We start from the raw sequence: 56,174 nt of genomic DNA, 5'->3' as shown, positions 1-56,174 counted from the left end.
GCGATTGTCCACTATGGACACGACTACTGGGTCAACGGCCGCTATCTCGAGACAACCGACGACGCCTATGTGAAGGCCGATTCCACGATCATCGCGCCAAAAGTCTCGGGCTACATCGCCAAGGTGCTGGTCAGCGACAACGAAAAGGTCAAAGCGGGCCAGGTGCTGGCGAAGATCGACGACCGCGACTTCAAGGCGGCGCTCGACCAGGCCCGCGCGGATGTCGCTGCGGCGGAAGCGTCGGTACGCAACCTCGGCGCCCAAGTCGAACTCCAGCAGCCGATCATCGAGCAGAGCACGGCCGACGTCGCTGCTGCCGACGCGAATCTGAAATTTGCGCAGGAGGAGCGCGCCCGCTACGACGACCTGATGAAGTCGGGCTCCGGCACGATTCAGCGCGCACAACAGACTGACGCTGCGTTGCGCGCCAGCAATGCACAGCTGCAACATGCCAGATCGGGCCTCGTGGCCGCGCAACGCAAGGTCGACGTGCTCACCACCCAGCGCGCGCAGGCTACGGCCCAACTCGAACACGCGCGCGCGGTCGCGGAGCAGGCGACGCTGAATCTCTCCTACACCGAGATTACCGCGCCGGTCGACGGCACGGTCGGCGCCCGCTCATTGCGCGTGGGACAGTTCGTGCAGGCCGGCACGCAATTGATGGCCGTGGTGCCGCTCGATGCGGTCTATGTCGTGGCAAATTTCAAGGAGACGCAACTCACCCATGTCCGCTCCGGCCAGCCGGTCGAGCTGCACGTCGACAGCTTCCGCAACCAGACCCTGCGCGGCCATGTCGACAGCCTTTCGCCGGCCAGCGGACTTGAGTTCGCGCTGCTGCCGCCCGACAACGCCACCGGCAATTTCACCAAGATCGTGCAACGGGTGCCGGTGAAGATCGTGCTCGACGACCACAGCTTGACCGGGCTGCTGCGCCCCGGCATGTCCGCGGAGCCGACTATCGACACCAAACAGGCCGTCATGGCCGAGCGCGAGACGGCGAAGCATCTCGCCGACAACGCGGCCCGTCCGAACGGCGGTTGAAGCCGGAAAGGTCCGGCAGGACTATCAAGCCCTGCCGGATGATCCTTCCCAAACTTCGTCGATTATCGAAACCAACTGCCTGATCCATGCTGTCTCCGTAACGAGACGAGGCTTCCATGAGCACGCTCCAAACGACCGTCAACGCCGCCTCCGCCGCCAATATCCCCGCTTCAGTCGCGGCCACCATAACGCCTGCCGTGTCGACCAAGACCTGGATTGCCGTGATCGGCGCGACGCTCGGCGCCTTCATGGCGGTGCTGAACATCCAGATCGTCAATGCGTCGCTCGCCGATATTCAGGGCGCGATCGGCGCTGGCATCGATGACGGCGGCTGGATCTCGACCTCCTATCTGATCGCGGAGATCGTGGTGATCCCGCTCTCGGGCTGGCTGGCGCAGGTGTTCTCGATCCGCATCTATCTCCTCACCAACGCGGTCCTGTTCCTGGTCCTGTCGGCCGCCTGTGCGCTGGCGCAGGACCTGCCGCAGATGATCGTGCTGCGGGCGGTGCAAGGCTTTAGCGGCGGCGTGCTGATTCCGATGGCGTTCACGCTCATCATCACATTGCTGCCGCGCGGAAAGCAGCCGGTCGGCCTTGCGCTGTTCGCGCTGTCGGCGACGTTCGCGCCCGCGATCGGCCCGACCATCGGCGGCTATCTCACCGAGAATTTTGGCTGGCAGTACATCTTCTACGTCAACGTCGTCCCCGGCACGATCATGGTCGGCATGCTCTGGTACGCGCTGGACGCAAAGCCCATGAAGCTGTCGTTGCTGCGCGACGGCGACTGGGCCGGCATCATCACCATGGCGATCGGACTGTCGGCGCTGCAGACCGTGCTCGAGGAAGGCAACAAGGACGACTGGTTCGGCTCGCCCTTCATCGTCAAGCTGTCCGTCATCGCGGCCGTGGCGCTGACCGCCTTCCTGATCATCGAGCTGACCGTCAAGAAGCCGCTCCTCAACCTGCGTCTGCTGGTCCGCCGCAATTTCGGCTTCGGCATGCTCGCGAATTTCCTGCTGGGAATAGCGCTCTACGGCTCGGTGTTCATCCTGCCGCAATACCTGGCCCGCATCCAGGGCTACAATGCCGAGCAGATCGGCATGGTGCTGGCATGGACCGGCCTGCCGCAGCTCCTGCTGATCCCGCTGGTGCCGCGGCTGATGCAGAAGCTCGATGCGCGGCTCATCATCGGCGTCGGCTTCGTCCTGTTCGCGGCCTCCAACTTCATGAACATCACCATGACCGGCAACTATGCCGCCGATCAATTGCTCTGGCCCAATGTGGTTCGTGCAATCGGCCAGGCGTTGGTGATGGCGCCGCTGTCTGCGGTGGCGACCTCGGGCATCGAACCGGAGAACGCCGGCTCGGCCTCCGGCCTGTTCAACATGATGCGCAATCTCGGCGGCGCCGTCGGCATCGCGCTGTTGCAGACCCTGTTGACCAAGCGCGAGCAGTATCATTCCAACGTGCTGATGCAGTCGGTCTCGCTGTTCGAGCAGGCGACGCGGACGCGGCTGGAACAGCTCACCCAATACTTCGTCAATCACGGCATTCTCGACCGTGCGGACGCATCGCATCGCGCCTATGTTGCGATCGGCCATATCGTGCAGAAGCAGGCCTATATCCTCGCCTTCAGCGACACCTTTTATCTGCTCGGCGTGGCACTGATCGTCGCGCTGATCGCCACCCTCTTCCTGAAGAAGGCCGGCCACGCCTCGGCCGGCGGCGCCCACTGACATCAACCCAGCAAGCAAGGAGAACGACCATGAAACCCCGCATGAATTTCTACCAGGCCGCACCCGATACGATGAAGGCACTGATGGCACTGGAAGAGCAGATCCAGTCGACCGGCCTGGAGAAATCGCTGATCGAGCTCGTCAAGATCCGCGCGTCGCAGATCAACGGCTGTGCCTTCTGCATCAACATGCACACCGAGGACGCCCGCAAGCGCGGCGAGACCGAGCAGCGCATCTATCTGCTCAATGCCTGGCGCGAATCGCCGCTCTACACGGACCGCGAGCGCGCCGCGCTGGCCTGGACGGAATCAGTGACGCTGATCTCCGAGACGCACGCGCCGGACGATGTCTACGAGCAGGTCCGCGCGCAATTCTCCGATGCGGAGACGGTGAACCTGACCATGCTGATCGGCGCCATCAATGCCTGGAACAGGATCGCGATCGCGTTCCGTGCGGTTCATCCGGTGAAGGTGAAGGCGTCGGTGGCGTGAGGTGCTGACGCATGAGGCCAAACCGCCTCAATACATTCGACTGTCATGCCCCGGCTTGACCGGGGCATCGAGTACGCCGCGGCCTGTCGAGTCCAGCACTTCCGTCACGGAGTACTGGATCGCCCGGTCAAGCCGGGCGATGACGGCGGTGGGTGGCTTAAACCGCCGTCGCCTTGGCGAACTCCACGTAGATCTCGCGCAGCCGCGCGGCAAGCGGGCCGGGCTTGCCGTCGCCGACCTTCTTGCCGTCGATCGCAACCACCGGCTGGACGAACAGCGACGCCGAGGTGGCAAAGGCTTCCTTGGCGGCGAGCGCCTCGGCGACCGTGAAGGAACGCTCCTCGATACGGAGCTGACGCTCTTCCCCCAGCGCCACCACCGCCTTGCGGGTGCAGCCCGGCAGGATCGCGTTGGAGTTCTTGCGGGTCACGATGACGTCGTCATGGGTCAGGATGAACGCCGAGGACGAACCGCCTTCGGTGACGTAGCCGTCTTCCAGCATCCAGGCCTCGCCCGCACCGGCTTCGGCCGCGGCCTGCTTTGCCAGCACTTGCGCGAGCAGTGCCACGCTCTTGATGTCACGCCGCTCCCAGCGGATGTCGGGCACCGTGATCACGTTGATGCCGGTCTTGGCTGAGGCGGCGTTGATGATGTCCTTCTCCGACGTGAACATTACCAGGCTCGACTTGACGTCGCCCTTGGGGAAGGCGAAGTCGCGGCCCTTGTCGGCACCACGCGTGACCTGGAGATAGACGAGGCCGTTCTCGACCTTGTTGCGCGCGATCAGCTCCTTCTGGAGCTCGGTGATGCGTTCGACCGTCTCGGGCAGCTTCAGCTGGATCTCGCCGACCGAGCGCTCCAGCCGGCTCAGATGCGAGGCATTGTCGATCAGCTTGCCGTCGAGCACGGCCGAGACCTCGTAGATGCCGTCGGCAAACAGGAAGCCGCGATCGAGCACCGAAATTTTGGCGTCCGAGAGCGGGACGAATGAGCCGTTGACATAGGCGATCGGATCCAAGGCAGGTCTCCTGGGGGCAAAGGGATTTGGCGCGCTTATATGCGAAATGGGGGCGGCGATCACCCCTCTATTCGTCATTCCGGGGCATTCGCGCAGCGAATGAGCCCGGAATCCATTTCCCCCCGTACAATGCCGCCCGATGGATTCCGGGCTCGCGACTACGTCGCGCCCCGGAATGACGGCAGAGCTAGTGGGAGAGGATCTTCGACAAGAATTTCTGCGCGCGGTCGCTGCGGGGCTTGCCGAAGAAATCGTCCTTCGGGGCGTCCTCGACGATCTCGCCGCGATCCATGAAGATCACGCGGTTGGCAACCTTGCGGGCAAAGCCCATCTCGTGGGTGACGACCATCATGGTCATGCCCTCATGGGCAAGGTCTACCATGACGTCGAGCACCTCGCTCACCATTTCGGGGTCGAGCGCCGAGGTCGGCTCGTCGAACAGCATGACAATGGGATCCATTGCGAGCGCGCGAGCGATCGCCACCCGCTGCTGCTGGCCACCGGACAGGTTCGCGGGATACTTTTGCGCCTGTTCCTTCAGGCCGACGCGCTCCAGCAGTTGCATGGCTTTCGCCACCGCCTTGTCGCGCGATCGGTCGAGCACCTTCTGCTGTGCGAGACAGAGATTATCGATGATCTTCAGATGCGGAAACAGCTCGAAATGCTGAAACACCATGCCGACACGCGAGCGCAGCTTGGGCAGATTGGTCCTGGGATCGTTGACCTTGGTGCCATCGACGCTGATGTCGCCTTTCTGGAACGGCTCCAGGGCGTTGACGCATTTGATCAGCGTCGACTTGCCCGATCCCGACGGGCCGCAGACCACGACCACCTCGCCCTTGGAGACGTTGGTGGTGCAGTCGGTCAGCACCTGGAAGCTCGGGCTGTACCATTTGTCGACGTGGCTGATCTCGATCATGACAGACTCTATCGAATGATGGCGATGCGCGCCTGCAGGCGGCGAACGCCGAAGGACGCGACACAGGAGATGGTGAAGTAGACGATCGCTGCGAACAGATACATTTCGACCAGACGGCCGTCGCGCTGCGCGACCTTGCTTGCCGCACCGAGGAAATCGGTGATCGACAGCACGTAGACCAGTGAGGTGTCCTGGAACAGCACGATGGTCTGCGTGATCAGCACCGGCAGCATGTTGCGGAAGGCCTGCGGCAGCACCACGTAGCGCATGGTCTGGGCGTAGGTCAGGCCGAGCGCGTTGGCTGCGGCCGGCTGGCCGCGCGAGATCGACTGGATGCCGGCACGCATGATCTCGGAGAAGTACGCGGCCTCGAACATGATGAAGGTGATGAGCGAGGATGCGAACGCGCCGACGCTGATCGGGCGCGACGCGCCGGTCACCCACTGCCCGATATAGGGCACCAGGAAGTAGAACCAGAAGATCACCAGCACCAGCGGCAGCGAGCGCATGAAGTCGACATAGACCCCGGCGATGCGGCCCAGGATCTTGAAGCCTGACAGCCGCATCAGCGCGATGGCCGTCCCGAAGATCAGGCCGCCGAGCGCCGCAAGCCCCGTGAGCATCAGCGTGAACGTCATGCCCTCGTAAAACAGATAGGGCAGTGCGCGACGGATGACCTCGAAATCGAAATTGCTGAACATGGTGCTATTTCCCCGTGATGTAGCCGGGGATCGCGACGTAGCGCTCGAGGAAGCGCATTGCGGTCACGACGACGGCGTTGACGAGGAGATAGAGCAGGGTCGCGGCGGTGAAGGCCTCGAACACCTGGAACGAGAATTCCTGCATCGAGCGCGCCTGTCCGGTCAGCTCGAGCAAACCGATGGTGATGGCCACAGCCGTGTTCTTGATGGTGTTGAGGAACTCGGACGTCAGCGGCGGCAGGATGATGCGGAACGCCATCGGCAGCAAGATGTAGCGATAAGCCTGCAAGGTCGTCAGGCCGAGCGCGGTCGCCGCCATCTTCTGCCCGCGCGGGAGCGATCCGATGCCGGCTTGCAATTGCACGGCGACGCGTGCCGACATGAAGAACCCGATGCCGATCGCCGCCGTCCAGAATGGCGCATTGGGCAGCTGCTTCAGCCAGAGGCCGGCAGATTTCGGCAGCAGTTCCGGCAGCACGAAGAACCACAGGAAGAGCTGCACCAGCAGCGGCATGTTGCGGAAGAATTCGACATAGGCAAAGCCGAACCAGTACGCACCCTTCGACGGCAGCGTGCGCATCACGCCCACGAACGATCCGGCGATCAGCGCGATGATCCAGGCGAGCGCACCCGTCTTGAGGGTCAGCACCAGCCCCGACAGCAGCATGTCGAGATAGGTGCCGGTCCCCATCGGGTTCGGCTCGAAGAAAATTCCCCAGTTCCAGTGGTAGTTCACGTGTCCCCCGCGCGAACGCGCCAGTCATGGATGTCCCGGCGCCTATGCAAATGTCCGGCCACTCTCCCTCCAGAATGGCCGGAATATGCTGCCTCTCCCCACGAGGGGGAGAGGCGAACAACTCAGCTTACTTATAGTCGTCCGGGTTTGGCGAGTCCGAGGGTTTCGCGAACTCGTTCTTCAGCTCGGGCGAGATCGGGGTGTTGAGGTTCAGACCCTTCGGCGGGATCTTCTGGGTGAACCACTTGTCGTAGATCTTCTGGCCTTCGCCGGACGTGTAGAGCGCGGCGGTCGCCGCATCGACCACCTTCTTGAACGGCGCGTCGTCCTTGCGCAGCATGATGCCGTAGGGCTCAGGCTTCGAGAACGCGTCCTTGGAAATGACGTAGTCGTCGGGCGACTTCGAGCCGGCCACGAGGCTGGCGAGCAGGATGTCGTCCATCACGAAGGCGACGGCGCGGTCGGTCTCCACCATCAAGAAGGATTCGGCGTGGTCCTTGGCCGGGATGATGTTGGCGCCGAGGCTTTTCGCAACATTGGCTTCGGTGAGCTGCTTGATGTTGGTGGTGCCGGCGGTCGAAACCACCGTCTTGCCCTTGAGGTCGTCGATCGACTTCAGGCCGCTCGACTTCTTGAAGACGTAGCGGCTGGCGGTCAGGTAATGGGTGTTGGTGAAGGCGACCTGCTTCTGGCGCTCGGCATTGTTGGTGGTCGAGCCGCATTCGAGGTCGATGGTGCCGTTCGCCATCAGCGGAATACGCGTCGCCGAGGTCACCGGGTTGAGCTTGACCTCGAGCTTGTCGAGCTTGAGCTCCTTCTTCACGGCGTCGACGATCTTGTAGCAGATGTCCATCGCGAACCCGACGGGCTTCTGGTTGTCGTCGAGATAGGAGAACGGGATCGAGGAGTCGCGGAAGCCGAGCGTAATGGCGCCGGTGTCCTTGATGTTCTTGAGCGTGCCGGTCAGCTCCTCGGCCCCCGCCTGGCTGACAGCGAAGGTCGCGGCGAGCGCGAGGCCGATGCTACGGAAATGTTTCACTTTTTGGTCCCCTTTCAGGATGATGCCGGCGGGATGCAAGCACAAATTGGGTTGGAATAGAATGTGACTTTTGGCTGGATCGCGGCTCCGGTTAACGGCTCAGGCCGGCGGACGTGTTAGCGGTCTTGTTAGCGCGCTTGGCAATTCCCCGAGATCCCAGAACAGCCCGGCCATCACCGTCAAGGCCTCTTCGGTCAATGGCAGCAGGATGTGCTCATTGGGCGCATGCTGGGAGCAGCCGGGATAGGAGTGCGGCACCCAGATCGTCGGCAGGCCCAATATCTCGGAGAACACGTCGTTCGGCAGCGAGCCGCCGAAATTGGGCAGCACCGCCGGGACCTTGCCGGTGGTCTGACGCACCGAATCCGCCGCCCATGCGATCCAGGGGCTGTCAAAATCCGTGCGCGAGGCGGCAAAGCTCTGCGCCGCCCGCACCTCGACCATCGGAAAGCCCTTCTGCGCCAGATGCGCGCGGATCGCCTCGATCAGCCCATCGATCCTGGTGCCGACCACGAAACGCAGTTGCAGCACGGCATTGGCGCGGCCGGGAATGGCGTTGGCCGGCTTCTCGATATTGCCCGACGACATCGCCAGCACTTCGAGCGTGTTCCAGGCATAGAGCCGCTCGGCCGCCGAAAGACCCTCCTCGCCCCAGTTCTCGGCCAACGCCGGCTCGTCCTCGGTGGGCACCACCTGCACGTCCGCAAGATAGCTGCGGATCTGGTTGGTGAGCCGGGGCGGCTTCAGCCCCTCCAGCTGAAGGCGGCCGCGGCCATCGACCAGCGTCGAGATCGCGTTGACCAGAATGGTCGCGGGGTTGGCGAGCACGCCGCCCCAATTGCCGGAGTGATGGCCGCCGTCGCGAAGGTTCACATCGAGATGAATGCGGATGCCGCCACGGCAGCCGAGGAACAGCGTCGGACGGTCGGCGGACAGGCGCGGCCCGTCGGAGGCCATGAACAGATCGGCCTTGAGCGCATCGCGATTGAGATCGCAGACCTTGCCAAGATCCGGCGAACCGATCTCCTCGCCCATCTCGATGATGAACTTGGCGTTGAAGCCGAGCATGCCGCCGCGGGCCTCGCGCACCGCACGGAGTGCGGCCATGTTGATGCTGTGCTGGCCCTTGTTGTCGGCGGTACCGCGACCGTAGAGACGCGTGCCCGAAACCGTGGTGCGCCAGGGATCGCGGCCGTCGCGCCACTCGCCTTCCATGCCGTCGACGACGTCGCCATGGCCGTAGATCAGAACAGTCGGCGCCGTCTCGCTCTCGCGGTGTTCGGCGAACAGGAACGGCGCCTTGCCGCTGGGAGATTCGATCATCCGGCTTTGGAAATCGAGCGCGGCGAAAGCGGGCACCATCTCCTGTTCCAGATAGGCGCGCAGCTCGACGCTCCGGTTCGGATTCTGGCTCTCGGTCCGGTAGGCGACGCGGCGGTCGAGTTCGGCGAGGAACGCGCCGGATTTGAAATCGTCACGGGCGCGGGCGATGGCATCGGCTCTGGTCATTATTTTCTTTTTTAGGTTGTGAGGCGAAGGAGCATACCTGATGCGGGCAGGCCTCCGAAAGTGGCGGGGACTTCGATAGTCTTGGGATTTCGTTCTTGCTCTCTTGAGATTGGCTTGCCAAGCGCGGCAGCGCCGCCGATTTTGGCCTTGCCAACGTCGCACTATATGCAAGAACTTCGCCAAGTTCGGGCGCAGCTCTATCATTCGAAGAGCGCCCGGTACAGGGCGCCGGGGGACCATCATGGCCAAGCAGATCAGGCTCAATGCATTTGCGATGAATTGCGTCGCGCACCAGTCACCGGGCTTGTGGACCCATCCGCGCGACCGCACTGCCGAATATAACCGCCTGCCCTACTGGATCGATCTTGCCAAAACGCTGGAGCGCGGCCGTTTCGACGGACTGTTCCTGGCCGACGTGCTCGGCGTCTATGACGTCTACGGCAACAGTCCTGACGCAGCCTTGCGCAATGCAGCCCAGTCGCCCTCTAACGATCCGCTGTTGCTGCTGTCGGCAATGGCGGCGGTGACGCAGAATCTCGGCTTCGGCGTCACCAGCAACCTCTCCTTCGAGCCGCCCTATCCGTTCGCGCGGCGGATGTCGACGCTCGATCATCTCACCGAGGGACGAATCGGCTGGAACGTCGTCACCGGCTATCTCGACAGCGCCGCGCGCGGCGCCGGCAAGGACAAGCAGATCGGGCACGACGACCGCTACGAGATCGCGGACGAATATATGGAGGTCGTCTACAAGCTCTGGGAAGGGAGTTGGGAGGACGACGCCGTGCTGCGCGACCGCACGCGCGGCATCTTCACCGATCCCTCAAAAGTTCATCGCGTCAACCATGAGGGCGCGAACTGGCGCATCAACAACACCATCCACCTGAGCGAGCCCTCGCCGCAGCGGACGCCCGTGCTGTACCAGGCCGGCACCTCGCCGCGCGGACGGAAGTTCGCGGCACAGCACGCCGAATGCGTGTTCATGTCGGGGCCGTCGGCCAGGGTGATCGCGCCGCGGGTGTCGGCGATCCGTCACGAGGCCGCCGCGTTCGGGCGCAATCCGGCGGAAATCCTGATGTTCTCGATGATGACGATCATCCTCGGGCGGACGGAGGCCGAGGCAAACGAAAAATACGCCGACTATCGCCGCCACATCAGCCCCGAGGGCGCGCTCGCGCTGATGTCGGGATGGACCGGAATCGACTTCTCCGGCTACGAGCTCGATCAGCAGGTGCGCCATGTCCAGAACGACGCCGGTCGCAGCGCACTCGACAACGTCACCCGCGCCGATCCCGATCGCGTCTGGACCGTGCGCGACGTCATCGAGCATGTTGGCGTCGGCGGCGCCGGTCCCGTCGTGGTCGGCACGCCGGAGATGGTCGCTGACAAGATCGAGGCGTGGTTCGAGGCGACCGATGTCGACGGCCTCAACGTCGCCTTCGCGATCTCACCCGGCGATTTCGAGGACATCGCCGATATGCTGGTCCCGGAGCTGACGCGCCGCGGGCGGTACAAGGCGGAGTACGCGCAGGGCACGCTGCGGGAGAAGCTGTTCGGTGACGGGCGTGCGCGACTAGGTGCGCCGCATCCGGCAGCGGGGTATCGGGTGGGGAGGAAGGGATAGCACCCCGAGGTACGCTGTCATGCCCCGGCTTGACCGGAGCATCCAGTACGCCGCGGCGTCTCGACTCAATCACCGCCGCCCTCTGGGATACTGGATCACCGCCTTCGCGGGTGATGACGACTGAAACGTGGCGGACACCAGCGGGGCGCAAGTGACGCTGCCCTACACCTTTCCGTCCACCATCACCTCGATTAGCTTGGTTCCGGGTCGGCCAAACGCCGACGCCAGCGTCGCCTTCAACTCGCGGGGGTCGCTCACCTTGATCGGCTCGCATCCCAACGCCTTCGCCACGCCCGCGAAATCCACCGGCGGATCGACAAAATCCATGCCGACGTAATTGTCGTCGCCATGGAAGGCGAGCAGACGCTGCTTGATGATGCGGTAGCCGCCATTGTTGGCAATGACCACATTGAGCGGCAGCTTGTGATGCGCCGCCGTCCACAGCGACTGGATCGAATACATCGCGCTGCCGTCGCCGGAGAAGCAGACGACGGGGCGATCGGGATTGGCGATGCTGGCGCCGACGGAAGCCGGCAGGCCCCAGCCGATGCCGCCGGAGGCAAGGCCGTGATAGCCGAAGCGGTCGCGGTGTGCACGCAGCGCCGTGATCTGGCGGCTCGAGGTGAGGCCTTCGTCGACCAGGATGGCGTTGGCGGGCATGGACTCGACCATTTGCAGCACCAGCCAGTCCGGATCGATGGGGCTGCGGTCCGCGGCCTTGCCGATCTGCTCGACCAGCGCGGTGCGCCGCGCGGTCCAGTTCTTCGGCGCAAGCTCGGCGAGACGTTGCTTCGCACGTTGCGCCAGGGCAGCGCCGCCCATCTCCTTCAGCACCGGGATCAGCGCACGCAGCGTTTCCTTCAAATCCGCCTTCAGCGCGATCTCGGCACCGTAGTTCTTGGCGATCTCCCAATCGCCGAGACCGATCTGCACGATGCCAAGCCCTTCCGGCAGCGCGTCGACCTCGCTGTAGACCGACATCCGCAGAGGATCGCCGCCAAGCGCGATCAAGAGGTCGTACGGCGCAAGCGTGTCGCGCGCGACTTTCTGGACACGTGCCAGCGTGCCGACGAAGCTCGGGCTCTCCGAAAGGAAGTGCGAGCCGTAGGGTGTCGACGATTGGTACGCGGCCGCACCGAGTAGTTCTGCGAGTTCGGCGGCCTCCATCAGCGCATCGCTCTTGACCACCTCGTCCATGGTGACGATCACGGGACGCTCGGCCCTCAGCAGCCGCGCGGCGAACGCCTTGAGTGTCTCATCCGACGGCCTTGTGCGGGCGTCGATGCGGGTGGAGCGGCCGAGATCGATCCCGGCCTCGCTGTTAAGGATGTCGCCGGGCAACGAAATGAACACGGGCCCGGTCGGCGGCGTGGTCGCGACTTTGGCGGCGCGGCGCACGATGCGCGGCAGATCCTCGAGGCGCGTCACCTCGACCGCCCATTTCACCAGCGGCTCCGCCATGCGCACCAGCGGGCCGTAGAGCACCGGCTCCATCAGGCCGTGGCCTTGCTCCTGCTGGCCCGCGGTCAGAATCATCGGTGTGCCCGTGAACTGGGCGTTGTAGAGCGAGCCCATCGCGTTGCCGAGGCCGGGCGCGACATGGACGTTGCAGGCCACGAGCTTTCCGGAGGCGCGGCTGTAGCCATCGGCAATTGCCACCACCAGGCTCTCCTGCATCGCCATCACATAGGTGAGATCAGGATGGTCCTTCAGCGCATGCATGATCGGTAGTTCGGTGGTGCCGGGATTGCCGAACAGATGCGTGATGCCCTCGTCCTTGAGCAGCGCGAGAAAGGCGGAACGGCCGGTGATCTTGTTCTTCATGTTTCCTCCAGGAGCGGACGTTGCCGCAAGGACGAAGGCATGATGGCCGAAGTTGCTGGACGCGCGCAAGGAAGTCCGCTCATGGCTGCGTTGCGTGGGCGCGCGCCGCTACATCTCTTCGCGGTCGAGCTCGAACGGATCCTCGCCGCCGACGCGCTTTTTCTTTTTCGAGCGCTGCCACACCACACCCGGAAAACCTTTCAGCGGCACCAGCGGCTCGCCGGTATAGGCCCATTCCTGCAGCTCCTCGATCGCGATGTGATAGAGCGGCTGACGGCCGGTGCGCTCGTTGAAGAGCGCGCGGGGGATGTTGACCATATGCGGCCCGCGCGGGCGCTCGTACGTAATCGGCGTGCCGCAATGCGCGCAGAAGCTGCGCGCGGTCTTCGTTGCCTTGTCCTCGTAGCGGGTCAGCGCCGTCTTGCCTGCGGTAATGCGAAACCGCTTCTTCCAGCTTCCGACATAGGTCGCATAGGCGGCGCCGTGGGCGCGACGGCTGGCGGCGGAGTGATCGTGCCAGGCCCAGCGTGCGGGGACGTCAATCTCGAAGGTGACCTTGCCGCAGAGGCATTGGCCGGTGGCAACTCCTGCGGCGGCTGCGGCTTTGGCCATGGTGATTTCCCTGTATTGTCGTCGTGACCACGATAATACATGATTGTCATTCCGGGACGCGACGAAGTCGCGAGCCCGGAATCCATCGCGCGGCATACCTGAAGGCGGAATGGATTCCGGGCTCGATGCTTCGCATCGCCCCGGAATGACAGACGAGAACGCTTACGCCGGCGTCAGCTCGTCATACACCGGATAGTCGGTATAACCCTTCTCCTCGCCGCCGTAGAACGTGGCACGGTTGTACGGGGTGAGAGGGTAATCGTGCTGCAGGCGACGCGCCAAATCGGGGTTGGAAATGAAGATGCGGCCGAAGGCGATGAGGTCGGCATGCCCCTCCGCGATCGCGGCGTTCGCCGTCTCGCCGGTAAATCCGCCGGCGGTCATCAGCACGCCGCTATAGAGCGGACGGAACAGCAGCATTGCCGACGGCACGTTCTGCCAGTTGACTTCGGCGCGCCCCGAGCCGCTGGAGCGGGGTTCGATGAAATGCAGATAGGCAAGACCGAGTTTGTCGAGCGCCTTGACCACGTGCGTGTAGAGCGGCATCGGATCGGGCTCGCCGGAATCATTGGCGATGCCGTGGGGCGACAGCCGCACGCCGACGCGGCTCGCGCCCCAGACGTCGATCGCGGCCTCGGTCACTTCGAGCAGAAGCCGCGCGCGGTTCTCGATCGAGCCGCCATATTGATCGGTGCGCTGGTTGCTGCGTGATTGCAGGAATTGCTCGAGCAGATAGCCGTTGGCGCCGTGGATCTCGACGCCGTCGAAGCCGGCGGCCAGCGCGTTCTTCGCGCCCCGCCTGAAGGCCTCGACAATGCCCTTGACCTCGTCCGTGTCCAGCGCGCGCGGCGTCTCGTAGTCGGAGATCTTGCCGTCGGCGGTCATTGCCTTCATGCCTTCGGCCCTGATCGGGATCGCCGAGGCCGAGACCGGCAGCTCCCCGCCGTGGAAGGAGGAATGCGAGACGCGGCCCACATGCCAGAGCTGGAGAAAGATGATGCCGCCCTTGGCGTGCACGGCGTCGACAACCTTGCGCCAGCCCGCGATCTGCGTCTCCGAATAGATGCCGGGCGTCGCCGGATTGCCGCGACCATGCGAGAGCACAGGCGAGGCCTCGGCAATGAGCAGGCCGCCCTGGGTGGCGCGCTGACCGTAATATTCGGCGTTGAGCGGCCGCGGCGAAAAGCTCTCGCGCTCGGCCCGCATGCGCGTCAACGGCGCCATCGCGACGCGATGCGCGAGCTTGTACGGACCGACCTGCAACGGTTGAAACAACGCCTCGAATTTCATGCTGGCCCCAAAATGGTCGATGAGAGGCGTGGACCATAAGAGAAAGGCTCGCAGCTCGGAAGCTGCATGCGGGGATGGCTGGCCAGCCAAAAGAGGCGACGGAATCAAAAAGCCCCGGGGGTGGTCCCGGGGCTCGTTGCTTGCTCAGAACGGCAGGTCAGTATTTCGCAACGACCGCGCCTGGGCCGAACTTGTAGTTCAAGCCGACCCGTGCGATGTGGCCCGTGAAATTCGCGGTTGAGTCAAAGCCGCGCGCCGGGCCGGGGGCGATCGGGAACAGCGGATTGAAGATGGTGTAGTTCTCGCTGCCGAGATCGTAGTAGAGATATTCGAGCTTGACGCTCCAGTTCGACGCAAAACGGTACTCGCCACCGCCGCCGACCGTCCAGCCCACGCGCCAGCTTTCCACTGCGCCGGCGCTACAGATCACATTGAGGCAGGGCGTGCCGCTCCCACCCGTGGGATCCACGATCGACGTCGATGCCTTGACGTGCCCATAGGCAAGACCGCCGGTCGCGTACAGCATCAAGTCGGGCGTGACGGTGGCACCGATCCGGCCGCGCACGGTCCCCAACCAGTCGACCTTCTGATCTTGCGTGGTCATGATCGTCGGGAAGACCGGCAAGGTTCGGGTCACCGTCGAGCTACCCTTGATGTCGGCCGCCGCGATATCGGCTTCGACGCCCCACACTAACGAGCCCGTCTGCACATTGTAGCCGGCCTGCAAGCCGCCCATTACGCCACGCGCGTTTGTTGCCAGCGAAGCCGGGACAAGGCCGCCCGCCAGTGCGACGTCGAGCACACCCGCGGTGAAGACCGGATCATGCGGCGCGAGATCGTTCGCACCATCGCCCCACCCGTACCCGACATTCACGCCGGCGTAGAAGCCCGACCAATTGTAGGCGACGGGCAGTGGCGACGCCTTGTACGCTGGCGCACGTGCGGTCATATCGGCCGCGAGTGCGGGCTGCGCCGAGGCGACACCCAAAGCCACAAACACGATCGGAGCAAAGCGAAGCATTATCGATATTCCAATTCCGAAGATTGACGGTGACTAGAACTAACCGGCCGACATTCGGAATGGGATAGCAAGTCTTGCAAAAGCGCGGACGACGCGCGCTTTCAAAATCGCATGTAGCGTCCGGGCAACAACCTCAGGTCGCTGCAAGCGCTCTGTCGTCGCAGCAAGCAGGACCGATCGCTGAAGTCCGGACGCGATGGCGCGTTAGGCCGTCTTGATCCAGACGGCCTTGACGTTGAGATATTCCTCGACGTGCTGCTTCCCGGATTCGCGGCCGTAGCCGCTCATCTTGTAGCCGCCGAAGGGCACAGCCGGGTCCATCGCCTGGTAGCAGTTCACCCACACTGAACCGGCACGCAGGCTCTTCGCGACCGCATGCGCCTTGCTGACGTCGCGCGTCCACAGGCCGGAGCCGAGACCGAACGTGGTGGCGTTGGCGCGCTTCACCAACTCGTCCATGTCCTTGAACGCGATCGCGGAGATGACGGGACCAAAAATCTCCTCCTGCGCGATCCGCATATTGTCCTGGACGCCCGCGAACACCGTCGGCGAGACGAAGAAGCCTTTTGCAAGCGCGCCTTCGGTGACGCGGCCACCGCCGGCGAGCGCCTTGGCGCCTTCCTTCTGGCCGATGTCGAGATAGCTGGTGACGCGCTCGAGCTGCTGCTCGGACACCAGTGGTCCGATCTGGGTGTTGGGATCGAGACCGTTGCCGACCTGCAGTTTCTTGCCGAACTCGGCGACGCGGCCGACGAACTCCTCGTAGATCGACTGCTCGACGAACAGCCGGGTGCCGGCGCTGCAGATTTGCCCCGAATTGGCGAACACCGCCATCGCGGCGCCCGGCACGGCCGCATCGAGATCGGCGTCCGCGAACACGATGTCCGGCGACTTGCCGCCGAGTTCGAGCGAGACACGCTTGAGGTTGCCGGCCGAGGCGCGGATGATCGACTGGCCGGTGACATGCGAGCCGGTGAAGGCAACCTTGTCGACGTCGTGGTGCGAGGCAAGCGCCGCGCCCGCAGTCTCGCCATAGCCGGGCACGACGTTGATGACGCCGGGCGGCACGCCCGCTTCCATCGCGAGCTCGGCGATGCGCAGCGAGGTCAGCGGCGCTTCTTCGGCGGGTTTGAGCACGACGGTGCAGCCGGTCGCGATCGCCGGACCGATCTTCCAGATCGTCGCAGTCAGCGGACCGTTCCAGGGAATGATGGCGCCGACGACGCCGATCGGCTCCTTCAGCGTATAGGAGAATATCTCGCCGGGCAGCGAGTTCTCGATGGTCTCGCCGTGAATCGCGGTGGTCTGGCCGGCATAATAGCGCAGCATGCCGACGGCGCGCAGGCGATAGGCGCGGGTACGGCTGAGCGGCGCGCCCATGTCGAGCGTGTCGAGCTGCGACAATTCGTCGAAATTCTTCTCGACGAGGTCGGCAAGCTTCAGGAGCAGGTTCTGCCGCTCGAACGGCTTGACCTTGCTCCACGGCCCTTCGAAGGCGCGGCGAGCGGCAGCAACCGCGCGATCGATATCTTCTTTCTCGCCCTCGGCCACTGTTGCGAGCAGTTCGCCGGTCGCGGGGTTGTGGGTCTCGAAGCGCTTGCCGGAGGCGGCATCGACCCACTTCCCGTCGATCAACATCTGCTTGTAGGACCCATTGGCGAACGGATGGCGCGTGATTGGAATAGCCTGCGACACAGCCATGGCTGAACTCCCTTTCAATTGATGGATTGGTTCGATCTGGGTGGGATCGTTGGTCGATAGAATACTGCGACGCCGGACAGGCGTAAAGGAGAGGCATAAAGTCGGCGCGGAACGAAGACCTCCCATGCCGACTTGTGCAGGGTCGCGCGAGTGCCATGTTATAGCACGACCGAGCCCCCTCCCCGGAGAACGATCGATGCCGCATCCCGCCATCGTCAAAGACAATGTTGCCGTAATCACCGGCGGCGCGTCCGGGATCGGATTCGCCGCGGCTTTGGCGTTCGCGCGCGACGGCATGAAGGTATGTATCGCCGATGTGGATCAGGCGCGGCTGACGGAGGCCGCAACAAGACTGTCATCCATAACGTCTGCCACACATGTGATGACCTTCGCGATCGACGTCAGCAAGGCCGAGAGCGTGGCGGAACTCGAGCGCGCCGTGCGCGAGCGCTTCGGCGACACCGACATCCTCATGAACAATGCGGGCATCCAGCCCGGCAGCACGTTGTTCGGCGAACCTGACAATTGGCAGCGCATCATCAGCGTCAATATGTGGGGCATCATCAACGGCTCGCGCATCTTTGCGCCCAGCATGATCGCGCGCGGCAGGGCGGGGCTCATCATCAACACCGGCTCGAAGCAGGGCATCACCACCCCGCCCGGCGATCCCGCTTACAACGTCTCCAAGGCCGGCGTGAAAGCTTTTACGGAAGCGCTCCAGCACGAACTGCGCAGCACTGCGGGTTGCCGCATCACTGCGCATCTGCTGATTCCCGGCTTCGTCTTCACGAACCTTACCGCGAAGGGCCGGACAGATAAGCCGGCCGGCGCCTGGACGGCCGAGCAGACCGTGAATTTCATGCTGGCGCGGCTGGAGGCCGGCGATTTCTACATCCTGTGCCCGGACAACGACGTCCCGCGCGCGCTCGACGAAAAGCGCATGCTGTGGGCCGCCGGTGACATCGTGGAGAACCGCCCGCCGCTGTCACGCTGGCATCCGGACCATGCGGATGCATTCGCGAAATTCGTGAAGGGGGAGTAGGCGTTTTTCCTTCTTCCCTTGTGGGAGAAGGTGGCGCGAAGCGCCGGATGAGGGTTGCATCCGCACAGGGGGAGAGGGCGAAGAAACCTACAGCGTCTCTTGCTGATGCCCACAATTCTTGCAGGCGAACTTGATGCGGGTCTGGCCCTTTGGCGCCTGCACCCGGTTCGGGGCGCCGCACTTACCGCAGACGGCCTCGATGCGGGTATCACCCTGCTTGACGACGACGGTTTTCTTTTCCATCGATTCGCGGATCAGGCGCTCGGCCTCTTCACGCAGGGATTGTTTCGACAAAGCTCATCTCCGCCACAAATGCGGGCGAGGCTTATCCCACTTGCGGCGAAATCACAATCCGAAACGGCTACTCAGACCTCGACAATCACGTAGCTGTCCTCGACATGCACCGGAAACGTCTCGGCAACATACGGGCCTTTCTGGAGTTCCTCGCCGCGCTCCACCGCGACCGGATATGACCTTATCTTGACGCGCTTCGGATCGAACCACGACTGCCCATTGCGCATGTCGAACTCCCAGCCATGCCAGGGACAGCGCAGCATCTCGCCGACGCGCGAGCGCTGATAGATGCCGGGCTCGGGCGAGGTCAGCCGCGCAACACAGGCCGCTTTCTCCAGCGGCGCGCCTTCGTGCGGGCAGCGGTTCAGCAGCGCGAAGAACTCGCCATTGACGTGGAACACGACAATGTCGCGGCCGGCGACATCGACGACCTTGTTGCCACCGGGTGGGATCTCCGAGATGGACGCGACGATGTGACGGGCCATACCGTGCAGACCTTCTCAGAACTTGTAGACCGCGCGGGCATTGGTGCTGAAGATCTTGGTCCGCTCAGCTTCCGTCAGCGGCGTCTTGAAGGCGAAACGCGGATCGTCGAAATCCCAGTGCGGATAGTCCGACGAGAACAAGAGACGATCGATGCCGACCCATTCGATCAGCGAGCGCAAATGCCGGGCTTCGTCGGGTTCGTCGATCGGTTGTGTCGTGAACCAGAAATGCTCACGGACGTATTCCGACGGCTTGCGCTTGAGATGCGGCACCTCGCTGCGGAACCGCTCGAAATGCTGGTCCATCCGCCACACCGCGGACGGGATCCAGCCGAAGCCGCCCTCGATGAAGACGAACTTCAATTTTGGAAAGCGCTCCGGCACGCCCTCGATCACGAGACTGGCAAGCTGCGCCGCAATGGTGTGCGCGTTGGACTGGTGCTCCTCGACATAATAGGACGGCCAGCCGCCACCGGTCGGCGCATGCCCGCCATAGCCGCCGACATGGATGCCGAGCGGAAGACCTAGTTCTTGGGCACGCTCGTAGATCGGCCAGTAGCGGCGACGGCCGAGCGGCTCGTTGGCGCGTGGCGAGACGTTGATCTGGACGTATTCGCCGATTTTCGCGCAGCGTTCGATCTCGGCAATGGCGAGATCGACGCCATCCTGGCCGACCAGGATCGAAGCCTTCAGGCGCGGGTCGCGATGCGACCAGAACGCCAGCTGCCAGTCGTTGATGGCACGCTGGATCGCGGCGCCGAATTCGAGGTTCTGCTGCGAGAAGATGAAGAGATCGAGCACCTGCAAAATCCCGAACTCGACGTCGAGCGGATCGAGATGCTGCTTCTGCATGAAAGCGAGATCCGAGCCGGGCGGCCCGCCCGTCGGCGGCCAGGCGTCGCGCCGCGCGATCAACGGCGAGGAGCGTGGATAGGGCGTGGTGAACAGATAGGGCGTGCGCAAATGGCTGCCATATTCCTTCAGATGCTGCTGCCAGCGCTTTGGCAGAAACTCGTTGAGATCGTCGAACGAGTGCAGGCTCGGATGGACGTCGCAATCGACGATGCGCAGCCGCGTCGCGGCAGGCCTTTCCTCTTCTCGCAGCGGGCGGTCGATGACCTCACTCATGCGAAACCTCCGGTCTAGTTGGCGAGCGACAGCCGCGGAAATGTCTCCAGCGGGTTGTCGACGCACATCTTCGAGATGATTCTGCTCGGCAGGTTCGGCGGGATCGGATCGTCACCGTCGAACTGCCAGTGCGGATAGTCGGACGCGAACAGGAACATCTTCTCAGAACCGATCTGGTCGATGATCTCTTCGACGCTTCTGGCGTCGCCCGGCGCATCAAACGGCTGCATGGTGACGCGAAAATTGTCGCGAATGATCGCAGCCGGCTCGCGCTCGACCCAGGGCACCTCGACGCGCACCCCGCGCCAGGTCTTGTTGGCGCGCCACATGAAGGCCGGCAGCCAGCTCACGCCGGATTCCATCAGCACGACCTTGAGGTCCGGAAACTTGCCGAACACGCCCTCATAGATCAGGCTTAGGATCTGGGCCTGAAACGCCTGCGCCTCGACGAAGTAATATTCGTAGCGGTGCGACGGCCATCCGGCCGAGCTCGGCGCCTGCCGATATTGCGTGCCGGCGTGGATCGCGAGCGGCAGCTTGTACTTTTCCGCGAGCCGATAGACCGGCCAGAAATGCCGCCGTCCCAGCAGCGTCTCGCCCTGCGCCAGCACGAGGATCGAGACGAAGCGATGATCGCCGGCGCGGCGCTCGATCTCCTCGATCGCCAGATCCGGGTCCTGCATCGGCACCACGATCGAGGCGCGCAAGCGCGGATCGCGCGACAGCCACTCAGTCGCGATCCAGTCGTTGATCGCCTTGCAGAAGTCGGCCGCCATGTAGGGGTCGAACACGGCCTGCGCACCATACAGCACGTTGAGAATCGCGTGGCTGGCACCTAACTGCTCGAATGCGCCCTTCTGTACCATCGCAAGATCGGAACCAGGCTTTGCGCCGGTCGCCGGACGCCAGTCGGCGCGGCCGCTTAGCGGCATGCCGGGCGGATAGGAGGTGAGATCGAGCCCGTCGATGGCGCGGCTCACGACCTGCTCTTTCCAGTGATCGCTGAGATAGGGCAGTAGCGTCGTGCGCGTGCCACCAACCGCCGGGTGGATGTCGCAGTCGATCCGCGTCGCTGCCATGAGGTTCCTCGCCGAGACCTTGTAAGCACATCTTATTGGCGGCGTTGTTGTGCGCCGCCTGTGAAGACTGCCCCTGCCCGTGCTATTGCGCAAGAGCGCACGCCCGCGGGATCGTCATGGCTCTGTTGCATTTCGCAGGCGCGATATGAGGTGACGAAATGCGCTCCGGCGCCGAAGCAGCGGAGTGCATTGCTCCGCTGCTTCCTTGCGGATTGTCTATGCTTGTCAAGCCGCCTTGGAGACTTCCATCAGCAGACGTTCCGCCTTGGCATCCTCGATGCGGTTCACCATCCGGCTGCTTTCGTGATTGTCGCGGATGGTCTTGGTCAGAGTGACGCAGGTCTGGATCAGCATCACGATTCCCATGGTGAGATAGCCCTTCATCCAGAAATCGATCGGCAGGAAGAAGACGCCAACGGCGACGAGGAAGGCGGAGGCTGCGAAGGACACGTAAGTGAAGGTCACCCAGGCGCCGCTGTGGAGCTGGCCGTTCTGGTTCATGATGGTCTCCTGTTGGTTCGAATGATGATGGATTGGGATCAGACAGTCGGCGTACGCTTGGACCTCAACCGCGCCAGCACGTCGTCCGCGGTCGTCTTGAGCCGGAGGCCAAAACCCTGCTCGGCGAGTTTTTCGGCGGTGGCGAGCGGACCGGTGGCCGCATCGAGTTCGACCAGCGCGTCGTCGGCGGCCTGGGCTTCCATCTGCCGCTCACGAAGACGCCTCAAAGTGCTCTCCGCCTCCGGCAGCGTTGATTCGTAGGGACGTGCCGCCTCGATGCCGCTGCGGCGAAGCGAGCGCACCGCTTCCGAGGCACGGGCGACGCGGCGGCCGCGGTCGAGCTCGGTGATGCGGGCCTGCGCGCTTGCGACGTGCCGCTTCAGCCGGGCAATCTCGCTCGCGAACAAGGCGCGTGCCGTCAGCGCGGCATCGCGATCGGCCTCGAGGCCCGCGATGGCTTCGGCGGCGTCGTTGGCGAGATCCTCGCGGCCGCCATCGAGCGCCGCAACCGCGCGCGTCTCGAGATCGGCGATGCGGGTGACGGTCGCCTCGAGCTTGCGGCCTTCCTGCTGGTCCTGTGCGATCGCCAGCGCCAAGGTCCGTTTGCCGCGCTCGAGGGCGGCGGCCGCGTCGCGCATCTGTTGATCGAGGATCAAAAGGGCTGTCCGGTCTTCCAGCTCCTCGCCGGCGGCGGCCACGCTACCGCGGAAAAGTGTCACAACGGTCTTGAACATCTTAAGCTCCTTGTTATGAGCGTTGCTCACAGATGGTTTGTAGCAAGAAACTTGAACTTCGTTCAAGAAATATTTGAGCAACGCTCAGAAATTTGGTTGCAGATGACTAAGGCATTGGAACGCCGGGAGAAACTTCGATCCGATCTGATCCTGGCGGCGGAACGAATGATCGCCGACAGGGGACTGGCGGGCCTAAAAACCCGCGATCTCGCCAGCGAGATCGGCTGCGCCAACGGCGCGGTCTACAATCTCGTAGCCGATGTGGACGAGCTGATCCTGCGAGTCGGCTCGCGCACGTTGCACCGGCTCGACGAGGCCCTGAGCGCGGCGGAAGGCGCGGGCGAGCCGTCGCCTGAGAGGCTGGTCCGCATCGCCCTCGTCTATTGCGATTTCGCCGCGGAAAATCTCGAACTATGGCGTGCGCTGTTCGAGCACCGCATGGCAGCCGACAAGCCCCTCCCCGACTGGTCCATCGACGACCAGCTGCAGCTGTTCCGCCACGTCTCCAAGCCGCTGGCCGCGCTGTTTCCAAAACGCAGTCGGGAGGAGCTCGGCATCACCGCGCGCAGCCTGTTCTCGGCGGTGCATGGCATGGTGGCGCTGGGACTGGAGCAGAAACTGGTCGCGGTACCGCTGCCGGCGCTCCGGAAGGAAATTGCGGGCCTGGTGCGCGCGATGGTCGACGGACTGATCGCGCGGGCGGCGTAGATGCCGAGAGAACACGGCTCAACTGTCGGCGGCGCCTGGCTAAAATTTCACCTGTCGCATCGCATGCGGCGCGCTTAGCTTCGCGAGGATTACGCCTCTCTCCGGAGCTCCAATGCCCCTCCTCATCCGCGGCGGCACCGTCGTCAATCATGATCATTCGCGCCGGGCGGACGTGCTGATCGACGGCGCGACCGTCGTCGCGGTCGGGCAGTCGCTCGATGCGCCCACCGGCAGCGAGATCGTCGATGCCGGCGGCGCCTACGTTATCCCGGGCGGCATCGATCCGCACACCCATCTCGAAATGCCGTTCATGGGCACGGTCACCGCGGACGATTTCGAATCGGGAACCAAGGCGGCGCTGGCCGGTGGCACCACCATGGTGGTGGATTTCTGCCTGCCAGATCCTGGCCAGTCGATGCTCGCGGCCTATCAGGAGTGGCGGCACAAATCCGAGAAGGCGGCTTCCGACTACGGCTTCCACATGGCGGTAACGTCGTGGTCGAAGCAGATCCATGACGAGATGGAGACCGTGGTCAAAACCTACGGCATCAACACCTTCAAGCACTTCATGGCCTACAAGGGCGCGCTGATGGTGAACGACGACGAGCTCTACAACTCGTTCGCTCGCTGCGCCCATCTCGGCGCCATGCCCGTCGTGCATGCGGAGAACGGCGACGTCGTCGCCCTGATGCAGGAGGCGCTGATCGCGCGCGGTGTCACCGGGCCCGAGGGACACGCTTATTCACGACCGCCGGAGGTCGAGGGCGAAGCCACCAACCGCGCCATCATGATCGCCGACATGACGGGGACGCCGGTCTACATCGTGCACACGAGCTGCCGCGAAGCGCATGAGGCGATCGCGCGCGCACGTGCGGCGGGCAAGCGCGTCTATGGCGAGCCGTTGATCCAGCATTTGCTGCTGGACGCCGGTGAATATCGGAACAAGGACTGGGATCATTCCGCGCAGCGCGTGATGTCGCCGCCGTTCCGCGACAGGTCGCATCAGGATAGTCTTTGGGCCGGTCTGCAAGCCGGCTCGCTGCAGGTGGTCGCGACCGACCACTGCGCCTTCACCACCGAGCAGAAGCGGTTCGGGCTCGGCGATTTCAGAAAGATCCCGAACGGCACCGGCGGCCTCGAAGATCGCCTCGCGCTGCTGTGGACCGCCGGTGTCGCTACGGGGCGGCTGACGAAAGAGGAATTCGTCGCGGTGACCTCGGCGAACATCGCCCGCATCCTCAACATCTATCCGCGCAAAGGCGCGGTCGCCGTGGGCTCGGACGCGGATGTCGTGGTTTGGGATCCCAAGGCGAGCAAGACCATCAGCGCGAAGCGGCAGATGAGCCGGATCGATTACAACGTGTTCGAGGGCTTTTCCTGCACCGGCGGACCGGCGGCGACGTTGTCTCGCGGCCGAATCGTCTGGAGGGATGGCGATCTCCGCGCCGAGGCCGGCGACGGGCATTACGTCGAGCGCCCGGCGTTCTCACCCGTGCATGTCGCCAATTCCACCTGGAAAGAGCTGACCGCCCCGCGCGCCGTGAGCCGCGGAGCGGTGACGCCGTAGGATTGAGGTCCGCGCAGGATGTGACGCCGTGAAGCGCGGGCGATGGCATGCGCCTTGCCTCTTAAGAGTGCAAATCTCTCAAGAGTGAGGCACCCCATGAGCGCATCATCATTCGAACTAAACCGCCGCGGCGTGCTCGGCGGCCTCGGCGCTGCCGGACTGACGACCCTCGCTCCGCGCTTTGCCTCGGCGCAGGGGCGCGCAGTGACGCTGCTGGTGGTGCAGGAGTTGGGCCCGAACTCGCTCGACATGCAGGGCGTCGGCTCGAACCAGACCGTGAACGGGCTGTCCTGGAATTGCTACGACCGCCTGCTGAGCTACGCCTCCAAGACGCTCCCCGACGGCACGCTGTCTTATGACCGCGAAAAGCTCGCACCTGAACTCGCCGAGAGCTGGGAGGTTGCCGCCGACGGCATGTCCTGCACTTTCAAATTGCGGAAGGACGCGAAATTCCACGACGGCACGCCGGTCACCGCGAACGACGTCAAATGGTCCTTCGACCGCGCGGTGAAGGTCGGCGGCTTTCCGACCTTCCAGATGTCGGCGGGATCGCTGGAAAAGCCCGAGCAGTTCGTCGTGGTCGACGACCACACGTTCCGCATCGACTATGTGCGCAAGGACAAGATGCTGCTGTTCAACGTCGCGGTGGTCGTGCCCTTCATCATCAACTCGGAGCTCGCGAAAAAAAACGCGACGGCGGAAGACCCGTGGGCGCTGGCGTGGCTCAGGAACAACGAGGCCGGCGGCGGCGCTTACAGGATCGAGAGCTGGAAGCCGGGCAGCGAGACCGTGCTGGCGCGCTTCGACGATTGGAAGAGCGGGCCTCTCCCGAAGCTCAAGCGCGTGATCGCGCGCGACGTCCCCTCCGCCGGCACCCGCCGCGCCATGCTGGAGCGGGGTGATGCGGATATCTCCAGCGGCTTCGCGCCGCGTGACTTCGAGCAGATCATTCGGGAGGGCAAGGTCAAGGTCTCGGGCGTGCCGATCCCGAATGCGCTCTGGTCCGTCGCGCTCAACGCGGCAAAGCCGCCGTTCGACAATGTGAAGCTGCGCCAGGCCGTCGCCTGGGCGATGCCTTATGAGCAGATCCAGAGCAGTGCGTTCTTCGGACGCGCCGTTCCGATGTATGGCGGAGCGGCGGACGTTTCAAAGCCAGTGTGGCCGCAACCGTTTCCCTACGTCACCGATCTCGACAAGGCCAAGGCGTTGATGAAGGAGGCGGGCTTCGAGTCAGGGCTGGAGACGACGCTGTCACTCGATACCGGCACCGCCACGGTCGGCGAGCCGACGGCCATCCTGATCCAGGAGAGCCTGGCCAAGATCGGAATCAAGGCGGCGATCGACAAGATTCCCGGCGCGAACTGGCGCACGACGCTGAACAAGAAGGAGCTGCCGCTCGCGCTGAATCGTTTCAGCGGCTGGCTCGATTACCCGGAATATTACTTCTACTGGAATTTCCACGGCGACAACTCGATCTTCAACATCTCCTCCTACCAGAATAAGGAAATGGACACGCTGATCGACAAGGCGCGGTTCGCCACGGATGCTGCCGAGTACGAAAAGGCCGTGAAGGATTTCATCGCGCTCTGCATGCGCGACGTTCCCGTCATTCCGCTCAACCAGCCGATCCACGATGTCGCCATGCAGAAGGCCGTCACCGGTTACGAGTTCTGGTTTCATCGCGAGCCTGACTACCGGCAGTTCGCGAAGGGCTAGTTTTGGCGGGCGACGCTGACGGTGCGTGAGGCGGCTCGCGCCTGCTCGGACGGGAAACCTTGCGCGAGCCGCGCTTCGCTTGCGCGCAGCATCGCCGTATCGAGCTTGCCCTGCCGCGATCCGTCCAGGGCGCAAGCGAAAATCCGGTAGAATTGCGCGCCGTCATAGGCGACCAGCAGCAGGTCGACGCCCGCGTTGATGGCCTCGACCACGGCCTGACAGACGTCGTGCTGGTAGATCGCGCCCATCACCAGATCGTCGGTCATGACGACGCCCTGGTAGCCCCATTTGTCGCGGATGATCCCCTCGACGACACGCCTCGAATGCGAGGCGGCGCGATCGGGATCGACGGCCGTGAGCGTGACATGCCCGACCATGAGCGCGCTGTGCGAATGCGACAGCACCTCCCGGAACGGAAGCCAGTCGGTTGCCTCCAGCTCCTTCACCGGCGTGTCGAGATTGGCGCTGAAATGATGCGTGTCGGCGCGCACGCGCCCGATGCCGGGAAAATGCTTGAGCGTGGCGCCGACGCCGGATTCTTCCAGCCCGCGTACATAAGCGCTCGCGATCGCGGTGACGACGGCTGGATCGGTCGCAATCGCGCGCTGACCGATGAGTGTGTGAAAGTCGAGGCGATTGCGCCGGCCCGGCGGCTTGAGATCGAGCACCGGCGCGAGATTGAGGTTGACGCCGAGCCGGGCGAGGTCACGGCCGTGGATGCGGCCGAACTCGGCCGCTTTGGCTTGCTGGTCATCGGGGGCAAGGCCGGCAAGCGTCGCCAGCGCGGGCAGCTTCGTCAGCGGCGGCGCAAGGTGCCCGACGATGCCACCCTCCTGGTCCGCGGCGACCACCAGCGGCGGCAGGCCGGCGGCTTGCCGCTTGTCCTGGAGCGCCGCGATCTCGGCACGCAGCGCCTCCACGGTCCGGCCCCGGATGTTGTGCCGGGTGACGTAGATACCGCCGATCAAGCCTTGCTCGGCGAGGCGCGCGACCTCCGGGAAGGAAGAATAGCCGACCATGAAGTGAGATCCGAGCCCGCGTGCTTCGGTGGCGCTCGCCCCGAGAACGCCGTGCTTGCGCAGTTCAAATTTCAGGTGCGCCGCCGACATCAGGAGCGGCGGAACGCACCAGAGCATGACGAGCAGCTTGCCCGGGATGCTGCGCCAAAGCCCGCGACGCAGCAGCACGATGAAGATTACGACGCTTGTGACGACAAGTGCGATATTTCCAGCGCCGCGCAGTACGAGCAGATAAGGATCGTTCTTGTTCGCGGCCGCGAACGCGACGGGAGGCGCGGCAAGCCAGAGCAGAATGAGACCGATGCGGTTGAGGGATTGCATGATGCGTCACGTCCAATGTGATGAACGCATCGCACCTATCAAAGCGACTTGCGCCGCGTAAGGACCAAAAGCGCGCCTGCACATAATCTGCAAAAGACTCCTGAACTCGTGCAGACGACAATCCCGCCTTCTGCACAAACGACGTTCAGACTTCGTGATGCCACCCATCACGAAAGGTCATTTGAACATGACGAGCCTGGCTTCGACGATAGCAGCGGACCTCCAGCCGATCAGGCCTTCCTCCATTCTTGCCAAGCTTGGCCTCGCACTGGCACTGGTTGCGCTCGCCGACTGGCTGTTCTATGGCCCGCGTATCGGGCTATCGCTGACGCTCTTTGCGATCGCGACGGCTTGCGTGTCGGTGCTGTTCAATCATGCGGCACTGGACCTGCGACGCGACATCACCAGCATGGCCATTCTCGTCGCCGGTCTCGTGCCGGCGACAGAGGAGCTCAACACGCTGTCCTTCCTGATCCTCGTCGCGGCGCTGCTAATGGCACTGCTGCTCGCAACTAATTCGAGGACGACGGACCTCGCGGACCGCGCCCGGGCGCTACGAAACTTTGTCCTGTTTGGTCCCTTCAGGGTCTTCCCCGAAGCGCTTCAAATCTTCAACATGTCGACACTCACTCGGAGCATCGCACTCTGGCTTCTGCCTGCCGCGCTGAGCACTGTGTTCATCGCACTGTTCGCCGCAGCCAATCCGCTGATCGAGCAATGGGTGTTCCTGCTCAATCCAAAGCTCATCCTCGACTATGTCAGCATCCCGCGTGTGCTGTTCTGGACCATGATGCTGTCGCTGGTCTGGCCGTTCATCCATGTGCGCTGGCGGCGCAGGACGATTGTCACCACGACTATCGCCGATATCCCCGTGCCGCCGCCGCTGCAGTCGCAAGTCTCAGCTGAGTTTCTGGGCCCCTCCACCATCCTGCGCTCGCTGATCCTGTTCAATCTTCTGTTCGCGGCACAATCCATTCTCGACGGCATCTATCTCTGGGGGCATGTCGCGCTGCCGGCCAACATGACCTATGCGGCCTATGCTCATCGCGGCGCCTATCCGCTGATTGCGACCGCGCTGCTCGCCGCCGCCTTCGTGCTGGTGACGATGCGCCCGGGCGGTCCGGCGGAGAAATCGAAGATCATCCGGCCGCTGGTCTATCTCTGGGTGGGACAAAACGTCCTGCTAGTCGCCTCCTCCATCCTTCGCCTCGAACTTTACGTCGACATCTACATGCTGACCTATTGGCGAATCGCAGCCTTCATCTGGATGGGGCTAGTGGCGCTAGGGCTGATCCTGATCGTCGCCCGTATCGTGCTCGACAGGTCCAACCAATGGCTCGTCGGCGCCAATCTGATCGCGTTAACGATCGCGCTGTATGGCTGCTCGCTGATGAACTTCGATGCGTTCATCGCCGACTATAATCTGAGTCACAGCAACGAGATCTCGGGTAAGGGCTTGAGCATCGACGCCAACTATCTCCTCACACTCGGGCCGCAGGCGCTGCCTGCCATCGACAAGGTCATCGCTCATCGCCCGGGCGACAACTGCCTTGTGTCGCGGCGCGATCGGCTTGTAGAAGTCCAGCGTCAGGATCTAGCCTGGCGGAGCTGGAGCTTCCGGGGCTGGCGGCTTCAGCGCAGGCTGGACGCGCTGGCGAACGATCAGCCGGTGGGTTGACGAGGCAGCGGAGAGATTCTTGGTGCATCGCATTCTCATCGTCGACGACGAAGGCCATATCCGCGAGGTCATCCGCGTCGCTTTGAAGAAAGCCGGCATGGACGTGATCGAGGCGCGCGACGGCAAGGAGGCGCTGACCCGCTTTGCCGCCGACAGGCCTGACCTGATCGTGCTCGACATCGGCATGCCCGAATTCGACGGCCTCGATGTCTGCCGGGAAATCCGCAAGAGCTCCGACGTGCCGATCCTGTTCCTGTCGGCCCGCGACGAGGAGATCGACCGCATTCTCGGCCTCGAGATCGGCGGCGACGACTACGTGACGAAGCCATTCAGCCCGCGCGAGCTGGTGGCGCGGGTCAACGTCATCCTGCGCCGTCTCAGCCCGCGCAATGGCGAGGCCAAGGCGGGGCCGTCGGCACTCGCGCAAGGCGGCCTGCTGATCGATGCCGAGCAGCATGTCGCGTCGTTCGCCGGCACACCGCTGAAGCTGACCGCGATCGAGTTCGGCATCTTGCGCGCCTTCCTGACCCGGCCGACCTCGGTGTTCAACCGCGAGCAGCTGATGCGGGCGGCCTACCAGCTCAACATCCAGGTCTCCGACCGCACCATCGACAGCCACATCCGCAACATCCGCGCCAAGCTCGCGGCGCTGGCCTGCGACAACGTCATCGAGACCATCCACGGCGTCGGTTTCAAGCTCGGCCGCTGCGAGAAAGAGGCATGAGCGCGGCGCCGGACAAGTGGCGGCCCTCGCTCACCCTCGTGATCTTCACGGTGCTGGCGACCGTCGGCGTGCTGCCGCTGGTCGGCCTGTTCTTCTTCCGTCTCTACGACAACCAGCTGATCCGCCAGACCCAAGCCGAGCTGATCGCGCAGAGCCGCGTGCTCGCGACGATCTATGCGCAGGAAGTCGCAGCAAAGCTCGATAGCGGCCTCACGCTCGGTGCGGAGGTGCCGTCAGGCGTGCTGCCTGATCCGGGCGACCAGGTCACGCCAATCCGGCCCGCGCTCGATCTCACCGCCAACGACCTGCTGCGGCGGCGACCCGAGGCGCTGACGGCGGCCCAGCCGGCGCAACCCGGCTATGTCGAGATCGGCGCAAGACTGACGCCGATCATCCGCGAGACCCAGAAGGTGACGCTGGCGGGCTTTCGCATCCTCGATCCCCAAGGCGTGGTGATCGCGGGGCGGCAGGAGATCGGGCAATCGCTCGCCCACATCGAGGAGGTCGCCGACGCGCTGCACGGCCAATACCGCGCCACGCTACGCAACCGCGTGCCCGACAAGCCGCCGCCGTCGATCTATTCCTTCAGCCGCGGCCTCGGCGTCCACGTGTTTTCGGCAATGCCTGTTATCGTCAACAACCGGGTTGCGGGGGTGATCTACACGACGCGGACCCCAAGCAACATCTTCGACCATCTCTACCAGGAGCGGGCCAAGTTCGTGCTGGCGGGGCTTGCCGTGATTCTCGGCACGATCGCCATTGGCCTCGTATTCTCGCGCACCATCACGCTGCCGATGCGCGAGCTGATCGATCGCGCCACCAGAATAGGCCGCGGCGACCGTGAGGCGTTCAGGCCGCTCCGGCATTACGGTACGCGCGAGTTCGCGCAGCTCTCACACAGCTTCCTCGGCATGGCCGAACAGCTGGCGCGGCGCTCGGACTATATCGCGACATTCTCGGCCCATCTCACCCACGAACTGAAATCGCCGCTGACCTCGATCAAGGGCGCCGCCGAGCTGTTGCAGGATTCGGTTCAGGGCAAAGCGGGCAGCCTGACGCCGGCCGAGCAGGAGACGTTCATCGCCAACATCCTGTCCGACACCCATAGGCTGGAAGCGATGGCGCAGCGGCTGCGCGAACTCGCGCGTGCCGAAAGCCTGCCGCAAAACGAGCGCACGGAATTGGCGCCCGTGATTGCCGACCTCAGGAGCCGGTTTCCCGTGAGCTCAATCGAGGCCAGCGGCAGCCTCGACCTGATGATCGGCATGTCAGCTGAGAAGGCGCTGATCGTGCTGTCGCATCTCGCCGACAATGCGATGCGGCACAAGGCTGGGACCATCAGGCTGGAGGCGATCGACGAGCGCACGACCCTGCGTCTGACGGTAAGCAATGACGGCGAGCCGATCTCGGCGCCGAACCGCGACAGGATCTTCGACGCGTTCTTCACCACCCGCCGCGACCAGGGCGGCACCGGGATGGGGCTGGCGATCGCGCGCGCAGTCATGGCGAGCCATGGCGGCTCGATCAGGCTCAAGCCGACCGATCGGGGCGCAGCGTTCGAGCTGCAGTTTCCAATGGGCTAGATCGCGAACACCCAGGCGGCGACGATGGTGCCGATGGTGACCAGACCGGCGATGGTCCAGCCGGCGGCGTATTCCAGCTCAGGATGACCGGTCGCCCGCATGATCTCTGCCGGATCGGCGGTATGCTTCTCTGCCATGACAGCCTCGCACGTTACTTTCCGCGTCATATGTAAGTCGCATCGGCCGCTATTAGGTTCCATCACGGAAATGCGAGGAATGACGCAGCTTGGTTTGTTCGCCAATCCGCAAGCAGGGCCTGCCGGCCTTCGCTACATCGAAGACTTCGTCGAGGCCGCCGTCGAGCAGGCGCTCATCGGCCGCATCGCAGCATTGCCGCTCCAGCGCTTCCAGTTCGGCGCCTTCGAGGGCAACCGCCGGGTGGCGGCCTTTGGCTATCGCTACGACTACACATGGCAGCGGCTGGCCGAGGCCGAGCCGATCCCGGATTGGCTCCTCCCCATCGCGCGGCAGGTCGAGGCATGGGCGGGCATCGCCAGCGGCAGCGTGCGGCAGGTGCTCTGTACCGAATACGAAGCTGGCGTCGGCATCGGCTGGCACCGCGACAAGCCGCATTTCGACAAAATCCTCGGTCTGTCGCTGGGCTCGTCCTGCAAATTCCGCTTCCGCCGCCGCAGTGGCGACAAATGGGAGCGCCACACGCTCGAAGCCCGGCCGCGCTCGCTTTACATGATGGACGGCGAGGCGCGGTCGCAATGGGAGCACAGCATCCCGCCGGTCGAGGCGCGCCGCTATTCCATCACCTTCCGGACGATGAAGCAGGCCTGACCGGCCGGCCAAACAAAAAACGTGAAAACAACCCCATGCACAGTAGAACGGCCGTGTCGGCGCGAGGCTCGGCCTCGCGACATAACCGTTTGACACCTCGGGGCAAAACAGCCGCACCGCGCAAAGGCGCAAGCCCCGGCGAACTTGCCTTCTAATTGGCGTTTACATGCTAAGCTGGTTCCACGCGCCGCGCGGGAGGGAAGCCGCGACTGCAGGTCCAGGGAGGCAAGATGAAAGCCGGTCGATTGATCCTCGCTTGCGCCCTCGTTGTCGCAACCGCCCCCGGCTTCGCCGATGCATCCGACGCGACGGCTGCAAAAGTCTCGGGCTCGACGGCGCTGGCGCTCGCGGGGGTGATCGCGCCGCTGTCGTCGGTGCTGTCCGGCGCCGAGAAGAAGGCGATGGCGATGCTGTTCGCCGCCAACAGCGACATTCCCTACAAGAAGCCGATCGTGGTGACCGCCGATCGAATCGTCTGTCGCGCCGGCAATGTCGACATCACCGTGCGGAACTGCGAGGTCACCTTCGGCAAGAAGACCAGGACGGTGAACGGCTCCACGGCCAGCGAGATCTTCGCCACCGAAGCCTTGGCCGGCATTCCGCCCGACGGCGCCGCAGGATCGAATTTCGAGAGCCTGACCAAGCTGAGCTGCACGATCGACCCCAATGCCATCCGCCGAAAGGACGGCACCGGGGCGGATTGCACCTTCCAGCCGGGAAATTGATCCACGCGCGGAGACGAGCCGGGAGAACCATGGGTGCCGTGAAATCGCCTCATGACCAGCTAACTAATAAGGCGAATTGAAAAGACGGGCCAAACGCGCGAGCCCATATCGGGCACGCAGGGCCAACACCGACATGAAGAATTTCCTCGCATTTTTTCTGATCCTGGGCGTGACGGCAGCCTCCGCGCACGGCCCCCTACCGATGTGGCCGGCCGCGCCATCCGACGTTGTCCGGGTCGGCCTCACCGACAACGACACCACCGCGGGCGGCACCGCGCGGCTGTGCGAGCAGGTCACCTTCTCGCGCGGCCTGCGCTACGGCGAGAGCGAAGCCAATGTGCTCGATGTCGCCACCGCCACGACCAAGGCGGATACGCCGCGGCCGGTGCTGCTATTCGTGACCGGCGACACCTTCACCGGCGACCGCGCCGCGCCGGAGCTGTCGCGGCAGATCCAGGACCAGGCCATGTGCTTTGCTGCCCGCAACGACATGATCGGCGTGCGCGTCAACTACCGGCTGGCGCCCTCGGCGACGTGGCCGGCGGGTGCGACCGACGTAGCGGCGGCGCTGTCCTGGGTCCACGGCAATATCGACCTGTTCAACGGCGATGCCCGCGAAATCGTCGCGGTCGGCTACGGCGCCGGTGCCTTCCATGTCGCCACCCTGCTGGCCCATCCCGAACTCCAGACCGACCGCGCCGATGTCGCGGCGGTCGTGCTGGTGTCCGGGGTCTACCGCGCCGGCAAGGACGCGAGCGATAGCGAGAAGGCCTATCTCGGCAGCGACGCCAGCCAGTACAACAAGCGATCGGTCTTTCCCGGCATCCTCAATGTCGACGTCCCGATCGTGCTGGCCTGGGCCGCGGATGATTCCGCCGGCATCACGGCGCAGGGCGAAACCCTGAAGAAGACGCTCTGCGGCGCCGGCCATTGTCCGCGTAGCGCGCTGCTGCGCAGCCGCGACGGCATCGCGAGCGCCTTCGGCCTCGACGGCTCCGGCGACAGCCTCGCCGAACCGACGCTGCTGCTGGTGCATCAGCTCGAGGCGCGCGGGCTGCCGTAGAGGTTTGCCTGCCAGCCGTACGGCTAAGACACACGCCTTTTGCTGGGCTACCCCTCTCCCCCGCCCTCCCCCACAAGGGGGGAGGGAGCGCAGTGTGCCCCGGGTGAAAATAGGGCTCACCAGCTCGATGAGCTCAGAGAGTTAAAACCAATTGTGATCACCTGAAGCAGCGATACGCACAACTGCGTTCCCTCCCCCCTTGTGGGGGAGGGTTAGGGAGAGGGGTGCCACACGGGGACTCTCTCGATCGTCGGCGCGTCAGCACGCCTGCCGCTTTCCGTCGGACTCAACAGGCGCCGCGTCGAAGCGCGCCATCCAGCCACAGCTTTGACAAACGCTTGACGTAGATCAACTCCTCTTGCTGCGGAGTGAGCCGACCTCGTTGGGGGCCAACGACAAGGTGTTGAGCATGGGCGTCACCGGCAGGATGCTGTTCGTTTCGATGATCGCGTTCGCGTCGCTCGGCGCGATGTCCGAGCAACGCGCCGATCAACCTACCGGCGACAACGAAATCCGTATCGGCAATGTCATGCCGTATTCGGGACCGCTCTCGGAGTTCGGCGCCATCGGCCAGGCGGAAGCCGCCTATTTCGACATGATCAACGCGCGCGGCGGTATCAACGGCCGCAAGATCCGCTTCATCACCCGCGACGACAATTCCGACCCGACGACCGCGCTGGAGCTGACCCGCAATCTTGTCGAGAAGGACGACGTGCATCTGATGTTCGGCTCGTTCGGCACGCCGGGCAATCTCGCCGCGCGCTGGTATCTGAACGCGAAGAAAATTCCGCAACTGTTCGTCGCCTCCGGCGACGAGGAGCTGAGCCAGGCCAAGGCGTTTCCCTGGACCATGGGTTGGCAGCCGTCGTTCCGCTCGGAGGGGCGCATCTATGCCAACTATCTCCAGGCCTATTATCCCAGGAAGAAGATCGTCGTGCTCTGGCAGAACGACCAGTTCGGGCGCGCGCTTCTCAAGGGCATGGAGGAAGGTCTTGGCGATCTGAACCGTCTCGTCCTCGTCGACATCGCCTTCGACATTGCCGATGAGCATCTCGACGGACACGTCTCGATCCTCAAGCGCGCCGGCGCCGATATTTTCGTCTTTCTCGGCGTGCCGTCGACGGCGTCCAAGGTGATCAAGCTGGCGGCGTCACTGAAATGGCGCCCGGTCTTCATCGTCAATGACGCCTCCGCCTCGATCGCCAACGCGATGGCGCCCGCAGGCCTGGAGAATTCCTCCGGCGTGATCTCGGCGGCCTTTCTGAAGGACCCGAGCGATCCCGCATGGAAGGACGATCCCGCCATGAAGGACTGGTTCACTTTCATGGACAAGTACCATCACGACGAAAGCACCAACAGCAGCGCTGCACTCTTTGGCTACGCCGCGGCAGAGGCCCTGACGCAAGTGCTGAAGCAGTGCGGCGACGACCTCTCGCGCGAGAACATCATGCGTCAGGCGGCTTCGCTGAGGAATTATCAGCCTTCGGTCGCGCTGCCCAACATCAGGATGAACACCTCGCCGAACAGCTACCTGCCGATCAGGCAGATGCGGCTGGTCCAGTTCGACGGGCGCTCGTGGCAGCCTTTTGGCGAGGTGATCGAGACGGCGTTTACGGAAGGCGCGGCGCGGTGAGTTGACTCGGGCCTACCTGTTGCTGGGCTACCCCTCTCCCCCGCCCTCCCCCACAAGGGGGGAGGGAGCCGAGCGGAATACGGAGCGACGTTGCACCATGATCGACGGCCGCGATAGTTGGACAACGTCGCCACATCAAAAGTGCGTTCCCTCCCCCCTTGTGGGGGAGGGTTAGGGAGAGGGGTGCCACACGAGGGCTCTCCCGATCAGAAAAGCCGCTATGTAAGTTCGCTTCCTCACGCCGGCTTCAGCGAGGCCAGCGCGTTCTCCAGCAGCGAGCGCACCCGCGCCGCGTCGCCGGATTTGACCACCGCCGGATCGAGATAGAGCTCCAGCCCCGGTGCGCGCTCGCTGATGATGCCGTTTGTCTCCACTGAAGCGTCGTTCAGCGCATCCACGGAGTACGGAATCACTTCGCGGCTGATGCCTTTCATCGTGATCGCGGGCAGCGCGTGAGCGCGGACGATGTCGCTGACCAGCGCGAAGCTCTCGTAGCTCAGCACGATGCCGCCGGGCTCGGCGATCGATTGCAGGCGCGCGGCGAGGTTCGCCTCCGCACCGATGATGGTGTAGTCCATGCGATCGCTGCTGCCGAAATTGCCGACATTGCAATAGCCCGAATTGATGCCCATGCGGGCCTTGAACGGCAGCTCGATGCCGGAGGCGCGCCATTTCGCATTGAGCTCGGTGAGGCGATGCTGCATGCGCCAGGCCATCTGGAGGCAGGCCTGCGCGTCCGCGCGGTCGCCCTTGGTCTCGGGGTCACCGAAGAAGATCAGCATGGCATCGCCGATGAACTTGTCGATGGTGCCGCCAAATTCGTGGGCGACCGCCGACATCTCGGTGAAATATTCGTTGAGGAGCTGGGTCAGCAACTCCGGCTGGAGCCGCTCCGCCGTCGCGGTGAAGTTCTGGATGTCCGAGAAGAAGATGGTGAGCTTCTTGCGCTCGGTGTGGATGGTCACGTCCTTCTGGCCGGAGAAGATGCTCTTGTAGACCTGCGGCGGGATGTAGCGCGAGATCTTCATCGACAGCGAAGCCAGGAAGTCGTTGGCGGATTCGAGCTCCTTGTTCATGCCTTTGATGCGGCTCGCCTGGCGGCGCTGCAGCGAGAGGAACGACAAGCCGCTGCCGGCGGCGATCAGGAAATAGGCCAACAGGAACTTGAACGAGAAAATGTTGGCGGCGATCGGCTGGGCGATGATCACCTCCTGGATGCCTCTGACGTCACCGACCTTCCAGTCCTTCTTCGGGCTCTCGGGGTGGCTGTTGTGGCAGCTGACGCAGGCCGGGCCCATCGTGACAGGCGCGATCAGCCGGACCTTGTCGTTGAACAGCGAGGTCTCCGTCTCAACGATCTTCTGCTCGGGGTCGGCGCGCAGGGCTTCCAGCGCGTCCTTCTCGAACTCGTCGAGCTGATGCGGGGCGCGGTTCTGGAACGGGAAGTCCGAGACGAAACGGTAGGTGATGTTTTCCTGCTGCGCCCCGATTACTCGGCCAAGCTCCAGCGACAGCGTGGCCGGGATCGGGATCGCGCCGGGGACGGATTCGTAGTTGTGAACGACTTTCGTCGAGCCATTTGGATTGGCGAGGATGCGGCCAACCACGTTGGACGCGTAATAGCTGCGGACGCTGGTAATGACCGAATTGAGATCGACGGCCTGCCGACGCAGCGCCGTCTTGCTCAGCTCCGTGAGATCCAGCCACACGGCCAGCGGCAGGGCGAGCAGCAGGAAGGCGATCGCGGCACCAGTCAGGATACCGCTTTTGCGCTGCTCTTCGGCGACCTCTTGTTTCACTCTTTGGCTCCGTTGTGAGCGTTCTTGTCTCGGACCCGAGGATTTGCGGCACAGAGCCAATAAACGCGCTCCCGCGCAACCCCATTTCATGGTGGTCGCGCCAAGCCGCTTTTCGTTTCATCGCGAATGTTTAAAGATCGGCGTTAATCTGTACTCACTCCGCCGGGAGATCCAGCAAATGACCGAGACCATCCGCATCAAGCGCTTCAGTGCGCGCTCCGTGATCGTGCCGATGAAACTGCCGCTACAGACCTCGACTGGGGCGGTCGCAAAGGCGCCGCTGGTGCTGATCGACTGCGAGACCGACCTGGGCGCAACCGGCCACGCCTATCTGTTCTCGATCACCCCATCGGCCTTGAAGCCGCTGGCGGCGATGGTCGCGGAAATGTCAGAGCTGCTTGCGGGCGACGAGCTGCTGCCGTTCGAGATCGAGCGCAAGCTGACCCAGCGCTTCACGCTACTGGGGCTCGCTGGCCTGCAGCGGCTGGCGCAATCCGGCATCGATATGGCGGCATGGGACGCGCTGGCGCGCGCACGCGGCCTGCCCCTCGCGCGCCTGCTCGGCGGCACACCGAAACCGGTCAGGGCCTACAATTCGAAGGGGCTCGGCATCATGCCGGCGGGTGCCGCGGTGGAGGAAGCCCACAAGTTGCTGGCCGAGGGCTTTCAGGCCGCGAAGATCCGCGTCGGCCGTCCCGATGCGCGGGAAGACCTGAAAGTGGTGCGGGCGGTGCGCAAGGCCGTCGGCGACGACGTGACCTTGATGTGCGACTACAACCAGGCGCTGACGGTCACCGAGGCCATCCGCCGCGGCGAGATGCTCGACGATGAGGGCCTGACCTAGATCGAGGAGCCGATTCGTCACGACGATTATGAGGGCAACGCCCGTATCGCGGACGCGCTGCGCACGCCGGTCCAGATCGGCGAGAATTTCGACAGCGCCTTCGCGATGCAGACCGCGCTCTCAGCGGAAGCCTGCGACTACGTGATGCCCGACGTGCAGCGCATCGGCGGCGTCACCGGCTGGGTCCGCGCCGCCGCGCTGGCGCACGCCGCCGGGATCGAGATGTCAACTCATCTGTTCTCGGAAATCAGCGCGCATCTTTTGTGCGTGACGCCGACCGCGCATTGGCTGGAATATGTCGACTGGGCCGACGCGGTGCTGGCGACCCGTTTGCAGATCAAGGACGGCTTTGCGCTGCCGGGCGAGGAGCCCGGCAACGGGATCGCGTGGAACGAGGCGGCGGTGACGAAGTATCTGGTGAGTTAATCGTTGAAAGCGAGGCCTTTCTCCGGTTCGCCCGGAGCACCGGGCTCGGCAATTCCCGCGCAATTGCCCTGCGGCTTTTGTCCGGCGAGCATGCCGCGGAACAACGCGAGCGCATCCGGGAAGGCCGCGTGGAGGCCACCATTGTGTGTCGCGCCGGGATAGGTCTTCCAGACCACGTCGTTGCCGGCCGCGCACAGCGCCGCAACTTCGGCATATTGCCGCGTGGGGACCAGCGTGGAATCGGCAAGACCGGTCCCGAGCAGCACTGGCACCTTCAGGCGCACGGCCTTCATGTCCGTGATCGGCGTCAGCCGCGCCATCACATTGGCGATGGGCTCGACATAGACGTTCTCGGCGGCAATGCCGTCCTTGCGCGCGACCTCGCGCATCTCAGGCGTGCAGCTTTCACGCGCCGCCTTCAGGACCGACTTGCCCTTGTCGGAGACGAGATCGTCGGCCGACGGCGCGCCATCCGGCAACGAGCCGCCGAGCAGCATCAGCGACGTATAGATCGGCGAGGCGATCGCGGTCGTCTGCGGCGGCTTGTAGGGACCATCGGGGAACGTGGACACCAGGCCCGTGGCCACGGTGGCGATCAGCGGCACGTCGGGCGCATAGCTTTCCGCGATCACGGTCGCGCCCATGGCCGCGCCCGAGCCTTGCGATTGTCCTGTGACGAAAACCTTTGAAGCGAGCTTGTCGCGATATTCGGCAAGCGTGGCACGCACGCCATCGAGCACGGAGCGCCCTTCCGCCTCCCAGATCAGATAAGGATGCGGTCCCGCTCCGCCGAGCCCCTGATAATCGGTCGCCACCACCGCAAACCCGTTCTCGAGCCAGCGCTGGATGTAGGTGGCATCGCGCGGCTTGTGCCCGGTCCAGGACGGCGCACAGGAATCCGACACGCCGAGCGTGCCATGCGCCCAGGCAACCAGCGGCCAGCCTCCGGCCGGCTGCTCGCCCTTGGGCAGGTAGACCGTACCGCTCACCGGCACGATACCGGCATGCCAGCGCAGATCCGTCGACGTGTAGAGGATGCGTTCGGCGACAGCGGCGCTCGTGATCTCCGGCTGCGCCAGCATCGGCTCCTTGCGCAGCACCACGCCGGGACTTTCGGGGAGGGCTTGGGACCAGCGATAAAAGCCGGACAGGTCCTGATCGCCGACTTTCGGGCCCACCGGCAGCGACGAATCCGCGTGTGCTTGCGCCATCGCGAGGCCTGTGACGACGGCGAGCGCCATCACGAATTTCGGGCTCGGGGTTTTGAACATCGGCGTCTCCAGTTCCCTTGCAGTGTGCCGCATTTTTGTTGGCGGGTTGATTGCCGCAGCAATGCACTTTCCGCGTCGATTATGGAGACGATCGCGCGCGGGTCCAAGTCTATTTCAGGCAAGTCTTTTGCAGACACGTCTTTTCGGACACGTCTGTTCAGAGATGGGCAGATGCCGATCTGCGTAGCTACCAGGTCTCCGCGCCGGGGATTTTCTTGCGCACCGCCCGGCGCTGGATCCAGATGCAACGGCGCACGGCCGTATTGGAGCGGCCGACTGCGGATATTCCTTGGCCGGCCTGCAGCAGTGGCGCCACGCTTTCGCGCAGCGCGCGGCAGCGCTGGAGCTCAGCCTGCCAGTCGATGATGGCTGCGTCGGCCCGCGACGCAATCAGCGCCAGCGCAGCCACGGCAAGACAGCTCACCCGCATCATCTGGTGTTCCTCACTGTGATCCCTCTCCATCCCGCCGGTAGCGGAAGTCGCAATGGCCGGCTCCCTGCATGATCGTCTGCGTCCGCGTGAGCTTGACGTCGGAGCCGAAACCTTCCGCGGCCGCGAAGTCGGCGGTGCAGATCAGGAGAAAGCCGAGTTCGGGCTCGCCAAGCGCCTTGTAGAACTCGGCATAGGCGCAGCGCGTGACGTCGAAGGCGAGTGAATCCTGCGACTGTTCGATGATGTCATAGGCGAGCGCGTCGTCGCGAGCGTAGGTTTTGAACGCCGACGACACCGCCTTGCCGAGATCGCTCTCGTTCTTGGCTTTCCAGAACTCCTCGCCGAAATGGCGATAGAGATCGCCGAGGGTGTTGCGCACCAGCGCGTTGGCACGCGCCTCGCCGAGCTCGGCCTGGAGCGCCTTGACGAGGGGCACGAGCACCTGCGCCTGCATCTTTGCTTGCTCGATGACGGAAATGCTCATGGGCGGCCCCGCGTCTGAGACGACGGTAGCACATCGATGTTGCTATAGGAGGTTGTGGCGTGCGGGACCGAGGTCCCGACGAAACGTCCGTCTACGCTCTTCGAGCTACGCCGGACACGCTTCGCCGCAATGACATTGGTGGCTTGCCCAGCCGTAGCTCGCGGCGGCAGCCCGCCTGCGCCCTTTGGGCTTCGGCGTGGCATCCTTCACTCGCTTCGCGAGCGAAGATTGCGGCTTGCCGAGCCGAAGCTCGCGGCAAAAAGTCCGCCTGCGCCCGTTGGGCTTCGGCGCGACATCCTTCTCTCGCTTCGCGAGCGAAGGATGGTGGGCGCGACAGGGATCGAACCTGTGACCCCTACCATGTCAAGGTAGTGCTCTCCCGCTGAGCTACGCGCCCTAGATGTCGTCTAGATCGGGTCGGGTCCCTATAACGGCTCAGGGGAGCCGGTGCAAGGACGGAAGGGGGCCGATTTAGGCCGCCAGCATCTTGTTCACTTCACTGACCAATTCGCGCAAATGCACGGGCTTGGACAGCACCTTGGCGTTCTTGGGGGCGTCCGAATCCGAGTTCAGGGCAACCGCGGCGAAGCCGGTGATGAACATGATCTTGATGTCGGGGTCGAGTTCCGAGGCCCGGCGGGCGAGCTCGATGCCGTCCATCTCCGGCATCACGATGTCGGTGAGCAGCATCTCGAACGGCTCTTCCCGCAGCCGCTGGTAGGCGGCCATGCCGTTATCGTGGGACGAGACCTGAAAACCGGCGTTTTCCAGCGCCTTGACCAGGAAACGGCGCATGTCGTTGTCGTCTTCGGCGAGCAGGATCTTTGGCATGGCGGAAATGTCGAATCCCCAGAGGATATCAGCAGAGGTCACTAAGCCCGACGGAGGGTAAATATGGGGTGAAAATATTCACCCTGAGCCGGCTGTGCTTGCCGGCCCCCTTGTGAACCTGAAAGCAGTTCGAAGCAATCGAGCCGTACCTGCTGGTCCCCATCTCGCTGCCCGCAGGGTTAAGACATGTTCCAGCGCAGATCTCATCTTTTCGCTTGGCAGGATGGTTGCGATTCCGGACAATGACGACACATAAGAGCCGCCTGATCGGCCGAATCAATGCGTTGAGACCGGTGCCGGGGCTTGTTGGATCGTGCGGCGCTAAGGGCGAAGCCTGATACCGAGAGGCAAAGCCTGATTGCCAAGGGACGAAGCCTGACACCAAGGGATGAAGCCTGAGAAGATGACCCGGTTTGACGGCGACAAGTCGCCAGCGTTCGAGATCGTTGAGCCCGCGCAATGGCGCGCGCCGGTTATCTTCAACTCGCCCCATTCGGGCTCGACCTATCCGGACGAATTCCTCAGCGCCTCCAGGATCGACCTGCCGACGCTGCGGCGTTCCGAAGATTCCTTCATGGACGAGCTGATCGGCCATCTCAGCGAGCGCGGCTTTCCGACCGTGCGGGTCAATTTTCCGCGCTCCTATGTCGACGTCAATCGTGAGCCCTATGAGCTCGATCCCCGGATGTTCACCGGGCGCCTGCCGAGCTTTGCCAACACCCGCTCGATGCGGGTCGCCGGCGGGCTCGGCACCATTCCGCGCGTGGTCGGCGACGGCCAGGAGATCTATCGCGAGCGCATCATGGTCGACGACGCGCTGGGACGGATCGAGACGCTATACAAGCCCTATCATCGCGCGCTGCGCCGGCTGATCAACAAGGTGCACCAGATGTTCGGCACCGTGGTCCTGGTCGACTGCCATTCGATGCCCTCGGTCGGCGTCTCCCGCGATGAGCCGCGCCGGCCCGACATCGTGATCGGCGACCGCTACGGCACGAGCTGCACGCCGCTATTGCCCGATCGGGTCGAAGAGACCATGGCCGGGCTTGGCTATTCGATCGGCCGCAACAAGCCCTATGCCGGCGGCTTCATCACCGAGCATTACGGCAACCCGGCCAGTGGCCTGCACGCCGTGCAGCTCGAGCTCAACCGCGCAATCTACATGGACGAACGGCGGCGCGAGCGCAGTCCGCGCTTTTCGCAAGTGGCGTCGGACTTCGGCGTGCTCGCCGACGTGCTGGCGACCACGGTCCCGTTCGGCGATCTCGGCCCGTTCCAGGCCGCGGCGGAATAGGCGCGACGTTTCCTTGGAACGATTGTGTTGGGTGCGATCAGCGCGAGCGCGTTTCGCGGCGCGCCTTGAAATGAAAGCCGACGCTGAAAGAAATGAGAGGCTGAAAGAAAAAAGGGCCGCTTCTAATGAAGAAGCGGCCCAAGTCTAGGGAGGAAACGCCCAAGGAGGGCAGCAGTAACGCGAGAAGCGCTACCGCACCGCAACAATATGCGGCCGCGACGCACAAAGTGCAAGGGCTTTCGAGCGATTTCCCATGCAATGAGGACATAGCTCGGTTGCTTCCAGAGAAACCCAGATTCAGTTCCTTTGATAAGGAAATTCAATGGGTTGATAGTCATTTGCATACGAACAAGGCAAGCCCGGAACTAAGGTTTCAACTCAATGATCGATATTTGCCCAGCGGATGTCTTCGACGAGGCGAACGCTTCCCGCATCCAAAATACCAGGGTGCAAGAGCAAGACAGCGCTGCACGATTCTTCCGATTTGAGCTAGGCAGGAGTGAGCTTCACCCGACTTTCGCTTTTTGAGGATACGCCGTGACGGTGATCGATTTCTCCGCCTTCATCGGACGGCTCGCCACCGCCTCCGGCGAAACCATCCTGCCGTTCTTCCGCACCTCGCTGTCGATCGAGGACAAGAGCAAGACCAAGGATTTCGACCCCGTGACCGAGGCCGACCGCGCCGCGGAGGCGGTAATGCGGCGTCTGATCAAGGCCAACTTTCCCCAGCACGGCATCGTCGGGGAGGAGTTCGGCAACGAGCGCGAGGATTCGGACTATGTCTGGGTGCTCGACCCCATCGACGGCACCAAATCCTTCATCGGCGGCTTTCCGATCTGGGGCACGCTGATCGCGCTCCTGCACAAGGGCACGCCGGTCTACGGCATGATGCACCAGCCCTTCATCGGCGAACGCTTTTCCGGCGACAGCGGCTCGGCACATTATAAAGGCCCCTCCGGCGAGCGCCGGCTCCAGGTCCGGCGCTGTGCTTCGCTGTCGGAGGCGACGACCTACACCACCAGCCCGCTGCTGATGAACGAGCGCGACCGCGCCATCTTCGGCCGCATCGAGAAGGGCGCGCGGCTGTCGCGCTATGGCGGCGACTGCTACTCCTATTGCATGCTGGCGGCAGGTCACGTCGATCTCGTGGTCGAGACCGAGCTGAAGCCTTACGACATCGCAGCGCTGATCCCGATCGTGACCGGCGCCGGCGGCGTCGTCACCACCTGGGAAGGCAAGCCGGCGCAGGGCGGCGGCCGCATCGTCGCAGCCGGCGACGCCAGGGTTCACGAAGAAGCACTGAAACTGCTCAACGGATAGGCGATACAGGAGCCTGCATGACGAACTGTCGCAAGCTCCTTCTCGCGGCCTTGCTTCTGTTTCCGACGCTGGCCTGCGCCCAGAGTTTCCCGGCCAAGCCGATCAAGCTGATCGTGCCGTTCCCGGCCGGCGGCCCCAACGACATCATCGCGCGGGTGATCGGCCAGCGCATGTCGGAGCTATCAGGACAGCCCGTGCTGATCGACAATCGCGGCGGCCAGGGCGGCGTGCTCGGCACCGATGCCGTCTCCAAGGCTGCAGCTGACGGCTACACCATCGCGATCTCCAGCGCCGGCGCGCTGGCGATCAGCCCGAGCATGGAGAGGGTCGCCTACGATACGCTCAACGACCTCACGCCGGTGACGCTGGTTGCGACCGTGCCGGAAATGCTCGTTGTCGCCACCAACGTCCCCGCAAAGGACATCGCGGAATTGATCGCGCTCGCCAAGGCGCAGCCGGGAAAACTCAACTTCGCCTCCTCCGGCCCCGGCAGCCTGCCGCATCTCGCCGGTGAATTGTTCAAGCTCACCGCAAAGATCGACATCGTGCATGTGCCCTATCGCGGCGCCGCTCCCGCCGTGAACGATCTGCTGGGCCAGCAGGTGCAGTTGACGTTTCTGGATCTCCCCGTGCTGCTGCCGCAGATCAAGGCGGGCGCCCTGCGGCCGATCGCGGTCGGCTCCGCCGAGCGTTCGCCGACGGCGCCTGACGTGCCGACCACGGCGGAAGCCGGCTTTGCCGATCTGCGCATCGAGAACTGGTACGGCATGGTTGCGCCGAAGGGCACGCCGAAGGAGATCGTCACCGCGCTGCATGCCCTCGCCACGAAGGCGATGGCGGATCCCGCGGTGAAGGAAAAGCTCGCCGCCCAAGGCGCAACGCTGGTCGGCGATGAGCCAGAGCATTTTCGCACATTCATCGCGGACGAGACCAAGAAATGGGCGAAGGTGATCAAGGACGCCGGGGTGGAGACGGCGAAGTAGCGCACAGCTCACACTGCCGCCGCCCGCAGATGCTCCACCAGCATCTTCGCCGGGCGCGGCAGCGTCTTGAAGCTTCGCGCGCAGATCACGAGTTTGCGGTTGGCCCAGCTATCGCGCAGGCGGACCATGGCGAGCGGCATCAGTTTTGCGCAGCGGCGGGCCGCGGCTTCGGGCACCAGGGCAACGCCGACATCGGCGGCGACCATCTGGCAGATCGCATCAAAGTCGCGCAGGCGCGCACGGTAATGCGGCCGCATGCCGAGCCGGGCGGCGTGCTTCGAAATATGCACCTGAAGCGCGGTGGCGCTGGTGAGCCCGACGAAGTCGCAAGCGCCCGCCTCCTGGAAATCGATCGCGCGGCGGCCTGCGAACGGACCGCGCCTGGACGTCACCAGCGTCAGGCGATCCTCGCTGAAGGCGAATCGCTCGATGTGATCGGGCAGCGCATGCTCGGCTGCGAAGCCGAGATCGGCCGCGCCCGCAGTGATCGCGGCCGCGATGTCGGTGCTCTCGCGCTCCTCGATGTCGATGGCGACGTCGCGATGCTCGCGCAGGAAGCCGGCGAGCGCCTTCGGCAGATGCTCCGAGAGGCCGGAGGTATTGGCGAGGAAATGCACGCTCGCGCGCACGCCGCTGGCAAAGCCGGCGAGATCGCCGCGCATGGCGTCGATCTGGTGAATGACGAGACGGGCGTGATCGAGCAGGCTCTCGCCGGCCGAGGTCAACTCAACGCCGCGGCGCCCGCGCTTGAGCAGGGCGACGCCGAGCGCATCCTCCAGCCCCTTGATGCGTGCGCTGGCTGAGGCTAGCGCCAGATGCGACCGCTCCGCGCCGCGGGTGATGCTGCGTTGGTCGGCGACCGCGATGAACAGCTGGAGGTCGACGAGGTCGAAGCGCATCCCGGGCCCCTTCAGCCTTCGCTCTAGACGAAGGCTCTCTCCGCAACCTACAGATTGTGCCGGCGCGCCGCATCGGTCAATGTGCAGATATGATCGACCCGCTCCTCATTCTCATCGCCGCCGTCTTCCTCATCGCCGGATTCGTCAAGGGCGTGGTCGGGCTCGGGCTGCCGACGGTGTCCATGGGCCTGCTCGCGGTGAGCATGGCGCCGAGCCGCGCGATCGCCATCGTGATCGTGCCCGCCATCGTCACCAACATCTGGCAGACTTTCGTCGGCCCCCATCTGCGTGACATCCTGAGGCGGCTGTGGCCGCTGATGATCGGCACCGTGATCGGGTGCTGGCTCAATGCCGGCGCGCTCACCGGCCCACATGCGCGCTACGGCACGATCGTGCTCGGCGTGCTCCTGGTCGTCTACGCGATCATCGGGCTGAACAAATTCCAGTTCCACGTTGCGCCAAAGAACGAGAAATGGGTCGGCGGCGTGGTCGGTGTGGTCACCGGCGTGATCTCGGCCTCGACCGGCGTGCAGGTGATCCCCTCGATGCCATTCATGCAGGCGATCGGCATGGAAAAGGACGAGCTGGTGCAGGCGCTCGGCGTGTTTTTCACGACAGCGACACTGGCGCTCGCCTTCAATCTCACCGCGGACGGATTGCTGACGCCGGCCAATGCGGTGCCGGGCGCCGTCGGCATGGCCTGCGCGTTTGCCGGCATGTACATCGGGCAAACGGTGCGGGCGCGGATGCCGGCGGAAGCGTTTCGCCGCTGGTTCCTGATCGCGATGATCCTGCTCGGCCTCTATCTCGCCGGCAGCGCCCTGCTGAAGGAATTCGCGTAAAGGGCGTTACCGCGTCTCCAGCATGGCGACGCGGATACCGAGATAGATGAAGAGGCCGCCGAGGGCACGGTTGACCCAAGCGACCGCGCCTTCGGAGCTCCGCAAGCGGTGGGCGGCCCTTGCCGCGAACGCCGCCAGCACCAGGCACCACAGCGTTCCCGTGCAGATGAAGATCAGGCCGAGCGTCAGGAAAGCGAGCGGCTTGTGCGCCGAGTCGGCTGCGACGAATTGCGGCAGGAAGGCCAGGAAGAACAGCGCGACCTTGGGATTGAGCGCGTTGGTGAAGACGCCCTGGAGGAAAACCCGCCGCAGCGAGCTTTGCACCGGCTCGTCGATGGCCGAGGCCGGCACCGGGCGCGACCATAGCATCTGAAGCCCGGTCACGACGAGATAGGCTGCTCCGACCAGCTTCAGGATCGAGAACGCGGTCGACGAGGCCATCAGCAGGGCCGAAAGGCCGATCGCTGCGCCCGCGACGTGGAAAAAGCAGCCGCAACTGATGCCCAGCGCGGCCGCGGCGCCACCTCGCCAGCCCAGCTGCATGCTGCGGCCGATCACATAGACCGTATCAGGCCCCGGCGTGATGTTGAGCAGCACGCCTGACAGGACGAAGAGCCAGATTTCGTGAATGCCCAGCATGTGTTACGTGCCTCCGTCGCCCAACCATGGCCCAAGAGGCCGGCTTAGTGGGTTCGCTCGTCCCCGTCCACTGCCGGGATTGCCGAGGATTTACCTCGAATTTGCAATGCGGTTCGTACTTTCGCTCAGCCTCATCTGCTCTATAAGGAACGGGTTCTTTGAACGTGGGATTCGAGGCAACTGCCACGCCGTGGCCGGTCCTCGATCTCTTCCAAGTCTCTTGCAAGTCTCTTGGAGCTCCGGAATATGGAAAGACGTCTGGCTGCCATTGTCTGCGCCGATGTCGCCGGCTATTCGCGCATGATGGGCACCGATGAGGCCGGCACCCATGCCGCCTTCAAGGCCCATCGCAGTGCGATCCATCCCATCATCCTCAATCACGGCGGCCGCGTCGTCAAAAACACCGGCGACGGCTTCCTGCTGGAATTCCCCTCGATCGTCGGCGCCACCGAGGCCGCGATCGCGATGCAGACGCTGATGGCGGAGCGCAATCACCATCTGCCCGCCGATCGCGCCATGCAGTTTCGCCTCGGCATCCACATGGGCGACGTCATCGCCGACGAGGACGAGGTCTTCGGTGACGATGTCAACATTGCCGTCCGCCTCGAATCCGTGGCGAGCCCCGGCGGCTTCGCGATCTCGGCCAAGGCCTACAAGGAGGCCGGCAAGCATCTCACCGTGCCGCTGGTTGATGCCGGCAACCACCGCTTCAAGAACATCAAGGATCCGATCGGGGTCTGGACCTGGACGCCTGAGGGTGCACCGGCGCTTGCGCCCGCGCTGAGGGAGGCATCCGCCCTCTCGCAGCAGTATCGCACCGCGATCGTCGGCGTGCTGCCTTTCGCCAATCTCAGCGACGCACAGGACGAGTATTTCTCCGACGGCCTGACCGAGGATTTGATCCACGCGCTGTCGCTGCAATCCTTCTATCGCGTGCTGAGCCGCAACTCGACCTTCGTGTTCAAGGGTAACAACGTCAGCACCCGCCTGATCGCGCGGGAGATCGACGCCAGCTATCTGATCCAGGGTTCGGTGCGGCGTGCCGGAGCCAAGATCCGCGTCACCGCCGAGCTGATCGCGCCGGAGACCGGCGAGCAGCTCTGGACAGGCCGCTACGACCGCGACATCGGCGATCTCTTCGCGATGCAGGACGAGATCACCACCAACCTGTCCGCCGCCATCGCCACCGAGATCGTCCGGGCCGAGGCCTCGGCGCCGGCGCGGCTCTCGACCGACGTCACCGCCTGGGACCGCTTCCTCAAAGGGCTGTCGCACTATTATCGGCAAACCAAGGAAGACCTGGCTATCGCCGTCGACCTGTTCCGGGAGGCCATCAGGCTCGAGCCCAAGCTGTCGATTGCGCACGCCTATCTCGCCACGATCCAGATCCAGAGCATCCACTTCGGCTGGGTCAAGGGCACGCGCGAGATGTGGGCCGAGGCGATGAAGCTTGCCGAAACCAGCGTTCGGCTCGACCCACGTTCGTCATTTGCGTTCTCGATCCTGTCCTGGACCCACGCGCTGGAGGGCCATTACGAGGCCGCGATGGACGCCGCCAAGCGCGCCGTCGCGCTCAACCCCTACGACAACGGCGCGCGCGGCGTGCTCGGCATCTGCCATTTCGCCATCGGCGAGCACCGCGAGGCGATCGAGTTGTTCTCGATGGCCGCGCAGCGCGACAACAGCGATCCGCGCTACCAATGGGCCGCGCTGAACGCCTTCAGCCATTATCTGCTGGGCCAATATGACGCGACCCTGTCATGGGCCCGGGAACAGCTCTACATCAACCCGAACCATTTGCAGGCGCTGGCGATCCGCGCCGCGGCGCTGGCGCAATTGGGACGCGCCGGCGAGGCGGTCGAGGCGACGCGCGTGCTCATGGCTAACTACCCGACCCTGAATGTCGACCGTCATTTGCGCAATTTCCACTGGAAGCGGCCCGAGGACCTCGCCCATTACCGCACCGGACTCTTGAATGCGGGCGTGCCGCTCGGCAAACTGACCCTGGTCTCGAGCGACGTCAAACGCGTCGTCGAATCCTGAGGGCCAGCCGCGGCCACGCGGCAATGTCCCCTCCGCCTTTGATTGACACGACAGTGAATTCAGCCACACTCCGCTACACGCTGAAGTAGTATAATGTATTGTCGGTTTGTCAGAACTTTCCGCGCTCTATCGCCGCGTCTGTATTTCACGATTCGCCGTTTTCAGGATTTTGGGCCATGCATGACTCCGCTCCGAAGCCCCCCTTCGACCCCTCGATCCAGGTCTCGCCGAACAATCCTTGTCCATTCCTCCGCGGCCTCGTCGGCGAGGGGTTTGTTGACGGCGGAACCGTCCCGCTCGGCACGCTGTCGCAAACGATCGCGAATGCGAGCGGCGAGACCGGGCTGAAGAAGGTCTCGGCCCGCATCCAGGTCCGCGGCGTCGCGCTCATCGCCAACGGTCTCGGTCACATCCTGAAGAGCATATTTTCGGGCGCGCAGCTCGACGCGTTGCGTGGCGGCCCTCTCGACAAGCGCGGTGCCGGCTCGCGCGTCCTCGGCGTCGACGGCAAGGTCGATGAGGACGAGCTCGCGCGATTTGCGAGCTTCGGCCGGAACTACCAGGATCCGAACGGCGGCGGCTCTGAGCCCGGTCTCAACGCCTCGGAAATCGGCGTCTTCATGCGCGACAACCTGAAGCGGGCCGGCAGCGCCGCGCGCTGGTACTACCCCCTGCTGATGAAGTTCGAATGGCCGATCCTCCTGAAGATCGTGGGCAAGGGCGCGGGTGAGGACCGCTATCTCAGCGTGGCCGACGTGCGCACTCTGTTCAACGAGCGGCAATTCCCTGCTCGCATCAACCAGCGGCTCGTCTCGCAGCCGGTGTCGACCTGCCAGCGCGTGGTGCGGGGCGCCTTCAAGGTTGCGGCCCTGCTCGTCGTCCTCGGTCTCGCCTTGCTCGTTGCGGTCGCCGAATTCCCCGACCCGGTGCGTGCCATGCTGCCGCAAAAGGGAATTCTCGTGAATCTCCTGCCGCCGCCCTTGCCCACGATCCCCGAAACGAAGGCGGCCTTTTGGCTCGAACAGAACTGGTCACTGAAGGACAGGCACTGGTTTCACCATGCCAGCCAGGGCACCGCGACCTTCCCGGTGCCCTATGAATGGTTCATGGCCCTGGAGCAGCCGCGCCTGCATCTGTTCTCTCGGCCGGGCATGATGACGGACAGCGCCTATCTCGAGCGCTTCGGGTTCATTCCGAGCCCGCAGTCGATCCAGACCGACGCGACGTCACTGCGGCGCTTCGGCTACGCCAATGTCTACGAGACGACGCAGGTGCCGGACTGGTCGACCAGATGGACGCCGGCGGAGAACGTCGACGGCCTGCCGGTCGGCTTCGCACGGATGACCGGTGTCGTCGATCCCGCGACGGGCCGTCGCGAGGAGGACAAGATCGGGCTGACCTGCGCGGCCTGCCATACCGGCCAGATCCACTACCAGGGCGTGGACGTACGTTTCGACGGCGGCCCGGCCATGACCGACCTGAAGAAGCTCGAGCTCTCCACCGGCCTGTCGATCGCCTACACGCTCTACGTGCCGTTCCGCTTCCAGCGCTTCGCCGATCGCGTGCTCGGCCCCGATGCCAGCAAGACCGACCGCAACGCGCTCAAGCAGAAGCTCAGCGCGATCGGCAACTTCCTGATCGACTGGGCGCAGCTCCAGCAAAAGACGGTCGAAGCCAAGAAGACCTGGAACGGCAGGCAGCAGCAGGACACCGAGGAGGGGTTCGGTCGCCTCGACGCTCTCAATCGCATCGGCAATCAGGTGTTTTCTCAGGATCTCGCGCTGAGCGGGCTCAAGGGATTCGAGAAGAACCTGCACGCCCAGGATGCCCCGGTCAGCTATCCCCCGATCTGGACCGTGCCTTGGTTCAAGTTCGCCCAGTACGACGCCTCGATCGAGCAGCCGCTGATCCGCAACGCCGGCGAAGCCCTCGGCGTGACCGCGCTGCTCAACCTGTCCGACGCCTACCCGGAGGACAGGCTGTGGCGCTCCTCGGTTCATATCAACACGCTCGGCTGGATCGAGGACATGCTCAGGGGGCCAGATCCGTTCAAGACGGCAGATCCCTCCACCGGTCCGAAGTTCGGCGGCCTGCTGGCGCCGAAATGGCCCTCGCAGATCCTCGGCGACAATTGGAGGCTCGATCAGAAGAAGATCGACAATGGCCGCAAGATCTACGCTGAGATGTGTTCCGGATGCCATTTGCCGGCGATCGACACCCCGGCTTTCTGGTCTTCGGGACATTGGGAGCCGAGCGGCGACAGCAAGGTGCTGAACGCGGTGACGATCCCTCTCGACGAGATCAAGACGGATCCCGAACAGTCGCTCGTGCTCAGCAACAGGATCGTCGATTTGCCCGGCTTCCTGAAGGTGAATACGGCCGACCTCCAGAAATGGTGGCAATGCGACGTCTCGACCGCGAGCTCGCCGACCGAGATGGTATATGCGCTCGGGCTGATGACGGTGGTGGATCTCGTCGCCCGCAAATGGATGGACGACGAGAAGACTCCGGACGCCGAGCGGGCGAAATTGTGGAATCTGGCGCGCAAGAACTGCCTCAATCCGGTGGGGGGAGCACGCTATCGGGCACGGCCGCTGAACGGCATCTGGGCCACGGCGCCCTATCTGCACAACGGTTCGGTGCCGTCTCTCTACTGGCTGCTGAAGCCTGCGAGCGAGCGCCCGCAAAAATTCTGCATGGGCCGCCGCGACTATGATCCCATCACCGTCGGGTTTGCGGTCACCGCCGACGAGAAATGCAAGACGGGTGAAACCAAATTCTCGGCGGGCTCGGAGAAGGATCCGATCCAGGGCAACAGCGTGCTCGGCCATTCCTTCGAGCGCAAGCCGGGCGAGGAAAAACGTCCCGGCGTCATCGGTCGCGTGTTCAAGGACGACAACGAGCGCTACGATCTGATCGAGTATCTGAAAACGCTGTAGTCGAGCTCTGTCCCAAGCACGCCGCCCACATCCTGAGGAGCCCGCACAAGCGGGCGTCTCCAAAGATAGCCGCGGGCGAGAGCCGGGCCTTCATGGTTCGAGACGCGCGTTCCGCGCTCCTCACCATGAGGGTCTTGCGAACTAAGCGAGGCGAGGGAGCGCACCTCGCGCGCAGCAGCCATTCACTTCAAATCCTCACTTGAACAGCGGCGTGCCCGGCACGAAGGCGTCGAAGGCTGCCCAGAATTGGGAGCGGTAGCGGTCCTGCTCCTGGAGAATCTCGTGCTTGGCGCCGGCGATCACGAGATGGGACCCGGCGCGCAAATGATAGGCGAACTCCTCGATCGCCGCGATCGAGACCACGGTGTCGCTGGAGGCCGCCAGCATCAGGATCGGCTGACGGATCTCGGACGGGTAGTTTTTGCCCTTGAAGGTGTTCATCGCGCGGAAGGCGGTATCGGCCCACGCAACCGTCGGTGACGCCAGCCCGAGGGTCGGATCCTCCTCCAGGATCGCGGCATTGCGCGCATAGCGCACGGGATCGCTGGTCAGCGGATTGTTGATGAAGGGATTGAGCCCGGTGATCTGGTCGCTGCCGCCGGGAACATAACGGCCGCCCATCCCCAACACGCGCATCGTCTTCAGCAGAGCCCGCGCCGGAAACGAGGTGGCGCGGCCGGGGAGGTCGATCATCGGCGCAGACAGCACCATGCGGTCGAACCAGCGCTTGCCCGCATGCGCCACCCGCAGCATCACCGTGCCGCCCATGGAGTGGGCGAGCGCGAAGAAGGGCGGCGGGCAATCCGGCAGCACCACCTGCTGCACGAAGGTCTCGACGTCGATCTCGAAATCGGCGAAGTCGCGAACATAGCCCTTGCGCGGATCGCGCAGACGGCGCGAGGAGTGGCCCTGGCCGCGCCAGTCGATCATCGCCACAGCAAAGCCGCGGTCGCGCAAATCGCGCACGGTCTCGAAATACTTTTCGATCTGCTCGCTGCGTCCGGTGAAGACGCAGACGGTGCCCTTGCGGTTCGCCGGCGGCGCCCAGCGCGCAAAGCGCAGCTCGACGCCATCAGGGGTTTTGATGGTGCCGCTGACGACGTCTTCGGGAACGGGATTGGATGGTATCGAGACCAGCGTCATGATGGGGAGGGCTTGGGCACGAAGTGCTGCAAATCAGGGGGCGGGAGCGCCGAAAAGGCCAAGTATCCGCCCTCTTGAACGCCGTTCTCGTCAACCCATATCACCTTGGTGCAGGCCGCTACCAGTGTTTCGGAACCGGAACATCAGGCTGCACACAGACGAAAGCCCGGCCCGATTGGCGGGCGGGTTACTCAAACAGTCGCTCAATGGAGGACTTGACCATGCGTACCTACGACCTGACCCCCTTCTACCGTTCCACCGTGGGCTTCGACCGCCTCTTCAACCTGCTCGACCAGGCCGGTTCGGACGGCAGCCCCGGTTATCCCCCCTACAACATCGAGCGCACCGGCGAGAACGACTACCGCATCACTGTTGCGGTCTCGGGCTTTGCCAAGGATGAGCTCTCCATCGTCGCGAAGGAAAACACGCTGACGATCAAGGGCGAGAAAGTCGCCAACGAGAACTCGAAGGCCGAAGTGCTGTACCGCGGCATCGCCGCGCGTGCCTTCGAGCGCGCCTTCCAGCTTGCCGACTTCGTGCAGGTGAAGAACGCCTCGCTCGAAAACGGGCTGCTTCATGTCGACCTCGTCCGCGAGATTCCCGAAGCGAAGAAGCCGCGCCAGATCGCGATCAACACCGGTGCGCAGGGCGCACAGGTGATCGAGAACTCCGTAGCCGCGTAAATCACGGACGTCACTTCCAGGTTGCGAAAACGCCCCGGTGCCCCGGGGCGTTTTTTTGTTTTTGTTCGGCTCTCCTCGTCCCCGCGAAACCAGGAAATCCTACCGCGAGACCTAGAATCGTGCGGGGACGGAATACCGAACGGGATATCCGCCATACCTTCCCTGCGCCGATGGTCTCGGCCTTTGCCGGGACGTCAGCGATTGCTGGACTGCGTTGCTGGGGTGTTGCACCGCATCACAGAGCGGTGAATTGGCGTAACGCCGTCGCCCCGCGCGTCGTCATTTGGCTATCGAACCGAAAACAAGACGGAGAACGATCATGACTTTCTGGCGCAGCTTTTTCGTCGCCGCGAGCCTGCTGGCGGCCCCGCTCAGCCTCGCTCACGCGCAGACGCCGCAGACCGTGAAGGCCAGGAACGTCGTGCTGGTGCACGGCGCATGGGCCGACGGCTCGAGCTGGTCCGAGGTGATCCCGATCCTTCAGGCCGCTGGCCTCAACGTCACTGCCGTACAAAATCCGCTGTCGTCGCTTGCGGACTCCGTCGAGGCGACCAAGCGCGTGCTGGCCGAACAGGAGGGGCCGACCGTGCTGGTCGCGCATTCCTGGGGCGGCACCGTGATCAGCCAGGTCGGCACCGATCCGAAGGTCACCGGTCTCGTCTATGTCGCCGCACGTGCGCCCGATGCCAGCGAGGATTTTGTCGCGCTGTCGAAGCAATTCCCGACCGGCCCCGTGCGTGCCGGCATCATTGAGCGCGACGGCTACACCAAGCTCTCGGAAGACGCCTTCCTGAAGTATTTCGCCAATGGCGTGAAGCCGGAGCAGGCCAAGGAGCTCTACGCCGTGCAATGGCCGACCGCCGCCTCGATCTTTGCCGGTCGCACCACCGAGGCGGCATGGCATTCGAAGCCGAGCTGGTACGTGGTATCGAAGAACGACTACACGATCAATCCGGATCTCGAACGCTTCCTCGCCAAGCGCATGAACGCAACCACGATCGAGCTCGATGCCGGACACCTCTCGTTGGTGTCGCATCCGAAGGACGTGGCGAATTTGATCCTGGAAGCGGCGGGGTATGGCCGCAGCTGAGTGGCGCTTGTCATGGTGCAGAAGGCGCCTGAATGCTCAGGCGCCTTTTGCTTTGCTCCACTCTCTCCCCAACGTCCGCCAGGCGCAACCCCCGCCCCCCCCCTTTGCGGGGTTCGGGCCCTCGCAACAAAACCCCCCCCGTAGTCGCCCCCCCGGGGCGGTGGCG

Annotated in this window: 50 protein-coding genes, 1 tRNA gene and 1 pseudogene (1 of these 52 running past the window's edge); 24 read left to right on the top strand and 28 right to left on the bottom strand. The window is 64.0% G+C overall.

The genetic code is table 11. The annotated features are described in order from the left end of the window. The 3 genes from AC0L3C_RS08530 to AC0L3C_RS08520 form a co-directional block, all read left to right on the top strand. Positions 1 to 1,041, top strand: partial view of an HlyD family secretion protein gene (locus AC0L3C_RS08530; RefSeq protein WP_473407656.1) — the 3' portion only. 141 nt of this gene lie to the left of the window's left edge; 1,041 of the gene's 1,182 nt are visible here — the last part of the coding sequence; its start codon lies off the left edge, out of view; it ends in the stop codon at positions 1,039 to 1,041. Positions 1,042 to 1,157: 116 nt separating this feature from the next. Further along, positions 1,158 to 2,777, top strand: a complete 1,620-nt coding sequence (locus tag AC0L3C_RS08525) for an MDR family MFS transporter (protein WP_473407655.1) — start codon at positions 1,158 to 1,160, stop codon at positions 2,775 to 2,777. 29 nt (positions 2,778 to 2,806) lie between these two features. Continuing rightward, positions 2,807 to 3,268, top strand: a complete 462-nt coding sequence (locus AC0L3C_RS08520) for a carboxymuconolactone decarboxylase family protein (protein ID WP_007615070.1) — start codon at positions 2,807 to 2,809, stop codon at positions 3,266 to 3,268. A gap of 157 nt (positions 3,269 to 3,425) precedes the next feature. Here the strand turns inward: AC0L3C_RS08520 and AC0L3C_RS08515 are convergent, their stop codons facing one another. The 6 genes from AC0L3C_RS08515 to AC0L3C_RS08490 all read right to left on the bottom strand — a co-directional run bounded on the left by AC0L3C_RS08515 (position 3,426) and on the right by AC0L3C_RS08490 (position 9,190). Next, on the bottom strand, positions 3,426 to 4,286 hold the full coding sequence (locus tag AC0L3C_RS08515; RefSeq protein WP_473407654.1) for a D-amino-acid transaminase: 861 nt from the start codon (positions 4,284 to 4,286) through the stop codon (positions 3,426 to 3,428). A gap of 187 nt (positions 4,287 to 4,473) precedes the next feature. Further along, positions 4,474 to 5,205, bottom strand: coding sequence for an amino acid ABC transporter ATP-binding protein (locus tag AC0L3C_RS08510; RefSeq protein WP_473407653.1), 732 nt, complete (start codon positions 5,203 to 5,205; stop codon positions 4,474 to 4,476). An 8-nt stretch (positions 5,206 to 5,213) separates the two neighbouring features. Continuing rightward, positions 5,214 to 5,906, bottom strand: a complete 693-nt coding sequence (locus tag AC0L3C_RS08505) for an amino acid ABC transporter permease (protein WP_007597029.1) — start codon at positions 5,904 to 5,906, stop codon at positions 5,214 to 5,216. Positions 5,907 to 5,910: 4 nt separating this feature from the next. Next, positions 5,911 to 6,642 (bottom strand): amino acid ABC transporter permease, encoded by a 732-nt coding sequence (locus AC0L3C_RS08500; RefSeq protein WP_473265701.1) that lies wholly within the window; start codon positions 6,640 to 6,642, stop codon positions 5,911 to 5,913. A 127-nt stretch (positions 6,643 to 6,769) separates the two neighbouring features. Continuing rightward, on the bottom strand, positions 6,770 to 7,681 hold the full coding sequence (locus AC0L3C_RS08495) for an amino acid ABC transporter substrate-binding protein (RefSeq protein WP_473265700.1): 912 nt from the start codon (positions 7,679 to 7,681) through the stop codon (positions 6,770 to 6,772). 99 nt (positions 7,682 to 7,780) lie between these two features. Further along, on the bottom strand, positions 7,781 to 9,190 hold the full coding sequence (locus tag AC0L3C_RS08490) for a M20 family metallopeptidase (RefSeq protein WP_473407652.1): 1,410 nt from the start codon (positions 9,188 to 9,190) through the stop codon (positions 7,781 to 7,783). 241 nt (positions 9,191 to 9,431) lie between these two features. Here AC0L3C_RS08490 and AC0L3C_RS08485 point away from each other — a divergent pair, with 241 nt between their 5' ends. Beyond that, entirely contained in the window at positions 9,432 to 10,811 is a 1,380-nt protein-coding gene (locus AC0L3C_RS08485) for an LLM class flavin-dependent oxidoreductase (protein ID WP_473278688.1), read from the top strand. A gap of 162 nt (positions 10,812 to 10,973) precedes the next feature. Here AC0L3C_RS08485 and AC0L3C_RS08480 read toward each other — a convergent pair whose 3' ends face one another. The 5 genes from AC0L3C_RS08480 to AC0L3C_RS08460 form a co-directional block, all read right to left on the bottom strand. Then, positions 10,974 to 12,635, bottom strand: a complete 1,662-nt coding sequence (locus AC0L3C_RS08480) for a thiamine pyrophosphate-binding protein (RefSeq protein ID WP_473407651.1) — start codon at positions 12,633 to 12,635, stop codon at positions 10,974 to 10,976. A gap of 108 nt (positions 12,636 to 12,743) precedes the next feature. Beyond that, complete coding sequence (locus AC0L3C_RS08475; protein ID WP_473265696.1) at positions 12,744 to 13,247, bottom strand: GFA family protein; 504 nt, start codon at positions 13,245 to 13,247, stop codon at positions 12,744 to 12,746. A 162-nt stretch (positions 13,248 to 13,409) separates the two neighbouring features. Further along, positions 13,410 to 14,537 (bottom strand): alkene reductase, encoded by a 1,128-nt coding sequence (locus tag AC0L3C_RS08470; RefSeq protein WP_473265695.1) that lies wholly within the window; start codon positions 14,535 to 14,537, stop codon positions 13,410 to 13,412. Positions 14,538 to 14,694: 157 nt separating this feature from the next. Further along, positions 14,695 to 15,558, bottom strand: coding sequence for an outer membrane protein (locus AC0L3C_RS08465; protein WP_473265694.1), 864 nt, complete (start codon positions 15,556 to 15,558; stop codon positions 14,695 to 14,697). A gap of 204 nt (positions 15,559 to 15,762) precedes the next feature. Then, positions 15,763 to 17,259, bottom strand: coding sequence for an aldehyde dehydrogenase family protein (locus tag AC0L3C_RS08460; protein ID WP_473407650.1), 1,497 nt, complete (start codon positions 17,257 to 17,259; stop codon positions 15,763 to 15,765). 196 nt (positions 17,260 to 17,455) lie between these two features. Between AC0L3C_RS08460 and AC0L3C_RS08455 the strand changes: the two genes are divergently transcribed. Further along, complete coding sequence (locus AC0L3C_RS08455) at positions 17,456 to 18,301, top strand: SDR family NAD(P)-dependent oxidoreductase (RefSeq protein WP_473265692.1); 846 nt, start codon at positions 17,456 to 17,458, stop codon at positions 18,299 to 18,301. A gap of 87 nt (positions 18,302 to 18,388) precedes the next feature. On the opposite strand, the gene AC0L3C_RS08450 is transcribed toward AC0L3C_RS08455, so the two are convergent. The 6 genes from AC0L3C_RS08450 to AC0L3C_RS08425 all read right to left on the bottom strand — a co-directional run bounded on the left by AC0L3C_RS08450 (position 18,389) and on the right by AC0L3C_RS08425 (position 22,522). Next, positions 18,389 to 18,595 (bottom strand): hypothetical protein, encoded by a 207-nt coding sequence (locus AC0L3C_RS08450; protein ID WP_007615092.1) that lies wholly within the window; start codon positions 18,593 to 18,595, stop codon positions 18,389 to 18,391. Positions 18,596 to 18,666: 71 nt separating this feature from the next. After that, positions 18,667 to 19,080 (bottom strand): Rieske (2Fe-2S) protein, encoded by a 414-nt coding sequence (locus tag AC0L3C_RS08445; protein ID WP_007615093.1) that lies wholly within the window; start codon positions 19,078 to 19,080, stop codon positions 18,667 to 18,669. 15 nt (positions 19,081 to 19,095) lie between these two features. Next, positions 19,096 to 20,208 (bottom strand): amidohydrolase family protein, encoded by a 1,113-nt coding sequence (locus AC0L3C_RS08440; RefSeq protein ID WP_473407649.1) that lies wholly within the window; start codon positions 20,206 to 20,208, stop codon positions 19,096 to 19,098. A 14-nt stretch (positions 20,209 to 20,222) separates the two neighbouring features. Further along, positions 20,223 to 21,287 carry an amidohydrolase family protein gene (locus AC0L3C_RS08435; RefSeq protein WP_473407648.1) on the bottom strand — a complete coding sequence of 355 codons (1,065 nt, stop codon included), beginning with the start codon at positions 21,285 to 21,287 and terminating at the stop codon, positions 20,223 to 20,225. Positions 21,288 to 21,512: 225 nt separating this feature from the next. Continuing rightward, positions 21,513 to 21,788: a YiaA/YiaB family inner membrane protein gene (locus AC0L3C_RS08430; RefSeq protein WP_473265689.1), complete on the bottom strand. Its 276-nt coding sequence runs from the start codon at positions 21,786 to 21,788 to the stop codon at positions 21,513 to 21,515. Between the two features lie 38 nt (positions 21,789 to 21,826). Then, on the bottom strand, positions 21,827 to 22,522 hold the full coding sequence (locus tag AC0L3C_RS08425; protein WP_473265688.1) for a PspA/IM30 family protein: 696 nt from the start codon (positions 22,520 to 22,522) through the stop codon (positions 21,827 to 21,829). 102 nt (positions 22,523 to 22,624) lie between these two features. On the opposite strand from AC0L3C_RS08425, the gene AC0L3C_RS08420 reads away from it, so the two are divergent. The 3 genes from AC0L3C_RS08420 (at position 22,625) to AC0L3C_RS08410 (ending at position 26,513) form a co-directional block, all read left to right on the top strand. Further along, positions 22,625 to 23,230 (top strand): TetR/AcrR family transcriptional regulator, encoded by a 606-nt coding sequence (locus AC0L3C_RS08420; RefSeq protein ID WP_473265711.1) that lies wholly within the window; start codon positions 22,625 to 22,627, stop codon positions 23,228 to 23,230. A 112-nt stretch (positions 23,231 to 23,342) separates the two neighbouring features. Further along, positions 23,343 to 24,797: a dihydropyrimidinase gene (gene hydA / locus AC0L3C_RS08415; protein ID WP_473407647.1), complete on the top strand. Its 1,455-nt coding sequence runs from the start codon at positions 23,343 to 23,345 to the stop codon at positions 24,795 to 24,797. A gap of 96 nt (positions 24,798 to 24,893) precedes the next feature. Continuing rightward, complete coding sequence (locus AC0L3C_RS08410) at positions 24,894 to 26,513, top strand: ABC transporter substrate-binding protein (RefSeq protein ID WP_473407646.1); 1,620 nt, start codon at positions 24,894 to 24,896, stop codon at positions 26,511 to 26,513. On the opposite strand, the gene AC0L3C_RS08405 is transcribed toward AC0L3C_RS08410, so the two are convergent. Continuing rightward, the gene (locus tag AC0L3C_RS08405; RefSeq protein ID WP_473407645.1) at positions 26,510 to 27,853 is read right to left on the bottom strand and encodes a glycoside hydrolase family 3 N-terminal domain-containing protein; all 1,344 of its coding nucleotides are present in this window, start codon (positions 27,851 to 27,853) and stop codon (positions 26,510 to 26,512) included. The two genes, AC0L3C_RS08410 and AC0L3C_RS08405, sit on opposite strands and share 4 nt — an antisense overlap. A 187-nt stretch (positions 27,854 to 28,040) precedes the next feature. On the opposite strand from AC0L3C_RS08405, the gene AC0L3C_RS08400 reads away from it, so the two are divergent. The 3 genes from AC0L3C_RS08400 to AC0L3C_RS08390 are packed head-to-tail and all read left to right on the top strand — an operon-like array spanning position 28,041 to position 31,838. Next, the gene (locus AC0L3C_RS08400; protein ID WP_473407644.1) at positions 28,041 to 29,531 is read left to right on the top strand and encodes a DUF4153 domain-containing protein; all 1,491 of its coding nucleotides are present in this window, start codon (positions 28,041 to 28,043) and stop codon (positions 29,529 to 29,531) included. A 19-nt stretch (positions 29,532 to 29,550) separates the two neighbouring features. Next, on the top strand, positions 29,551 to 30,255 hold the full coding sequence (locus AC0L3C_RS08395) for a response regulator (protein WP_473283571.1): 705 nt from the start codon (positions 29,551 to 29,553) through the stop codon (positions 30,253 to 30,255). After that, positions 30,252 to 31,838, top strand: a complete 1,587-nt coding sequence (locus tag AC0L3C_RS08390; protein ID WP_473283573.1) for an ATP-binding protein — start codon at positions 30,252 to 30,254, stop codon at positions 31,836 to 31,838. The genes AC0L3C_RS08395 and AC0L3C_RS08390 overlap by 4 nt, the downstream gene beginning before the upstream one ends. Here the strand turns inward: AC0L3C_RS08390 and AC0L3C_RS08385 are convergent. Then, positions 31,835 to 31,975 carry a hypothetical protein gene (locus AC0L3C_RS08385; RefSeq protein ID WP_007597071.1) on the bottom strand — a complete coding sequence of 47 codons (141 nt, stop codon included), beginning with the start codon at positions 31,973 to 31,975 and terminating at the stop codon, positions 31,835 to 31,837. The two genes, AC0L3C_RS08390 and AC0L3C_RS08385, sit on opposite strands and share 4 nt — an antisense overlap. A 79-nt stretch (positions 31,976 to 32,054) precedes the next feature. Between AC0L3C_RS08385 and AC0L3C_RS08380 the strand changes: the two genes are divergently transcribed. The 4 genes from AC0L3C_RS08380 to AC0L3C_RS08365 all read left to right on the top strand — a co-directional run bounded on the left by AC0L3C_RS08380 (position 32,055) and on the right by AC0L3C_RS08365 (position 36,045). After that, a complete protein-coding gene (locus tag AC0L3C_RS08380; protein WP_473407643.1) occupies positions 32,055 to 32,624 on the top strand; it encodes an alpha-ketoglutarate-dependent dioxygenase AlkB in 570 nt (189 codons plus the stop codon). A gap of 230 nt (positions 32,625 to 32,854) precedes the next feature. Further along, on the top strand, positions 32,855 to 33,349 hold the full coding sequence (locus tag AC0L3C_RS08375; RefSeq protein ID WP_473265680.1) for a hypothetical protein: 495 nt from the start codon (positions 32,855 to 32,857) through the stop codon (positions 33,347 to 33,349). Between the two features lie 133 nt (positions 33,350 to 33,482). Continuing rightward, positions 33,483 to 34,412, top strand: a complete 930-nt coding sequence (locus AC0L3C_RS08370) for an alpha/beta hydrolase (RefSeq protein ID WP_473265679.1) — start codon at positions 33,483 to 33,485, stop codon at positions 34,410 to 34,412. Between the two features lie 409 nt (positions 34,413 to 34,821). Beyond that, a complete protein-coding gene (locus tag AC0L3C_RS08365) occupies positions 34,822 to 36,045 on the top strand; it encodes an ABC transporter substrate-binding protein (protein ID WP_473407720.1) in 1,224 nt (407 codons plus the stop codon). A gap of 236 nt (positions 36,046 to 36,281) precedes the next feature. On the opposite strand, the gene AC0L3C_RS08360 is transcribed toward AC0L3C_RS08365, so the two are convergent. Then, positions 36,282 to 37,844 (bottom strand): adenylate/guanylate cyclase domain-containing protein, encoded by a 1,563-nt coding sequence (locus AC0L3C_RS08360; protein WP_473407642.1) that lies wholly within the window; start codon positions 37,842 to 37,844, stop codon positions 36,282 to 36,284. A gap of 178 nt (positions 37,845 to 38,022) precedes the next feature. Between AC0L3C_RS08360 and AC0L3C_RS08355 the strand changes: the two are divergent. After that, positions 38,023 to 39,114: pseudogene (locus AC0L3C_RS08355) on the top strand (enolase C-terminal domain-like protein). On the opposite strand, the gene AC0L3C_RS08350 reads toward AC0L3C_RS08355, so the two are convergent. From AC0L3C_RS08350 to cpdR, 5 genes are all read right to left on the bottom strand, one after another. Beyond that, complete coding sequence (locus AC0L3C_RS08350; protein WP_473407641.1) at positions 39,111 to 40,385, bottom strand: lipase family protein; 1,275 nt, start codon at positions 40,383 to 40,385, stop codon at positions 39,111 to 39,113. The pseudogene AC0L3C_RS08355 and the gene AC0L3C_RS08350 sit on opposite strands and share 4 nt — an antisense overlap. A gap of 187 nt (positions 40,386 to 40,572) precedes the next feature. After that, positions 40,573 to 40,818, bottom strand: a complete 246-nt coding sequence (locus tag AC0L3C_RS08345; protein ID WP_473265675.1) for a hypothetical protein — start codon at positions 40,816 to 40,818, stop codon at positions 40,573 to 40,575. 10 nt (positions 40,819 to 40,828) lie between these two features. Next, positions 40,829 to 41,302: an L-2-amino-thiazoline-4-carboxylic acid hydrolase gene (locus tag AC0L3C_RS08340; protein WP_473407640.1), complete on the bottom strand. Its 474-nt coding sequence runs from the start codon at positions 41,300 to 41,302 to the stop codon at positions 40,829 to 40,831. A gap of 322 nt (positions 41,303 to 41,624) precedes the next feature. Further along, positions 41,625 to 41,699 (bottom strand) — tRNA-Val (locus AC0L3C_RS08335). Positions 41,700 to 41,773: 74 nt separating this feature from the next. Next, positions 41,774 to 42,133, bottom strand: coding sequence for a cell cycle two-component system response regulator CpdR (gene cpdR, locus AC0L3C_RS08330; protein WP_007597092.1), 360 nt, complete (start codon positions 42,131 to 42,133; stop codon positions 41,774 to 41,776). Positions 42,134 to 42,536: 403 nt separating this feature from the next. Here cpdR and AC0L3C_RS08325 point away from each other — a divergent pair, with 403 nt between their 5' ends. From AC0L3C_RS08325 to AC0L3C_RS08315, 3 genes are all read left to right on the top strand, one after another. Continuing rightward, the gene (locus AC0L3C_RS08325; RefSeq protein WP_473283588.1) at positions 42,537 to 43,427 is read left to right on the top strand and encodes an N-formylglutamate amidohydrolase; all 891 of its coding nucleotides are present in this window, start codon (positions 42,537 to 42,539) and stop codon (positions 43,425 to 43,427) included. A gap of 537 nt (positions 43,428 to 43,964) precedes the next feature. Further along, positions 43,965 to 44,747 carry a histidinol-phosphatase gene (hisN, locus tag AC0L3C_RS08320; RefSeq protein ID WP_473265672.1) on the top strand — a complete coding sequence of 261 codons (783 nt, stop codon included), beginning with the start codon at positions 43,965 to 43,967 and terminating at the stop codon, positions 44,745 to 44,747. 17 nt (positions 44,748 to 44,764) lie between these two features. Beyond that, positions 44,765 to 45,730 (top strand): Bug family tripartite tricarboxylate transporter substrate binding protein, encoded by a 966-nt coding sequence (locus AC0L3C_RS08315; RefSeq protein WP_473265671.1) that lies wholly within the window; start codon positions 44,765 to 44,767, stop codon positions 45,728 to 45,730. A gap of 8 nt (positions 45,731 to 45,738) precedes the next feature. Here AC0L3C_RS08315 and AC0L3C_RS08310 read toward each other — a convergent pair whose 3' ends face one another. Then, positions 45,739 to 46,629: a LysR substrate-binding domain-containing protein gene (locus tag AC0L3C_RS08310; protein WP_368507023.1), complete on the bottom strand. Its 891-nt coding sequence runs from the start codon at positions 46,627 to 46,629 to the stop codon at positions 45,739 to 45,741. Between the two features lie 89 nt (positions 46,630 to 46,718). Between AC0L3C_RS08310 and AC0L3C_RS08305 the strand changes: the two genes are divergently transcribed. After that, positions 46,719 to 47,471, top strand: coding sequence for a sulfite exporter TauE/SafE family protein (locus tag AC0L3C_RS08305; protein ID WP_473265670.1), 753 nt, complete (start codon positions 46,719 to 46,721; stop codon positions 47,469 to 47,471). Between the two features lie 6 nt (positions 47,472 to 47,477). Here AC0L3C_RS08305 and AC0L3C_RS08300 read toward each other — a convergent pair whose 3' ends face one another. After that, positions 47,478 to 48,110, bottom strand: coding sequence for a LysE family translocator (locus AC0L3C_RS08300; protein WP_473265669.1), 633 nt, complete (start codon positions 48,108 to 48,110; stop codon positions 47,478 to 47,480). A gap of 246 nt (positions 48,111 to 48,356) precedes the next feature. On the opposite strand from AC0L3C_RS08300, the gene AC0L3C_RS08295 reads away from it, so the two are divergent. Together AC0L3C_RS08295 and AC0L3C_RS08290 are read left to right on the top strand one after the other, a co-directional pair. Then, positions 48,357 to 50,153: an adenylate/guanylate cyclase domain-containing protein gene (locus AC0L3C_RS08295; protein WP_473265668.1), complete on the top strand. Its 1,797-nt coding sequence runs from the start codon at positions 48,357 to 48,359 to the stop codon at positions 50,151 to 50,153. A gap of 176 nt (positions 50,154 to 50,329) precedes the next feature. Beyond that, positions 50,330 to 53,092, top strand: a complete 2,763-nt coding sequence (locus AC0L3C_RS08290; RefSeq protein WP_473265667.1) for a di-heme-cytochrome C peroxidase — start codon at positions 50,330 to 50,332, stop codon at positions 53,090 to 53,092. 195 nt (positions 53,093 to 53,287) lie between these two features. On the opposite strand, the gene AC0L3C_RS08285 is transcribed toward AC0L3C_RS08290, so the two are convergent. Further along, on the bottom strand, positions 53,288 to 54,235 hold the full coding sequence (locus tag AC0L3C_RS08285) for an alpha/beta fold hydrolase (protein ID WP_018453339.1): 948 nt from the start codon (positions 54,233 to 54,235) through the stop codon (positions 53,288 to 53,290). Positions 54,236 to 54,456: 221 nt separating this feature from the next. On the opposite strand from AC0L3C_RS08285, the gene AC0L3C_RS08280 reads away from it, so the two are divergent. After that, positions 54,457 to 54,918, top strand: a complete 462-nt coding sequence (locus tag AC0L3C_RS08280) for an Hsp20 family protein (RefSeq protein ID WP_007597127.1) — start codon at positions 54,457 to 54,459, stop codon at positions 54,916 to 54,918. 319 nt (positions 54,919 to 55,237) lie between these two features. After that, the gene (locus tag AC0L3C_RS08275; protein WP_473265666.1) at positions 55,238 to 56,008 is read left to right on the top strand and encodes an alpha/beta fold hydrolase; all 771 of its coding nucleotides are present in this window, start codon (positions 55,238 to 55,240) and stop codon (positions 56,006 to 56,008) included. Positions 56,009 to 56,174: the final 166 nt, after the last annotated feature.

The sequence above is a fragment of the Bradyrhizobium sp. WSM4872 genome (genome assembly GCF_055811715.1).
Note: the sequence above shows the minus strand (reverse complement) of the source record. Positions and strands in the feature narration are given on the sequence as shown.

What these genes read in the sequence shown, in the direction of transcription:
- AC0L3C_RS08520 (WP_007615070.1), top strand. Translation starts at nt 2,807, where the DNA reads ATGAAACCCCGCATGAATTTCTACCAGGCCGCACCCGATACGATGAAG.
- AC0L3C_RS08385 (WP_007597071.1), bottom strand. Translation starts at nt 31,975, where the DNA reads ATGGCAGAGAAGCATACCGCCGATCCGGCAGAGATCATGCGGGCGACC.
- AC0L3C_RS08305 (WP_473265670.1), top strand. Translation starts at nt 46,719, where the DNA reads ATGATCGACCCGCTCCTCATTCTCATCGCCGCCGTCTTCCTCATCGCC.
- AC0L3C_RS08315 (WP_473265671.1), top strand. Translation starts at nt 44,765, where the DNA reads ATGACGAACTGTCGCAAGCTCCTTCTCGCGGCCTTGCTTCTGTTTCCG.
- AC0L3C_RS08425 (WP_473265688.1), bottom strand. Translation starts at nt 22,522, where the DNA reads ATGTTCAAGACCGTTGTGACACTTTTCCGCGGTAGCGTGGCCGCCGCC.
- AC0L3C_RS08390 (WP_473283573.1), top strand. Translation starts at nt 30,252, where the DNA reads ATGAGCGCGGCGCCGGACAAGTGGCGGCCCTCGCTCACCCTCGTGATC.
- AC0L3C_RS08410 (WP_473407646.1), top strand. Translation starts at nt 24,894, where the DNA reads ATGAGCGCATCATCATTCGAACTAAACCGCCGCGGCGTGCTCGGCGGC.
- AC0L3C_RS08475 (WP_473265696.1), bottom strand. Translation starts at nt 13,247, where the DNA reads ATGGCCAAAGCCGCAGCCGCCGCAGGAGTTGCCACCGGCCAATGCCTC.
- AC0L3C_RS08525 (WP_473407655.1), top strand. Translation starts at nt 1,158, where the DNA reads ATGAGCACGCTCCAAACGACCGTCAACGCCGCCTCCGCCGCCAATATC.
- AC0L3C_RS08325 (WP_473283588.1), top strand. Translation starts at nt 42,537, where the DNA reads ATGACCCGGTTTGACGGCGACAAGTCGCCAGCGTTCGAGATCGTTGAG.
- AC0L3C_RS08430 (WP_473265689.1), bottom strand. Translation starts at nt 21,788, where the DNA reads ATGAACCAGAACGGCCAGCTCCACAGCGGCGCCTGGGTGACCTTCACT.
- AC0L3C_RS08375 (WP_473265680.1), top strand. Translation starts at nt 32,855, where the DNA reads ATGAAAGCCGGTCGATTGATCCTCGCTTGCGCCCTCGTTGTCGCAACC.
- AC0L3C_RS08295 (WP_473265668.1), top strand. Translation starts at nt 48,357, where the DNA reads ATGGAAAGACGTCTGGCTGCCATTGTCTGCGCCGATGTCGCCGGCTAT.
- AC0L3C_RS08445 (WP_007615093.1), bottom strand. Translation starts at nt 19,080, where the DNA reads ATGGCCCGTCACATCGTCGCGTCCATCTCGGAGATCCCACCCGGTGGC.
- AC0L3C_RS08440 (WP_473407649.1), bottom strand. Translation starts at nt 20,208, where the DNA reads ATGAGTGAGGTCATCGACCGCCCGCTGCGAGAAGAGGAAAGGCCTGCC.
- AC0L3C_RS08345 (WP_473265675.1), bottom strand. Translation starts at nt 40,818, where the DNA reads ATGATGCGGGTGAGCTGTCTTGCCGTGGCTGCGCTGGCGCTGATTGCG.
- AC0L3C_RS08485 (WP_473278688.1), top strand. Translation starts at nt 9,432, where the DNA reads ATGGCCAAGCAGATCAGGCTCAATGCATTTGCGATGAATTGCGTCGCG.
- AC0L3C_RS08310 (WP_368507023.1), bottom strand. Translation starts at nt 46,629, where the DNA reads ATGCGCTTCGACCTCGTCGACCTCCAGCTGTTCATCGCGGTCGCCGAC.
- AC0L3C_RS08505 (WP_007597029.1), bottom strand. Translation starts at nt 5,906, where the DNA reads ATGTTCAGCAATTTCGATTTCGAGGTCATCCGTCGCGCACTGCCCTAT.
- AC0L3C_RS08455 (WP_473265692.1), top strand. Translation starts at nt 17,456, where the DNA reads ATGCCGCATCCCGCCATCGTCAAAGACAATGTTGCCGTAATCACCGGC.
- AC0L3C_RS08400 (WP_473407644.1), top strand. Translation starts at nt 28,041, where the DNA reads ATGACGAGCCTGGCTTCGACGATAGCAGCGGACCTCCAGCCGATCAGG.
- AC0L3C_RS08340 (WP_473407640.1), bottom strand. Translation starts at nt 41,302, where the DNA reads ATGAGCATTTCCGTCATCGAGCAAGCAAAGATGCAGGCGCAGGTGCTC.
- AC0L3C_RS08275 (WP_473265666.1), top strand. Translation starts at nt 55,238, where the DNA reads ATGACTTTCTGGCGCAGCTTTTTCGTCGCCGCGAGCCTGCTGGCGGCC.
- AC0L3C_RS08350 (WP_473407641.1), bottom strand. Translation starts at nt 40,385, where the DNA reads ATGTTCAAAACCCCGAGCCCGAAATTCGTGATGGCGCTCGCCGTCGTC.
- AC0L3C_RS08380 (WP_473407643.1), top strand. Translation starts at nt 32,055, where the DNA reads ATGACGCAGCTTGGTTTGTTCGCCAATCCGCAAGCAGGGCCTGCCGGC.
- AC0L3C_RS08480 (WP_473407651.1), bottom strand. Translation starts at nt 12,635, where the DNA reads ATGAAGAACAAGATCACCGGCCGTTCCGCCTTTCTCGCGCTGCTCAAG.
- AC0L3C_RS08435 (WP_473407648.1), bottom strand. Translation starts at nt 21,287, where the DNA reads ATGGCAGCGACGCGGATCGACTGCGACATCCACCCGGCGGTTGGTGGC.
- AC0L3C_RS08300 (WP_473265669.1), bottom strand. Translation starts at nt 48,110, where the DNA reads ATGCTGGGCATTCACGAAATCTGGCTCTTCGTCCTGTCAGGCGTGCTG.
- AC0L3C_RS08285 (WP_018453339.1), bottom strand. Translation starts at nt 54,235, where the DNA reads ATGACGCTGGTCTCGATACCATCCAATCCCGTTCCCGAAGACGTCGTC.
- cpdR (WP_007597092.1), bottom strand. Translation starts at nt 42,133, where the DNA reads ATGCCAAAGATCCTGCTCGCCGAAGACGACAACGACATGCGCCGTTTC.
- AC0L3C_RS08465 (WP_473265694.1), bottom strand. Translation starts at nt 15,558, where the DNA reads ATGCTTCGCTTTGCTCCGATCGTGTTTGTGGCTTTGGGTGTCGCCTCG.
- AC0L3C_RS08420 (WP_473265711.1), top strand. Translation starts at nt 22,625, where the DNA reads ATGACTAAGGCATTGGAACGCCGGGAGAAACTTCGATCCGATCTGATC.
- AC0L3C_RS08365 (WP_473407720.1), top strand. Translation starts at nt 34,822, where the DNA reads ATGGGCGTCACCGGCAGGATGCTGTTCGTTTCGATGATCGCGTTCGCG.
- AC0L3C_RS08470 (WP_473265695.1), bottom strand. Translation starts at nt 14,537, where the DNA reads ATGAAATTCGAGGCGTTGTTTCAACCGTTGCAGGTCGGTCCGTACAAG.
- AC0L3C_RS08280 (WP_007597127.1), top strand. Translation starts at nt 54,457, where the DNA reads ATGCGTACCTACGACCTGACCCCCTTCTACCGTTCCACCGTGGGCTTC.
- hydA (WP_473407647.1), top strand. Translation starts at nt 23,343, where the DNA reads ATGCCCCTCCTCATCCGCGGCGGCACCGTCGTCAATCATGATCATTCG.
- AC0L3C_RS08490 (WP_473407652.1), bottom strand. Translation starts at nt 9,190, where the DNA reads ATGACCAGAGCCGATGCCATCGCCCGCGCCCGTGACGATTTCAAATCC.
- AC0L3C_RS08460 (WP_473407650.1), bottom strand. Translation starts at nt 17,259, where the DNA reads ATGGCTGTGTCGCAGGCTATTCCAATCACGCGCCATCCGTTCGCCAAT.
- AC0L3C_RS08510 (WP_473407653.1), bottom strand. Translation starts at nt 5,205, where the DNA reads ATGATCGAGATCAGCCACGTCGACAAATGGTACAGCCCGAGCTTCCAG.
- AC0L3C_RS08405 (WP_473407645.1), bottom strand. Translation starts at nt 27,853, where the DNA reads ATGCAATCCCTCAACCGCATCGGTCTCATTCTGCTCTGGCTTGCCGCG.
- AC0L3C_RS08290 (WP_473265667.1), top strand. Translation starts at nt 50,330, where the DNA reads ATGCATGACTCCGCTCCGAAGCCCCCCTTCGACCCCTCGATCCAGGTC.
- AC0L3C_RS08370 (WP_473265679.1), top strand. Translation starts at nt 33,483, where the DNA reads ATGAAGAATTTCCTCGCATTTTTTCTGATCCTGGGCGTGACGGCAGCC.